Raw genomic sequence first — 57,065 nt, forward strand, 5'->3', positions numbered from 1 at the left:
GGGTTCCAGACGGCGATTATCGTCAGCGGCTTCCCGCTCGGCATCGTTCTGATTCTAATGACGCTCGGCTTGTTGAAGTCGTTCCATGCCGAGATGGGTGGCACAGGTTCAGATGAAGACAGGAATCGAATGAGCCAGACGGAATATATGAGTTGGCTCAGTCGCAAGCGGAGAGCGAGAACGTGAAGGTCTAACGCCTTCGCGCGACTCCCCCGATGGCATATAGCTGACGGTAATCTGTAGGTGTCATGCCTTCGTGCTCCATGAATCGCTTGTTGAAGTAGCTGACGCTGGGATAACCGGCCTCCTTGGCAATATCGCCGATGGAGGCCGTCTTGCGATCCAGCAGCCATTGCTTGGCCATTTGCAGCCTGCAGCGGGTAATGAAGGCGACGGGTGTCATCTCCATCGTGCTGCGGAACAGCTTGCAGAAGTAATGAGGGCTGACGCCTGCCAGCTCCGCCCATTTTTGTAGCTCGAAAGGCTCCGTGGCTTGCTGCTGCATCTCCGGAAGCAGCTCCAGAATTCGGCTTCCGGCCGTTCCGCTGGACCCCTTTCTTAGCGGAACGGCTTGTTCCAGGAATAGCGCCAGCAGCTGATAGGCAAGCGCGGATAAGCGCACCGGTCTGAGCATGCGGCGCTCCTCGGCTTCCGCAAGCAGTTCTTCATGCGCTTGCTCCCATAGTTGGGGTTGTCTGAGCGTCCACAATTGGCTAAGATGCATGCCCTGCTGAACGAGGTAGTCTCTCATTCCATCGCCATAGAAGTGGAACCATCTAATATTCCACGGATCGTCCTTGCTGCTGTAGTAGTGCTGCTCCTGCCGAGGAAAGTACAGCACGGCATGTCCGGCGCTTAACGTATGAATTTCCCCTTGAACCTCCACATATCCTTTGCCTGATAAGACGTAGTGAATATTGAAGCTGTTAATGGCATCCTTGCTGCGATACACATGATGCTCTGGATAATCGTAATAATGACCGATGGATTCCGGCATACAGAAGTAAGGGCTTTGGGGCAGTGTCAATAAATGGATTTGTCGCTCCATTCTGTGTATCTCCCTTCTACTATAATGACAATATTGTGTTAATAATGATCAATATATTATTATATTAAATTTACCTTATTCGATTTATAATCACAATATAATCTTATTCATACGAAAGGGGCTAATGATTCATGAGTGAAAAATTGAAATGGGGCATATTGGGCTGCGCCTCTATAGCCAAGCGAGCGGTCATTCCGGGTATTCAGGCGTCCGAACGCAATGAAGTAGCCGCGATCGCCAGCAGAGATGCGGAGAAAGCTTCCCGTACCGCGGAAGAGCTGGATATCCCTGTCGCCTACAGCAGCTATGAAGAGCTGCTTGCCGACGATTCCATAGATGTCGTCTACATACCGCTGCCGAATCATCTGCATCGAGAATGGACGATCCGCGCCGCACAAGCGGGCAAACATATATTGTGCGAGAAGCCGCTTGCGCTTACGGCTGCAGAAGCGGAAGAGATGGTGGCGGCTTGCGCTGATGCCGGCGTACAGCTGTCTGAAGCGTTCATGTATCGCTGGCACCCCAGATACGATGTCATCAAGGAGATTATCGCTTCCGGAGAGATCGGAGAGCTTCGCGGCATCCGCAGTGCGTTCACGTTCAACAATTCGGAGGATATGAGCAATGTTAGATATAAGCGTGAGTGGGGAGGAGGGTCTGTCTATGATGTAGGCTGCTATCCTATCAGCGCAGCGAGGCTGATTACTGGCCAGGAGCCGGAAGCGGTGACGGTGCAGGCGCTGTTCTCGGAACGGCACGGCGATGTCGATATGATGGCATCCGGACTCGTTGAATTCTCCGATTCGGTATCGCTGACATTCGATTGCGGCATGTGGGCAGCCTTCCGCAATCCTCTGGAGGTGTTGGGGACGAAAGGCATCATTGAAGTGCCCTCTGCTTATGTAACGGGTTCTCCCGGCAGCGGCAGCTTCTTCGTCCAATCAGGCGGGGAGCGCAGAGAAGTCGTTGTAGCGGATATGAACGTATATGCAGCCCAGGCAGATGCGCTTGCCCAAGCGATCAGCGGTGAGGCTCCGCTTCGCTATACGCCGCAGGATGCGGTGCGCAACATGGCGGTCATCGACGCATGCCTCGCGTCTGCCAGAGAGAGAAGACGTGTCGAGCTTGGAACGAGTCCCAGTCGCTTGTAACAGAAGAGAGGAGGAGACAAAATGGAGTATATTTCAATAGCAGGCTGCAGTAAGCCGGTATCCAGACTGATGAAGGGAACCGATTATTTCTTCCACGACAGCTATGAGAAAGCAGCGGCCAATATGGATGCTTTCATGGCCATAGGCGGCAACTCTCTGGATACAGCCCATATCTATTGCGGAGGGCAAAGCGAAGAAGTGTTGGGACGTTATATGCAGGAACGCGGCAACAGAGATGCTCTGGTCATCTTGACTAAGGGGGCGCATCCCGATGCGAGCGGTCCCAGAGTAAGCCGGGAAGCGATCGCATCAGATCTGGCGTGCAGTCTGGAGCGATTGCAGACGGACTTTATCGATCTGTATGCGCTGCATCGCGACGATCCGACTGTGCCGGTGAGTGTTATTATCGATGCGTTGAACGAGCATGTAGCGTCAGGCGCTATTGGCGCCATCGGCGTATCGAACTGGACTTGGCAGCGCATTCAGGAAGCGAATCGCTACGCCGCCGACCGTGGATTGACGGGGTTCACCTTCAGCAGTCCCAATCTTAGCTTGGCCAAGCCGAACGAGCCGTTCTGGGCGGGTTGCGTGTCTGCGGACGAAGAGTCGTGCAGATGGCACGAGCAGGAGCAATTCCCGCTGTTGTCCTGGTCTTCGCAGGCGAGGGGGTTCTTCACAGGACGATTCACGCCGGAAGTGCGAGACAATGCGGATCTGGTCAGAGTATTCTATAGCGATGACAACTGGGAACGGTTGGACCGTGCAAGGCAGCTTGCGGAGCAGAAGGGAGTAACGGCGATTCAGATCGCTCTAGCGTACGTACTGAATCAGCCGTTCCCGACATGCGCCTTGATCGGCGCTCAGACGGCTGAGGAGCTTCGCTCCTGCCACGAAGGCTCCGCCATTACATTGTCTCGGGAAGAACTGGCATGGCTTGATATGTCTTCTGATTCATAAGAGGATTGACCAATGATATTTCGCACCGTGCGCAGGGAGCTGCGCACGGTGCGTCGCTACACGATGACGACCGGACGACCACAATTAACAATTTGCATCTATAGTAATTACGAGGTCTAAAGCGATTAATTTGTGTTTCGTAGTAACTAATGAGGTCTAAAGTAATCAAATGTGCATAAAGTGCTCCGAAATAGCCACCGTCGCGCCAAAGTTGTACGAAAAATCGTACAAAATGCCCCGAAACAGCCGCCAACGCGCCACAGTTGTACGAAAAATCGTACAAAGTGCCCCGAAATAGGGGCCAACGCACCACAGTTGTACGAAAAATCGTACAAAATGCCTCGAAATAGCCACCGTCGCGCCAAAGTTGTACGAAAAATCGTACAAAATGCCCCGAAATAGCCGCCGTCGCGCCACAGTTGTACGAAAAATCGTACAAAATGCCTCGAAATAGCCGCCGTCGCGCCAAAGTTGTACGAAAAATCGTACAAAATGCCCCGAAATAGCCGCCGTCGCGCCAAAGTTGTACGAAAAATCGTACAAAATGCCCCGAAATAGCCGCCGTCGCGCCACAGTTGTACGAAAAATCGTACAAAATGCCTCAGCTACTATGATTTGAACAACGTTGCGATCGAACCGCCTTCTGTAATGATTTTAATCGCTGTTCCGATGAGAGGAGACATCGGCAGCACAACAAACTTGTCCGTATACTCCCCTTCATGGTTAATCGTATCCGTAATAACGATCTCTTCAATATTGGGGTGATCCAACTTCTGAACGGCATTCCCGGAGAACAGTCCGTGCGTCGCGCAAATGTAGGCGTTATGGGCTCCGCGCTTCTTCAGCGCCTCCACGACGTTCACAATCGTGCTGCCGGTGTCGATCAGATCCTCAATGATGATCGGCGTCATGCCTTCCACTTCGCCGATAATATGGGTAATCTCGGACTGGTTATGCGCTGGACGATTTTTTATCATAATAGCGAACGGACAATCGATTAGTCCCGCCAGCTTCTCTGCGACGGTCGCGCGGCCTGCGTCCGGAGATACGACGACCGGATTTACAATGTTTTTCGAGCGCAAATAGTCGATAATCGTATCCAATGCCGTCAGATGATCCACCGTAATCTCGAAGAACCCTTGAATAGGATCGGCGTGCAGGTCGATCGTAATAATTCGATTCGCTCCTGCGGTGGTCAATACGTCCGCGACCATTTTAGCTGAGATTGGCTCCCGCGGCGCGGACTTTCTTTCTTGACGAGCATAGCCGTAATAGGGCATGACGATGTTGATCGTCTTCGCGGAAGCGCGCTTCGCCGCATCCATCATAATGAGCAGTTCCACGAGATGCTCGTTGACGGGATGGGACAGCGACTGGACGAGGAAGACGTCGCAATTACGCAGAGACTCGTCGTAAGAGACGTAGATTTCGCCGCTCTGCTGACGCGATATTGTGACTTCGCCCAGTGTTATGCCTAGCTGCTCTGTAATTTTTTTGGCCAATGGCAGGTTGGACGAACCTGAGAAGACTTTAATGTTAGTCATAATTTCCTCCAAATGTACGAATAATCGATAAGCATACTTTATCTTCATCATACCAAAAGGTAAAGGCAGGGACAAATCGTAAAGCACACTGAGACAAAGTGGCGTGAACAGCCTCGGAACAGGAAAACGGAGTGATAAGTCAAAAAAGCCGGGGAACGATACAATGATCGTCTCCCGGCCGCTCCGACCATCGGAATCCGAGTCGCACCAGCCCGTCTTAACAGGCGGGTGGACAGATCGTTAGCGCAAATGGGGAATGGCTACATCCGGATCCGTCTCCGCTTCATAATCGATGCCGTCCAACTCGAAGCCGAACAGGCCGAAAAATTCCTTGCGATAGCCTTCCAGATCGGAAAGCTCATATACGTTCTCCGTCGTCAGCTCTGCCCATAGCTTCGCTACTTCCTCTTGAATGTCAGGCTTCATCTCCCAATCGTCTAAACGGATTAAACCTCTCTCGTCCACAGGAGTGATTCCACCGTTATATAGTCGATCGCTGAACATCCGGTACATCTGTTCGATGCAGCCTTCATGCAGGCCACGTTCCTTCATGACCTTGTACAGTGCAGAGATGTAGAGCGGCACAACCGGGATTGCGGAGCTGGACTGCGTGACGAGCGCTTTGTTCACAGATACATATGCACGGCCGCCGGTGGCGCCAAGCTGCTCATGAAGGCGATGGGCGGTAGCCTCCAGATCGTTCTTGGCCGCTCCGATCGTGCCGTCGCGGTAGACTGCGTGCGTAATGGACGGGCCGATGTAAGAGTAGGCGACTGTCGTGGCGTCTTCCGCGAGCACATCCGCAGCCTGCAATGCATCAATCCACATCTGCCAGTCTTCGCCACCCATAACGGCAATCGTCTGGCGCAGCTCATCTTCCGTCGCCGGCTCGATTGTTGCTTCCGTCACATCACCGGTATGGAAGTTCACCGTCTTATTCGTATAGACATCACCAAGCGGCTTAATGACAGAGGAGAATATCTCGCCCGTCTTCGGATGCGTCCGGCGCGGCGAGGCGACGCTATAGACAATCAGATCCACTTTCCCCAACTCTTCTCGGATCAGCTCGATCGTCTTGGCTTTCACATCATCGGAGAATGCGTCGCCGACAATGCTGTAAGATTTCAAACCCGCCTCAGCCGCGGCGCTCTCAAACGCAGCCGAGTTGTACCAGCCTGCAGTAGCTGTGCGGGAGCCTTCCGCTTCCTTATCGAAGTAGACGCCGATTGTATTCGCTCCTGCGGAGAAGGCGGATACGATGCGTGAAGCGAGTCCATAGCCGGTGGATGCGCCTACGACCAGCACATTGCGGGGACCGGAGATGGACGGCTGTCCCTTCACGTAATCGATCTGGCGCTGCACCTGACTGGCACAGCCCTGCGGGTGAGCGGTTGTGCATATAAAGCCGCGAGTTTTCGGTTTAATCATCATATTGGTTATTCCCTTCTTTCCTATCATTCACATGGTCTATGTAGACAAGCTCCTTCTCATTTTACAGATAATTGCGAGCAAAAGAAAGAAGTATTGCAAGTTTTGGAGCCCAAACGAAAAATGAGCTGTTGCCAGCAGTCGGCAATAGCTCATCATGTATAGCATCTCATCTTATTAACTGCAATGAACGGCGATGTATTAGCGCCCTGAGAGCTGTTGTTCAGCCATCTGGACAAGACGGCGAGTGATGTAGCCGCCGATTGAGCCCATATCACGAGTCGTCATATTGCCGTAGTAGCCGTCTTGGGGAAGCTGAATGCCAAGTTCTTGCGCGACCTCATACTTCATCTGCTCCAGTGCGGCGCGCGCTTGAGGTACTACCAATTGATTAGTGTTGTTGTTAGCCACTTGTTATCATCCTCCTTCTTGTCCATATTATGTGATAAGGCGTGAAGGATTATTCGCTAATTGCCCCTTAATTTACCGACGAATTCATGCATGATTTCGTGATAGGATGGGAGGGGGAGGAGCGCGATATGTTTAATAATCCAATGCTGCCAGCGATTAGCGGGGAGCCGTTCGACGATGGTCGGTACTTATTCGAACCGATGATTGACGGTCAGCGTCTTGGGCTAATTGTCAGATCCGGGCGGACCCGGCTGCTGACGCGTCACGGCAATGAGGTGTCCAGACAATACCCCGAGCTGCTTCAAGTGCCGCTCAAGGAATCGATGGATGTGGTGCTTGACGGAGAAGCGGCTTACATTGATCCGCATACAGGCCAGACTAGCTTCGACATTCTTCAGCACCGCTTCAGACAGACGAAGCTGCCGGGCATCCGCGAAGCAAGAAGAGAATTTCCGCTCACTTATTTCGCATTCGATATCTTGTATTGCAACGGAGAGGATGTGCGCCGTTACCCGCTGCTGGAGCGGAAAGCGATGCTCAGAGCGGTAATGGAAGACAGTCCTTCCATCCTATTGCTGCAGGGCATGAAGCGAGAGGGTATTGCCATGTACCAGATGGCTCGCCGTTGTAGTCTGGAAGGCGTGATTGGCAAGAAGTTGGACAGCCCCTATAGATCGGGTCGAAGCTGCGAATGGATAAAGATAAAAGTCAATTGATTTAAGAAGGATATGCTGATTCTGTGTTGTATTTGTTATAAGTGAAGAAATATTGCAATGATTGTGGAGGATGAATAAATAATGGCACTTATAACATGCAACTATTACTCAGAAGTGCTGGGATTAAGTACTTCACTGACGGCGATATTGCCCCAGCAGACGTTAACGCAGATCGGCATGAGCAACAAGAGTAGCGGAACGAAGCACAAAACGCTTTATCTGCTGCACGGGCTTTCCGACGACCACACGATATGGCTGCGAAGAACGTCAGTGGAGCGGTATGTGGCGGAGCTGGGTATCGCGGTCATAATGCCGCAGGTACATAGAAGCTTCTACTCGGATATGGTGCACGGCGGCGCTTATTGGAGCTTCTTGACAGAGGAGTTGCCTGCTATAGCGCGCTCCTTCTTCCCGCTATCGGCTGCGAGAGAGGATAACTTCGTCGCAGGTCTGTCCATGGGTGGGTATGGCGCATTCAAGTGGGCATTATCAAATCCGGAATGCTTCGCCGCAGCGGGCAGTTTGTCCGGCGTTCTGGATATTGTCAAGTACAGTAAGGAGAATGTAGATGATGCCAAGAAACGAACGCTGGAGCTCGTCTTTGGAGACGAACCGCTTGCGGGCACCACGCATGATCTGCTGCACTTGCTCGATACAACGTCCGGCAACGGACAGTCTAAGCCTGCTCTGTACCAATGCTGCGGCACGGAGGATTACTTATATGATCATAATGCCAGCTTCCGTGTAGCCTGTGCAGACAAGCCGGACTACTGCCTTACTTACGAAGAAGGGCCCGGCGATCATAACTGGGCTTACTGGGATCAGCAAATCCAGAGCTTCCTGAAGTGGCTGAAGCTGTCCTGAAGCGGGCAGATCCAGCATTGAAGTTCAGGCTTTGAAGATTAGAAAATAGAAGAGGCCTCCAGTCCCGCCGATAAGATGGGGATTGGAGGCCTCTCTCATGCCTGTCTCTTATTTATAGCTAGGCAGCCAACTGCCGTGCGCTTCAATCAGATCGTCGCACATGGCGACAATGTCATCCATGGACAGCTCTGCCGAAGTGTGCGGGTCCAACATGGCGGCATGGTAGATATGGTCGCGCTTGCCGGTGATGGCTGCTTCGATTGTAAGCAGCTGAGTATTAATATTGGTGCGGTTCAATGCCGCCAGCTGCGGTGGAAGATCGCCTACGTAAGTAGGCGTAATGCCGCTTCTGTCGACCAGGCAAGGCACCTCTACGCAAGCTTCTTTAGGAAGGTTGGTGATAAGGCCCGTGTTCATGACATTGCCGCCGATTTTGAACGGTACGTCCGTCTCTATCGCCTCCAGCATGTAAGAGGCATATTCATGACTGCGGCAATGCTCCAGGTTCGCGTCGTTGACAAGCGACTCGCGCATGGAAGCCCAGCGGTTGATCTGATTGACGCAGCGGCGCGGGTATTCGTCGAGCGGAATGTTGAAGCGGTCAATCAGCTCCGGATAGTTCCGCTTGATGAAGTAAGGATGATATTCCGCATTGTGCTCCGACGATTCCGTAATGTAATAGCCGAACTTCAGCATCATCTCATAACGGACCATGTCATGATGCTTCTCCTTCTGCTTCTCCGCAGCGCGTCGCTTGATCTCCGGATATAGATCTACGCCGTTCTTCGTCGCTTCAAGCAGCCAGGCCATATGGTTGATGCCCGCGATTTTCCATTTGACGCCTTCCACATCCATGCCCAGATGATTGAACAGGTCAGGTACGCATACCTGCACGCTATGGCACAAGCCTACCGTATTGACGCCGCCATGCGTATTCATGACATTCGTCAATACCGCCATCGGATTGGTATAATTCAAGAACAACGCATCCGGACAGACTTCATTGATATCTCGTGCGAAGTCCAGCATCACAGGGATCGTCCGCAGATTGCGGAAGATGCCGCCGATGCCGACCGTATCCGCTATCGTTTGCCGCAGCCCGTACTTTTTCGGAATTTCGAAGTCCGTTATTGTGCAAGGATCGTAGCCGCCTACCTGAATGGCATTAATGACATATTTGGCGCCGCGTAGCGCTTCTTTGCGATCGGTATATGATTTGATGTTGCACGTGCTGCCGCTGTTTCGTTTAATGTTGAGAAGCATTTGCTCGGAATCCCGCAATCTGGTCTCGTCGATATCGAATAGTGCAATCTCGAAGTCTTGCAGAGCAGGGGTCATCATGACATCACCAAGAATGTTTTTGGCGAAAACGGTGCTTCCCGCTCCGATGAATGTAATTTTGGACATGTGAGGGTATCCTCCTTAACGAGTATGGAATGATCTGTAACTGCGCGCCAGTTGTTAATCACCATTAGTATACGATTGATCCTTCTATATTCATATGGAATGATGAAGTAGTTGTATGGATTTATGTTGCATGATAGAGTTGAGGGACAGAGCTTGGAAGCAGGGAGGGACGAAAGTGGATACACACTATTATTTTTCCATCTCGATGAACAAGTCCCCGTTGATGGAAGAAATGTCGGTGCTGTTCAGCGGAGAAGGTAGGCCTGTTGAGGGCCATTATATCGGGCCAGCCGTTCATGATTTCTATTTAATTCATCTCGTTCTGGATGGCGAGGGCACGTTCGAGACGCTGGGGGAAAGTTACCGGCTGGGGAAGGGAGACGTATTCGTAATCTTCCCAGATATCCTTGTCAAGTATGAAGCTGATAAGCAACGTCCATGGAGCTATGTGTGGGTGGCATTCTCAGGAGGGCTTGCGGATGCAGCGTTATCGGAGCTTGGGGTTACACCGGATCGCACTGTCATCAGAAGCGATAGACCAACGCGATTGCGCCGATTGTTCCGAATGCTCAGGAAGAGCCTGGATCACCATTCGCTGCCGTCGTTAGGCAATGCGGAATCGGCTGGCTGGCTTAGGCTTCTGCTCTATGAGCTGGGGAAGGAGATTCATCGGCGCCAGTCGGAGAATGGAGAGGGATGCTCCACGAATGGAGACGGTGAAGACGCCGACGTGCTACACCAGCCGTCTTACAGCAGAATCGATCAGGCCGTCAGGCTGATGAATCTGCAGTACGCTCATCCGCTTACGATCGAAGGAATAGCGGCAACGCTGGGTTATCACCGCTCTCATCTGACGAAGCTGTTCAAGCTGGCGACAGGTCTGTCTCCGGCCCAGTATTTGTTCAAGGTAAGAATGAAGAAGGCGGAGCGGCTGCTGGAGAGCGATCTGACGATTGCGCAAGTGGCGTCATCTGTCGGATTCGGTGATCCGCTCTTCTTCTCGAAGCAATTCCGCAGATGGAGCGGCAGGTCGCCGACGGCATTCCGGAAGGAGCGGCAGTCCTCCGCCGAATAATGCGCGCGACAATGACAGTTGCTTCTGCCTGCGAGGCGCATACGCACTCAGTTCAACGGACGGACGGAACGGCGAACAAGAAGCTCTGCCGGCAACACGATCTTCTTCCATGGCCGCTTCTCGTTGCGATGCCCGATTCGTTCGATTAGCATCTCCATACCCATATAACCGAATTGATAAGCTTGTTGAGCTGCGACAGTGAGGAATGGCTCCACTTCCGTGTGTGGCCCGAGATCGTCGAAGCAGACGATCGATATATCCTCCGGCACTCGCATATTCCTCTGCTTCAGCAGTCGCATCACTTCGACGGCAAGCACATTGTTGCCAGACAGAATGGCCGTAGGCATAGGGTCGAGACGCTCTAGCCAGCGATCCATGTCGGACAAGTCGTTCAGGGAACCGAAGCTTGTCTCGTACATATAATCGTCAGAGTAGGTCAGCTCGTTCAGCTTCATGCCTTCCTTGTAGCCTTGCAGCCTTAATCTGGCGCTAGAGATGGAGGAAGATCCGTTCACAATTGCAATTCGCCGGTGACCGGCGGCTGCAAGGTGATCGACAAGCTGCCGGGCGCCTTCCTTGCTGTCTCCCAGCACAATATCGCATTGAATGCCCGGCACTTCGCGGTCCAGCAAGACGAACGGCACATTATGCCGTTGGAGTGACTCCAGATGAGGCAAGGAGGGATCGCCTGCAGGAGCAAGCAACACACCGTCCACCCTCGTCGTCAGAATCGTTGTTACATAATCCGCTTCCTTTTCCAGGTTTTCATCGCTATTGCCGAACAGCAGCCGATAGCCGTGCTTCTTGGCCGCATCCTCCGCTCCCCGGGCTAGTGTCGTATAGAATGGATTCATAATATCCGTTATGAGCAGGAACAAGAGCTTGGTCTGCTGAAGCACGAGACTGCGCGCCGTCTGATTGGGCACATAATTCATCTCCTCCATAACCCGCTTCACTTTGGCCCTCGTCCGATCGCTTATTTTTCCAGTGTTATTGATAACTCTGGATACAGTCATTGCCGATACGTTGGCTTTCGCAGCAATATCATAGATCGTAACCATTTCTAGCGCTCCTTATCCTGTACGTTGCATCAATCATAATTTCTATCATACATAAAAGTAAGCGTTGACATCAACTATTTTTGCTGTTACTTTAAGGTTATCGGTAACACTAATCTACGATGTGGAGGGATACACATGACTGAGATGAATGAACGCTTTAAATCAGGATTTCCCAAAATAGGAATTCGCCCGACAATTGACGGCAGAAGAAAAGGCGTTAGGGAATCGTTAGAGGAGCAGACAATGAATATGGCTCTGGCGACGGCGAAGCTGCTCTCCGACAATCTTCGTTATCCGAACGGCGAGCCAGTGGAATGCGTCATTGCGGATACATGCATCGGCGGGGTGGCGGAAGCGGCTGCCTGCGCGGACAAGTTCGCCAAATCCGGTGTTGGCGTCTCCATTACGGTAACGCCTTGCTGGTGCTACGGCACAGAGACGATGGACATGGACCCGTCCGTACCGAAGGCGGTATGGGGCTTCAACGGAACGGAGCGTCCCGGCGCTGTCTACCTTGCCGCTGTGCTAGCTGGCTACGCGCAGAAGGGCTTGCCGGCATTCGGGATCTATGGCGAGCATGTGCAGGATGCGGGAGATACGTCGATACCGGACGACGTGCGTGAGAAGCTGCTTGGCTTCGCGAGGGCTGGCTTGGCCGTAGCCATCATGAAGGGCAGATCCTATCTCTCTATGGGCTCTGTATCCATGGGAATCGCCGGTTCCATCGTGAACGATACGTTCTTCCAGGAGTATCTAGGTATGAGAACGGAATATGTGGATATGACAGAATTCGTTCGGCGCATGAATGAGGGCATCTACGACGATGAGGAATTCGAGCGAGCTCTGGCTTGGGTGAAGGAGAACTGCGTGGAAGGGCCGGACAACAATCCTGCAGACATTCAAACTTCACGAGAGCAGAAGGACAAGGATTGGGAGACGGTCGTCAAAATGACACAGATCGCACGCGATCTGATGGTTGGCAATCCCCGTCTTGCCGAGCTGGGATACGGCGAAGAAGCGATGGGCCACGATGCGATCGTATCCGGATTCCAAGGACAGCGCCAATGGACGGATCACTTCCCGAACGGCGACTTCATGGAGGCGATATTGAACTCCTCCTTCGACTGGAACGGCATTCGCGCACCGTACATGGTAGCGACGGAGAACGACAGCTTGAACGGAGCCGTCATGCTGTTCGGCTATTTGTTGACGAATACGGCACAGATCTTCGCCGACGTGCGCACATACTGGAGCCCGGAATCCGTAGAGCGAGTGACCGGCCATCAGCTGAAGGGCGAAGCCTCCGGCGGATTGCTACATCTAATCAATTCCGGGCCAGCGACACTGGATGGAACAGGCGAGCAGATGAGAGACGGCAAGCCTGTGATGAAGCCGTTCTGGGAGATTAGCGAGGAAGAAGCGCAGAAGTGTCTGAATGCTACTTCTTGGCGTCCGGCGTCCGTAGAATACTTCCGTGGCGGGGGCTTCTCCTCCGACTACTTGACGCGTGGCGGCATGCCGATGACGATGTCTCGTATTAATCTCGTGAAGGGCGTAGGACCTGTATTACAAATTGCCGAGGGTTATTCGGTAGACCTGCCACAAGACGTGCATGACACGCTTGACAAGCGTACGGATTCTACATGGCCGACAACTTGGTTCGCACCGATATTAACGGGCAAGGGCGCATTCACTTCCGTCTATGATGTGATGGATAATTGGGGCGCGAATCACGGCTCTATCAGCTATGGTCATATCGGAAGTGACCTCATCACGCTTGCAGCGATGCTACGCATTCCGGTCAACATGCACAACGTGCCGTCCGAACGGGTATACCGTCCACGCGCTTGGGGACTGTTCGGCACGGCCGATCTGGAAGGTGCGGATTATCGCGCATGTTCCAACTTCGGCCCGCTTTATAAGTAGTAAGTAGCAGGCATCGTTCTTCATTATGGTTTTGGAGGTGGGTTATTGACATGAGCAGTGCGGCTATACGAGAAGATCTGTGCAAGTATGCACGCAAGACCGTGGAGAACAAGCTGGTAGTTGGCCCGGGAGGCAATATCAGCGCGCGGCACGAAGGGAAAATGTACTTGTCACCCAGCGGCTTCGCGCTGGATGAAGTGAGTCCCGAGCAATGGTCGGAAGTGGACATCGCGAGCGGAGATATTACAGACAATGGCTTGCGACCTTCATCGGAGGTATTGATGCACCTGTACGCCTATCGCGCCAACCCGGACATCGGCGCCATCGTGCATACGCATCCGCCTTATTGTATCGCCTTCACCTTGGTGGAGCAGGAATTGCCCATTATGTTCCCGGATCAGGCGGCGCTCGTGGGCAAGACGCTGTACGTTCCTTATGTGCTTCCGACGACAGAGGAGCTAGCGAACGCCTATGTAGAAGTAGTTAATCAGGCGAGCACCGTATTGCTTGGCAATCATGGACTGGTCACAACCGGCCGCAACCTGCGCGAAGCGTATTACCGGACGGAGGTTGTGGAAGAGAGCGCCAAAATCTATCTCATCGCAAAAGCGATAAGGGAGCCTAAGGTGCTGACGAAGGAAGAATTCGAGGATATCGCTTCTCTGGAGAGCGAGGCCTACCGTGTACAATTGCTGCAAAAAATGAAATAGTCCGTTTGCGATGAAAGGATGTGACCAACATGCTGATCGGCATTCCTTCGATTCTGTCACCAGAGCTGCTGAAGGTGCTCATGGAGATGGGACATAGCGATGAGATCGTATTGGCAGACGGTAATTTTCCGGCGGCTAGCCATGCGCAGAGGATAATCCGCTGCGACGGTCATGCCATACCCGAGCTGCTGGATGCGATATTGCAGCTGTTCCCGCTGGATCAATATGTGGAGCGGCCAGCGGGATTGATGGCAGTCATGCCCGGCGACAAGACGGAGACACCGATCTGGGAGACATATGCGGATATTATTCGGAAGCGATCCGGGCTAAGCGATCCTTTCCAGCAGATCGAACGGTTCGCCTTCTATGAGCGGGCGAAGAAGGCCTACGCAATCATCGCGACTGGCGAAGGCGCCTTATACGCCAATCTCATCTTGAAGAAAGGCGTCGTGAAGCCCGCGCCGTAAGCGGGCGGATGCTATACCGTCATTTGTAGGAAAAACTCTCTTGAGCTGATTTATTATCCATACAAAGGACTGTTCCGCAAGTGCCACCTTGCGGGACAGTCCTTTGTGCGCCTGGCAGCGCATTAGACTAAGGAGTCTCCAGGGATACCGCAAGCATAGATACGGAAGATGTGAAGAAGCACGTCGAGTAGAATGTGAATGGAAGTTGAATTGTGTTTTTGATGTTATATCATTATACTAATTTTAGATGAACTAAGTTGTATATGGACAATGTCCTTATGATGATCCATCTATTTTTATTTTATTGGAGGAATAAATGATGCTGGATGACATGTTACCAGTTTCACTGCAATACCAATTGCGGATGAAGCTGCTGGAGAAAATAGAGAAAAAGGTTTATTCTCCAGGCATGAAAATACCGAGTGAGCGGGAATTGTGCAGCGAATACGGTGTTAGCCGGATTACGGTACGTGAAGTATTGAAAGAACTTGTGCAGGAAGGTTATCTTGTACGTAAACAAGGAAAAGGCACCTATATAACCATGCGTGGTTTTAAGCATGAATTGACCAGTTCATACAGCTTATCTTTGGAAATGGAACGGGAAGGGGTTAATTCCAGATTTGAAATCATTGATTTTAAAAAACGTGAAGCACCCGATTTTTTAATGGAGAAATTGCAGCTTGATGCGGAAGAACCAATCTTCGAAATTACCCGGCTGCGTTACATTGGTGACGAACCGTTCTCATGGGAACGAGCGTATGTCCCAGCTGTGCTGATGAAAGATGCGACAAACGAACAGTTGGACAAGGAGGGATTGTATGGAACAATCTATCGATGCTCAGGTTTCCAAGCCGAGGAGGCCGAAGTGGATGTTGGAGCTGCCAATTGTCCGGCGGATATTGCCGGAATGCTGCTATTGAAAAAGAACAGCGCTGTCCTGCAGCTCTTGCGCTGGACGATGGCACAAGAGCGCTATATTGAGTTTTGTGAAATTTACATTATAAGTGACAAATATAAATATAAATACAAGCAGACACTCCGCCAAAAAAACTTCTTTTGATCAATCAAATCCCTTATTTTCCCACACAGGTGAGAATTACCCCAAGTCAAGTCGTAAGATATACGAAGAGGCTGTCGATGAATAATGGAAGGCAACAGACTACTTATTCAATCATTTGTCAAGTCAGTTCACAATTAATCGACAACTCACGAATTCTCTTAAATAAGAGAATTCGTATTGACACGCATTTTAATGTAATAGTATTATAATGTTATAACCAGTTGAACCTGGTTTATTGTCTAGCTAAAGAATGATGGAGGGACTAGAAATGCTGGACGATACGCTGCCTGTCACACTCCAGTATCAGTTGCGAATGAAGCTGATGGAGAAGATTGAAGGTAAGATATGGTCTCCGGGAACGCAAATACCAAGTGAGCGGGAACTGTGCAATGAGTATGGAGTAAGCCGGATGACAGTAAGAGAAGTGTTGAAAGAGCTTGTGCAGGATGGGTATCTCGTGCGCAAGCAAGGGAAAGGCACATTCGTAACGATGAGGGAATTCAAGCATGAATTGACGAGTTCTTACAGTTTGTCTGAAGAACTGGAGAGAGAAGGTGTGAATTCTGACTTTAAGATGATTAGTTTCGACACATGCGTAGCCCCAGAGTTTCTGCAGGAGAAACTAGGCCTGGGTGGCATGGATATTGTCTACATGATTACTCGCTTGCGTTACATTGGCGATGAACCGGTTTCCTGGGAACGAGTTTATGTTCCATATGGGTTAATGACTGGAGCAACTATTGAACAGCTCGATGCGGAAGGGCTTTATGCAACCATCTATCATTGTTCAGGCATCGTAGCTGAAGAGGCAGAGGTAGATGTAGGCGCAATCAACTGTTCCGCGGAAATCGCAACGATCCTGCAGATTAAGAAGTATAGCGCTGTTTTACATTCGTTACGCTGGACACTGTCAGGTAAGCGTTATATTGATTTTTGTGAGATGTATATTGTTAGCGACAAATATAAGTATAAGTACCAGCAGAAATTGCGTCAAAGGGCGACATCAAAAAGAGGCTTTTTCTCTACATAAAGATAACAGTCACCTCATTCTCTGATGATGTTATAGCATTATATTAAATTCTCATCTACGCAATATAGTATTTAACAAGGCAAAGCGAAAGCGTGCGGAATTTGTGATTGATAGTAACCTAGGGGGGATATGCAATGAAAAGAATGAGCTTAGTCAGTAAAGGTATGATTGTCATATTATCTGTAGCGATGCTTTCAGCTTGTAGTTCCAATGAACCAAAGTCTCCATCAGGAACGCCAGACAATGGAGAACCTGTGAGAGAAGAAGCGACTGGAATTAATGAAAGCGGATTCCCTATTGTTGACGAACCGATTACGTTAACGGCGATGGTGAGGCTCAGTCCATCACAGCCTACGGACTGGAATGAAATTCTGGTTTGGCAAAGGTATGAGGAAATGACCGGTATCAAGATTGAATGGGATGAGTATACGAGCGCAGACATTGAAGAAAAAAGAAATCTGGCGTTAGCCAGCGATCAACTGCCTGATATTTTCTTCCGTACTCTGATGCCTGACAATAACATCGACAAATATGGAAGAGACGGCTCTTTTATTCGCTTGAATGAACTCATTGATCAGCACGCACCTAATATTAAGAAGATTCTAGATGAGAAGCCGGGTATCCGCAAAGCCATATCCACGTCTGATGGCAGTATTTATTCACTGCCGAACCTGTTCGATGCTCCTAGTATTCAGGTCAATCGCAAATTATTTATGAATAGGGAATGGCTTGAGGCGACCAATCAGACGATGCCAACGACGACGGATGAGCTGTACGAGGTGTTAAAGGGGTTTCGAGATGGCGATCCGAACCAAAACCAGCAAGTAGATGAAATCCCGCTGACCGCTGATAAGCTGGATGATATTATTGTTTCGCTACGTGGCGCCTTCGGCCTTGCAAACAGAGGCGGAAGAGCAGGAGCGGGCTGGGATATTGACCCGGAATCTGGTGATTTGCGTTTCTTCCCGGCTAGTGAAGGCTATAAGGAGATGTTGGCTTATCTACATAAGCTCTACACTGAAAAGCTGTTGGATCAAGAAATCTTTACAACAAGCGGAACAGAATTGCTGGCGAAGAATGAACAGAATTTAGTGGGAAGTTTCTCCTTTGGCAATGTCATTGCCAGAGCTAACTCCAATGCTGAAGCCTATGCCGGTTTGGAAGCCGCGCTCATTGGTCCGAAGGGAGATCAAATGCATTCGGCTGTATTGGGTGACGTTGGTTCACGCGGCGCTTTTCTAATCAGCAAGACCAATCCGCATCCGGAAGCGTCCATTCGTTGGATTGATTACTTGTATAGCGATGAAGGGGCTCGTATGCTGTTCCTCGGCTTCGAAGGTGAGACTTATGAGCAGAAGCCTGATGGCAGTTACGAATTTTTACCTGAAATTATCGAGAATATCCCGGAGGGATCTTCCTTCGACCAAGTGACCGCCCAATATGTGCCATATGCCGGTGGATCGCTGCCCACAGTGGTGACAGAACAATACTTTAAAGGCGGAGAAACACAACCATCCGCTAAGGAGGCTTCAGCCAATCTGCTGCCTTATGTGCCGGAGGAGGTATGGGAGTTTTTCAGCTTTACTGCAGAGGAAAGCGACGAGAAGCTTACGCTTGAAGCCGATATTAACGGATTAGTCACCCAGAAGACTGCGGAATTTGTGCAAGGAAAAGCTTCATTGGATGACTTTAATACTTATGTAACACAGCTGGAGAGAATGGGGCTTGATAGGCTGAAAGAAATCTATACAAGTGCGTATGAGCGCTATAAGCAGTAAATTGACAACAGCTCAACTATAACGCTTCTGAGGCGTAAGTTATACTTGCGCCTCAGCTATTATCCAGCCTTGAGCGAAAGGAATAGACTATGAAATCAAGTCAATCACAAACATGGAGCATCTCTCGCTCCACCAGAAAAAACTGGGATTTGTACTTGCTAATACTGCCGGTGATTATTTATTTTCTACTCATTAAGTACTTGCCTATGTATGGCATTCAGATTGCATTCAAAGATTTCAGTCCCGTTAAGGGTGTATGGGGCAGCGATTGGGTCGGTTTTAAACATTTTATTCGCTTTTTTAATAACTATCAGTTTGCAACGTTGATGAAAAACACGATTGGGCTTAGCCTCTATCAATTGGCTATTGCGTTTCCTTTGCCGATCTTGTTTGCGTTGATGGTTAACGAAGTGGGGAAAAAGTGGTTTAAGAAAAGTGTGCAGTCGATCACGTTTATGCCGCATTTTCTCTCTACAGTTGTTTTGGTCGGTATGGTCATCGCCGTCTTATCGCCATCGACAGGCATATTGAACAACATCATTAAGTTATTTGGCGGGGAAGCCATCTACTTTATGACAGAACCGTCGATGTTCAAGTCCATTTATGTATTTTCTGAAGTGTGGCAAAATATGGGGTTCAGTTCTGTTTTATATATTGCAGTATTGGCTGGAATCGATAAGCATCTTTATGAAGCAGCGATGATCGACGGAGCAAGCAAATTCCAGAGACTTGTTCATATTGCAATTCCCGCATTGATCCCGACAGCTATTATTATGTTTATCTTTCAATGCGGTTCGATTATGGATATTAGCTTCGAAAAAATTTATTTGATGCAAAATGATTTGAACATAAGCGCATCTAACGTCATTTCGACTTATGTGTATGAGATGGGGCTGCTCGGCTCGCAGTTCAGTTTCGCCTCCGCTGTAGGACTATTTAATTCGGTCATCAACTTCTTACTTATTATTTTTGTCAACTATATCGCTAAGAAATATGGGGAAACCAGTCTATGGTGAGGGGGTGAAGGGATATGGAAACAGATCTGACAGCCAGTCGCGGGGATCGGTTATTTCAGGTTCTTATTTATACAGTGCTTACTATAATTATGCTGGTGACATTGTATCCGTTGCTATACATTTTAAGTGCTTCATTCAGTAATCCGATGGCAATCATTCAAGGAAAAGTATGGTTGTGGCCAGTAGATTTTACTTTGGATGCTTACAGAAAAGTATTTCAGAATTCGGATATTTTGATTGGATATCGCAATTCCCTCCTTTATTTGGTCGTAGGGACTTCCGTTAACATTCTGATGACGACAATGGGGGCTTACGCGCTCTCACGCAAGGATTTGCGTGGACGTCATGTGCTAACCTTAATCTTCACCTTCACTTTACTGTTTAATGGTGGATTGGTTCCTACCTATCTTGTCTATAAAAATGCACTCGGACTCTACAACAATTTATGGGTAATGGTCATTCCGAGCGCGATCAGTGTGTGGAATATGATCATTATGCGTACGTATTTTCAAAACTCGATTCCGATGGAATTACAAGAGGCGGCTTTCATAGATGGGTGCGGTAATATTCGCACATTAACGACCATTGTGCTGCCGCTCTCGAAACCGATTATTGCCGTTATGGCATTGTACTATGGTGTCGCGCATTGGAATTCTTATTTCACAGCTCTCATTTATTTGCATGACACCTGGCGATTCCCGCTACAGCTTGTTATTCGACAAATATTGATACTTGAAGATGTACAAGCGATGGCAGGAGGCGAGGGCGAAAGCATCGTCGAGCAGCTTGTGCTGATTGAAGGGATGCGCTATGCGGTTATTGTCGTATCGAGTATTCCGATGCTCTTGTTATATCCGATCGTACAGAAGCATTTTGTGAAAGGCGTTATGGTAGGCGCGGTTAAAGGATAAGTGAGTCAGTCGAAGGATTAGCTGCTAGAGACAAGTGGACAAGACTAATCGAGAAACGGGTGAAATAGGATGGCCAGACAACTGGAACAAGGACAGAGTCAGAACATACCATTAAATGCGGAGCGAGGAGTTAACGCCACAGCAGAGCAGTCTCTTGAAGGACATGAAGCGAATAAGGCCATTGATGGACAAGCGGATACGTATTGGGCTGGCGGCCCTTACTATGTCTCGTGGGAGCTGGATTTGGGCAGTCGCTATGAGTTGGAGGGCATACTGCTATGTACTGGCTGTGAGCCTGATGCATATGCGTATTATGTAGTCCAGTGCAGCGAAGATCGGCTGAACTGGCAGACAATTGCGGAGAAGCGCGATAATCGTTGTTCGGCGGAAGGAGAACGGTTTGAGATTGGAGGTACAGCACAATATATTCGAATAACGTTCACGTATTGTTCAAGCGGAGAAACCGTAAAGCTGCGTGATGTGCAACTATTCGGATGCAAGGCCGTGATAGAATCTGAGGCAGAGGTCGCTGTGCGGCGATCTCCAAAATTATTCTATGCGGCAAACTTTGATGATGCACATGGTTTTGAGGTGGCGGACATAGAGGATGGAGAGCCGGGTGAACCCACAGGGCAGGTGCTGACCGGTGGTGAAGTCGGCAGTTACGTGATCTATCGCAAGGTGGATTTTACTGCTGATGGAGTCAATCAGTTGCGAGGAATGTTCGGATTCAGCGATATGGACCGGGAAAAGCGGATAAAGCTGGAGGTGCGTCTGGATGGACCTGACGGCGTGTGTGTCGGGACCATCGAATTGTTCCGTCAATGGAAGCGCTGGTCCAATTTGGCCGGAGATTTGCGGCATGAAGGTCAACCAGAACAGCTAGCTGGCGTGCATGATTTATGCCTGATCATCTCTGAGGCGGCAGAGGGGCAAAGCGTGCTGATTCACTGGCTGGCCTTTGTCCAGGGAACAGCGCTGCCTGTCCCCAGACCGCGTCCGGCTGATTTGCCTGAACCTGCTGGCGAGTATCAGATTTATTATGGCAATCTACACAGCCATACTGCTCTCTCCGATGGAATTGGCGTGCCTGAAGAAGCCTATGATTTCGCACGTTATACGGCAGGGATAGATTTTCTTGCCATTACAGAGCATAGCAATCTGTACGATCATGATCTGGACTGGAAGCTTAGTCGCAAATGGCGTGATATTCAGGAAATGGCAGAGCGGAAAACAGAGGATGACAAGTTTTTGGCGCTATTTGGAGCAGAAACGACATGGTACAACCAGTTTGGGCATATGAACACCTATGCAATGGATTGTTTTATCAATACTTATGAAACACGCTATAACGATATTAATTGCTACTACGAGACGATTAAGCAATATCCCGAATCCATTCATCAATGGAATCATCCTTGGTCTTGCGGGCTAAGGCATCATGATGAATTTGAGCCCTATGATGAAGCAGTCGATCAAGTATTGCATTTGATCGAGCTGAATCCGATGGAATCACCGGATAAGGGCGGGTTATTTTACTATATAAGAGCACTCGATAAAGGTTGGCATGTCGCGCCGGTTGGCAGCCAGGATAATCATTATGGCCAGTGGGGCAGTCAAAACACGCTGAGAACAGCTGTTTTGGCGGAGCGTCTGACCCGAGAGCATTTTTATGATGCGGCAAGGCGTCAGCGCGTTTATTTCACATCCGCTTTGCATCTCCAGGTCTGGTTCAGAATCAATGGCGAGATCATGGGCTCGCGTCTTGAAGGAGGTGAGGAGGTAAACATAGCAGTTAAAGCATCGTATGCTCAAGCCACAGGCAGAATGATCGTGAAGGCGGAGCTGTACGGTGAGCAAGGTCGCATCATGGAGCAAATGGAGTTGGATGCTGCTGAACTGAATTGGGACTTGAATCTGTCCGCACAAGAAAAGCAACGCTACTATTTTGTGAAAGTTTATCAGGATGATGGTGAATTTGCAGTGACGGCTCCGATCTGGATTAAGAAGTAATACAGAAGGGAATGAGCTAAATGCAATTGTCTGTCAAGCTTTTTCGTTTGTTAGTCAGTGTTATGGTAATGGTTTCGATTGTTTTTTCCTCACAGACTATTCAACCTGCAGCGCTGGCAAACAGCCCTACTCTGATCTCTAATGCAGTGGAATTGGAACTTATTCGCAGCAATCCATCAGGAAACTATCGTTTGATGGAAGATATTGAGTTGACAACTCCCTTTACGCCGATTCCCTCCTTTAGCGGCACGCTGGATGGCAATGGGCACACGATTACAGGGTTAACAATTACGGCAAGCGCAAGCCAACCAAAAGCAGCATTTATCGTTCAAAACTCGGGCGTTATTTCACAAGTCGGTTTTAAAAATGTAAATATCACTGGACTAAGTACGAACTCGACCTATCGTGCAGGAGGAATCGTCGAATCTAACTATGGCACGATCGAGGAAAGCTATGTGACAGGTTCTATTGTAGGCGGTTATCGCAGCGCCGGTGTCGTAGTGACGAATTATGGGCAGGTGCATGATGTATATGCGGATGTAGTTGTAGAAGCTGCATATGAAAGCGGGGCGATTGCCGCAGTATCGGAAAGCGGCTCTATCCTCGAGAGGGTGTACGCGGTACCGGATGTTTACTCGATTAATAATAATACAGGTGGCCTGTCTGCTTATGCGTACACAGGTGCAGTCATTCGCGATAGCGCTTTATTGTCAGGTACCATTGATAATGGCGGAGGCAACCGCATAGCGCGAATTGTAGGGCGGCTCAATGGCACCCCTACGATGCAGAATAATATAGCCTCTGTCAATGCGTTAGTTCAAGGGATGCAGGTTAGCGGCGGTACTGCGAACAATAATCAAGGGTTGACGGTTGCTGAGGCAGTCTTGAGCCAACAGAATACGTATGAGGACCTGGGCTGGGATTTTCAAAATGTTTGGAAGATGAGCGCTGTATTAAAACGGCCGGTATTGCGGGATGTTGCTGAAGTACAACCGACATCTATTGCTACTGCAGCGGATCTTGAGCTGATTCGCAGCAACCCGGCAGGCGACTATCGTCTGGTGGATGATATCGAGTTGACCCAGACGTTTACACCGATCTCTGCTTTCAGTGGTACGCTGGATGGCGATGGGCATGTGATCAGGGGCTTAACAATTATCGCCAGTGCGAGTCAGCCAAAAGCAGCGTTTATGATCGAAAATAGAGGGATTATTTCCAGATTAGGTTTTGAAGAAGTCGTCATCGTTGGAAGCAATGGGGGAGCCAGCTATTGGGCTAGTGGCATTGCGGCCTCCAACTATGGGCTGATTAATGGAACGTATGTTACCGGAGTCGTAACTGGAGCCCATCGCAGTGCTGGAATTGCTGCGCATAATTATGGAGTCGTGCGAAATAGCTTTACTAAGATCAAGGCGCGGGCCAGAGCGGAAAGCGGAGGAATTGTTGCGGTATCGGAGCCAGGCTCTGTGCTCGAATATTCGTTTGCCGTCCCTGAAGTTTATTCAACCGACAATAATACAGGTGGGATAAGCGCCTATGCCTATTCGGGTGCAATCATTCGCAACAATGTATTGTTGGAAGGAACGATTGACAACGATGGAGGTTCTCGTATCGGTCGAATCGTGGGACGCTTGAACGGCAGTCCGACGCTGCAAAACAATATCGCTTCCGCAGACGCTTTAGTGCAAGGAGCTGCAGTTAGTGGCGGGACCTTAAACAATTACCAGGGACTTACGGTTACTAACGCCTCTCTGTCTTTGCAAGCAACTTATGAGGGGAAGGGTTGGAATTTTGACACCGTATGGGAAATGCGGGCTGCGTCAAACTGGCCGATTCAGCAATACTTCGCAGATGTGAACGAAGCACCTGCGCATCCGATCATTCATAAAGTGTTGCGAGACGAAAATCAAGTATTGTCTACCGGTGTGTCGCATCGGCAGATGGATTTTATTGATAGTGCTGGCTATATTCAAAAAGCAAACATCATTGATGTAGATATTAGTTTACCGCAAAATTCCATTATTGTCGGTACACTGAACAATCAGACCGTGCCAACAGATGCAAGTGGCAATTACATTCGCACGGTGGACAGCGCTGGCCATGATATCTTTAAAGCAACTGTTGCTGTACAGGCAGCTACTACACATATCGCAGGCAAACAAGTGATCGCTGGCGTAAACGGGGAATTTTATACGGTTAATGGGCCGGAAGGGTATATGATCAAAGATGGTTCTTCTATAATAAATGGTGTTCGTGTACCAGGTGCTGATGCTAAAAACTACCCTTTTCACGGTTTTTTTGGAATTAAATCGGATGGAACAGCGATGATCGGGAACTACGGAGCGGACTGGGAAGCTGTTAAAAATGATTTGTATCAAGCCTCCGGCGGTCAATACTGGATGGTTAAGGATGGGATCGTGCAAGATTTTAACGGTCAGGTCATATCCGACGCCAATGATCTAAATTATGATCATGAAACTTATTATCGCCATAAAGATCGCCATCCCCGTACTGCTGTCGGGATCAAGAGCGATGGGAATGTTTTTTTTGTAGTCATTGATGGCCGCAAAGCGAATGATTCCTCCGGTTTCTATATCGAGGAGCTTGGCTTATATATGAAGGAACTGGGTGCTTATCAGGCTCTGAATATGGATGGAGGAGGCTCTTCCACTGCTGTGACTTGGAATGAACAAGCAAGTGCTTATCAGATCAAGAACACACCTATTAATGGCGGGGTTCCAGGTTCAGCCAGAGATGTCTTCTCATCCTTGCTAATTTTGGCAGAGGAGACTCTATAAATAGGGGAAAATATTTTATCAGGAAATGTTTAAAGGCAATAGTAGATAATAGTTGGAAAGTTTGATGGGAGAGAAGCATACATGAGAATTTATATTATTCGCCACGCAGATCCGGATTATGAGAAAGGGACGATAACCCCTGACGGTCATGAGGAAGCCAAGGCGTTGGCCAAACGGATGGCAACGGCAGATATTGATCGAATTTATACCTCCCCATTAGGACGGGCGGTGCATACGATGGAATATACCGCCAGGCAGATCGGGAACGTGAAGCCAGTCGTTCAGGAATGGATGCAGGAGCTTGACGGATTGGTTATGAGTCATGCGCCTTGGGCAGCACTATCCGCTTGGAATGTTCACGGTGAAGATGTGTTGGCGAAGAAGCCATATCCCGATCATACGAATTGGCATGAAGGCGCTTATTTTCAAGGTATTCCGGTGGTAGAAAAGTTTCAAGAAATTCAAGCGCACTCAGACGATTTTTTTCGAGAACTGGGCTACCATCGCGAGCAGGGCAGGTATCGGCGTGTCGAGCCGCACCAGGAGCAGATTGCCGTCTTCTGTCATGGGGGATTTGGATTGACCTGGCTTGCTCATTTGTTACAAATACCGCTTACGCTGATGTGGACCGGATTTTGGCTGCCGCCCAGCTCGGTGACGACAGTTTTGTTTGACGAGCGGTCAAGCGAATGGGCAGTTCCCCGCTGCATTGGATTGGGGGATACATCTCATCTATATGAAGCGGGACTTGAAGTGAAACCGAGTGGCATTATTTCGAACTACTATTAAGTTACAAGATTAATCAAAAATTTGACCTCTATTATGCCAAGTCGATCTCCCTAATCAGAGCAGAATAGTCAACAGGCAGGACGCTTAAGCAAGCTATGCCTCGTCTGACGGTTACCTCATGAACTGATATCGACAAGGAATTCGCCAAGATGATTGAACGCATATTTGTTAACTTACTAGTGATAGGATGGGGTCCGTCTTGTCTGAGTGATTTAAGAGTAGCCGCTGAATAGAACAGGGCTATTATGCGCCAGAGAGTGAGTGTGAGATAGGGACAAAGATGAGTATGGTCATGCCTTTGTCCCCGAAAGCTCCTGCTCTGTAAAATCCATAGCTTTAACGGTTAGCGCTGCGTATCGTCTCCCGATTCTCCCATAACTGCAGTCTTAAGTTGGACTTGGAGCCTTGTATGGTGAAGTGAGGGATGCCGTTGGACTTGGCTGCTTCGACGCCGTCCCATGTAGCGCGGTGCGAAGTGGCGGAGAGCAGCATGAACAATGCTTGGGAGCGGCTCAGCTCCGCGGCTATCCGTTCCGGACGTTCCCCGGTGTCGTGGACGAGCGTAGCTCCGGTCTCCAGCACGACATGCTCGAACCACTTTCGCATGCCGCCGATTATGGCGATCGTGCAGCCTGCCAGGAACGGTGCCCTCGATTTCCTGTCTGCCGCTGCGCTGGCATTCGCTCTGGTAACTTCCTTGCCGCTGCGTCCCGCTTGCAGAGACGTATGCTTGTCCTTACCGACGGCAATTTCCGCTGCTTGCGACTCCAGTCGGTATAGTCTCGCCAATCTTGCCCATCGCCCGTCTTCCGCCACGTTGAAGGAGCAGGGATCGCCGTGAAGCGGGCGCTTAATCTCCACATCTCTGCGATGGATGGGGAAGCGGTTGCGGTCATCGTTCATATCAACACAGTACCAGCCTTCCCCCTCATCCGATTGCACATAGCCGTCGAATTGGCGTATAGGGGAGCAGATGTCGTCGCCCTGGAACAGCAGCTGCAGTTCGTAATGCTGCCGCTGACTGGCGCGATCGCTTGGCGTGCACAACACTTCAGCTTCATGCTGCAGAGCGAGCTGGTGCACCATGGATTCCGTAATGTTGAAGCAGCTCCCCGTCTCCAGCAGGATGTAGCCGCCGTGATCCCGCCGGAAGAAGGTGCCCTGCAGCGGCTCTGGTGCGTCACTGTCCGGCTGCGATTGTTTGGACGATTGCAGGGGGGTGAATCGCTCTATGGCAGGATCGGAATCGTCCGAATCGATTTCTTCATTGCTCAACTTAGCGTCTTGCTTATGCGTTTCAGTCTGTTCTAGCGTCTGATCGTCCGGATGGATCTCATAGCCAGACAGCGCGTCTGCCAAGTCCAGCGCTTTGCGCATGCGCCGTCGCAGCTGGATGGCTTCCTCTGACGAAGCTGCAGCTTCCGAAGTAGAAGGATAAAGCAACTTGCCGTTCATGCGTTCAATATCTTCGTACAGCGTCCGAACAAGCTGTTCCAATAAGGTTGGCTGATCGTGCAGCTTCCGTCTGTAATGGTCGATAGTCTGCTTATGACGGGCTTGCTCCCTCACCATGAAGCTTAGCTCCTCATCTTTTGCCTCTAGCTGCCGTTCCAGCGCTTTATGGTGACTATTCGCTTCGCGTATCGTTGCCAGCAACGCTTGACGCTCTTGCAGCCAGTGATGGCGTTCTTGCCGTAACTGCAGCTCCTTGCGACGCTGCAGTTCCTTCTGTTCCTTGTGCTTGAATTGCACATGCTCCAGCTGCTCATTCCGTTGCCCCAACAGGGATAACGTGTTGCTCAGCTCCTGTTCGCTCTGCCTCAGCTTCTTCTCCTGCTGAGCCAGCTCCAGCTCCAGCCGCATTCGCAGCGCAACTTCATTCCCGCATTTCAGCTCCAGCCTCTCCAGCTTCCTGCTTGGAATCTCACCGCCTTCCGGCATGCGCGTGCCCTTCTGCTCGACCGTTGCATTCTTGGAGGCCGTTGACGGCGTAACTCCCGCAGCCAACTCACAACCGCTATTGTCGCAGTCGTTCCGCAGCTTCTCCAATTCTTGCCGCCATCGTTCTTGATGCTCGGCTCGGCCGTGATGGAAGTGCAGCGCCCAGTAATAAGACCAGTATCCATAGCGTTGTATATGCTCTCGCCGTATCATGATCAGCTCGTCCCACTCCATTTGCAAGGCTTCCATTAATTCGGGACAGAGTTTCAATAAAGAAAGGAAGAAGCGACGTTGTGTTATCAGGTCTCGCTGGCTGTGCAGAAGAGTCGTTCTAAGCGTTTTCCAGAACAGCATCTCCGGCCACTTTCTCGTGTCTCGCTTAACGAAGTGGAAGTCCAGTACAAGGGCCAGCGCTTGCTTCTCCTTCAAGCTAAGTTGCTTGATATAGCGGAGGAATGCGTCATGGGGGAAAGGGAATCGGGGATCGAGATTCATTAATGTTCGGCAATTCTCCAGTTTCTCTGTCCATTCCGCATGTTCGGTTAAGCCCGCCCTTTGGGCTCTCAGCTTCATTCACCATATGCCCCCTTCCGAATGTACTTTTGTTCTATTCACTTCGACGTTCCTTATAAAGAATCCTCTTCGTCATTGCCGCTGAGGGTCCCGATATGAGATGATTAGGAAGTGTACGCGTGTACAGAAGTTGGGTTGTATGAAAAGGAACTGATTGTTGAAGAAGGGGAGATACCATGAAGGAACCATGGAAAGTGTTAATTGCTGGCTGCGGTGGAATGGCGCATGCGTGGGTGGATTACGTGAGCGGAAGAGTGGATACGGAAATCGTGGCGTTAGTCGATATTCGAGAGGAAGCGGCCAGGGCGATGGCGGAGAAGCACAGCTTGTCGTGTCCGGTCTATACGAATGCGGAGCAGGCGATTGAAGCAGTGAAGCCGCATATTGTATGTGATGTGACCATTCCGTCAAGCCATTATGGCGTGGCTTCCACTGCTATCCGTCAAGGCAGTCACGTATTCGCGGAGAAGCCGCTGGCGGAGACGCTGGAGCAGTGCCAGCAACTTGTCGCTATGGCGGAGCAAGCGGGCGTGACACATGCCATTATGCAGAACAGGCGCTTTGATCCCTATATCCGTTCTCTGAGACAGCTTATTTCGTCAGGAGCAATTGGAAAAGTGGGCTTTATAGGAGCCGACTTCTTCCTCGGTCCGCGCTTCGGAGGCTTCCGAGATGTCATGGACAGCCCACTGCTGCTGGATATGGCAATCCACACCTTCGACCAGGCACGGCTCATTAGCGGCGCCAACCCTGTATCCGTCTATTGCCACGAATTTAATCCCGCTGGCTCCTGGTATGCCGGCCATGCGATGGCGGTCTGCATCTTCGAGATGTCCGACGGCTCCGTGTTCAACTATCGCGGCTCCTGGTGTGCGGAAGGGGAGAATACGTCCTGGGAGTCTTCATGGCGCATAACGGGAGAGAAGGGAACGGCGATCTGGGACGGATGTGGCGTTCCTTATGCGGAAGCGCGCCAACCGGCGGAAGTTAACGGGGCACTTGGCGAGATGGTGCGGATAGAAGGGGAAGTGTCACAGTTGGAGCTTACGGGTCATCACGGCTGTCTGGAGGAGATGTTCAACGCTCTCCACGACGGGCGTAAGCCGGAGACGCACAGCGGAGACAATCTGTACAGCATGGCAATGGTATTCGCTTCGTTGGAGAGTGCGAGAACGGGTCGGAAGGTGATCATAGCGGATTGGCTCGAGAGCAAGAAGTCCTCCCCGTCCGTATGAGAACGGTGGGGGAGGTATTCGGTACATGAACCTGCATGTATACTCTCCTGTGCTTACGTAATGCGATGGCGATGGCAGCTCCGCTGGTCGGCGTATCAATGCCCGCCATCATTTTGACCAGCGTCGTCTTGCCAGAACTCGAGGCTCACAAGAAGCCGGAAAATTCCCTTTGCTGGGTGCGGAAGGAAGTGGTATGAATGACTTCTTTATTGCCGAAGCTGCGCGTGACGTCGCATACTTCCAGGCATGAGCGGCTTGCAGTGTTCATCGATCTCACCTCTTCAGGCGCTCCAGTTGCCGCTTCACGAACGGCCATACGGGCTCCTTGTAGTAACGGTGTCCGCCATCCCCGAAGTGGATCGCGCAGCGATCGGCAACTCCCATCGCGGCATAGATCCGCTCTACATGCGCATAGGCTTCCCTAGCTCCGAACGAAGGGTAGATCTCGTCCCTCTCACCATTAACGGCGAGGAATGGACGAGGCGCAATCAATCCCACAATATCGTACATCTCGCCTTGCTGGAGCAGACCGGGAATAAAGTTGCAGTCGCAATGATCCATCGCCAACAGCGAGGCGCGGTATGTGCAGAAGTAAGAGCCGGGTATGCATATGTCTATCCGCTCATCCAGCGCCGCCGTGAAGAGCGATACCGTTCCTCCTCCGGAATTGCCGGTAATGACAATGCGGCTGCTATCAATCTCCGGGCGGGTGGAGGCATAGTCGATGACCCGGCCCATATCGTGAACACGCTCACCGATCAGCGTGCGGCCGAACATGAGGGCGCGTTTCTGCAGCGGATTGCAGGAATTGCCTTTGCCTTGCTCATATTCTTCCTCGCGTCCCATCTCCCAGAAGCCGCGCACATCCATCGCAATGGTCGCGAAGCCTTCTTGTACAGCCTGCAGCGCAATATCGCGGTCACCGTCTACACCTTCGCTTCTTTCTTGTTCAGTCTCATAATTGCCGACGTAGATTTCCTTGCCTCGCCTGGAATGACCGTGCGGCGTAAGGACGAGCGGGTATGGCCCTTCTCCGTCGCTTGGCAGCAGCAGATAGAAGGGGATGGACAGGCCGGGCTCCGTCCCAATATATCCTTTCTCACGCGTGTAGCCGTCCATTTGAACCGTCTCCACGATCTCCGCTTCCAGGGGCAGTCCGTCTGTTTCCTTCGCCAGCTGCTCCAATCCTGTTATGTCGCGGAGCCGTTGCCGGAACCGCTGCTGCCAGTCGCTCCAATTGCCCTCTTCCAATGCGTTGCGATAATGAAATTCCCGTTCGTTCATATAGTGCCGGTCAACATATTGATCCGCTGAGAAAAACCTCATTGCTTACTCCCCCTTCGCACTAATTTCCTTATGGCAATCATCATATAGCAAAATGACGGAACATTCATTGCAGAGCCACTTTTGGCGCATGTTCAAGCGTCACTCGGGCCTTTCGCCAAGAGACTACCGCAAGCGGTTGCTTGGATGAGCCGTAATAAAAGGAGGCAGGTGTAATGAGGTAAAGGAGTTCGCTTGGATGAAGATGTGAACCTGCCCCGGTTGTTCCACTTACTTAAAGCTGGTTAACTCGTCCATGAGTAATTTCACCAATTGGGCTCTATTTTTGATTTGTTTTTTTCTATATATACTGCTTAGATGTTTCTTGATTGTGACTTCACTAACGAATAGCTTCTCGGCAATAAGTTTATTCGGTGTTCCTTCAATAACCAGATTAGCGATCTCATTTTCACGTTCAGTGAGATCGGAGAATTGACGATTCCCTCCTTTTTGTAGCGTAATGCCTACATTTGAGGCAAGGAGCTGCAAATAATTTTCCAATCCCATCGATTTTATATCCAGCATTTGCGTAGGTGCCAAGAGTGTGGGGCCGTAATCGTAGTGAGTGGCTCCTTCCACTTGATGGAATCCTAATCGTTCCAATAACTGCTGATAGAAGGGCAGTGGGTTGGAGGCCACGATGAGCTTTCCCTTAAATAGAATTTGCAGCAGCTCTTGAAGGATTGCCGAACGGGCAACGGCATCTGTAGGGTCAATCACATCCATCATTCTTATATACCATCCGCTTGGTTCATGCACGGGTGTGCTCAATTTCTCTCTCTCTTCAGCAGTGAGGGTTTGAAAAAAAACTCTCGTAACAGGTTCATTTGCTAAAAAATCCACACTTTCTTCATGAATGGGTATGACAAGGGAAAGCCCTAGTATTTCTTCACTCTGCTTTAATAGTATAAATTGAACATGATTAGAATTAAGAAATGATGGACGTGTAAGCAGTTCAGCTTCGGCCTGCTTATATTCTGTTGAAGCAATTAATTGAACCGTTTCGCTTTCATCGATATGCGGAGTGCTGAAGGTTGCATGTTCATATAGTGAAGTATGCTCCAGGTTTTTCAGATATTGTCGGGCTTCATCTGCTTCAGGACCGCTTACATATTGAATTTGGAAGTGATGGTTGGAAGCTGTGTCGTAAAAAATGGCTCGAATCGTATAATCCTCAAGATGATAAAAAAACTCTGAAAGCAGCCACAAGTGATCCTGATGAGGATGACTTTCTTCAATTTGTTTGAAATAAAAAGCGGCTATGGCTTCGTTTATTGCCCTATACCGCTTAGGAGAACGCTGTCGAAGATTTAATGAGATGGCATTCCGCATCAAATCATGCATCATCCATCCTCTTCTTCCCAAACGAATAAATGAATAACTTGTTATGCGTTTAAATAATTCCTCGGAAACCTCTTCCTTCAATAAATAGGATAGAATGTCCTGATCAAATCTCCTCAGCAAGGAGATGCTCTCTATAATGTAGCGTACGTCCGCGCTTTCCACTTCCTTTAACCACTGATCGGTCAGTGAGTGAAAAAGATCTGACGGGTGAAACGCTTCTTCATCGATGTTCAGATTATGATTGATCATCGAAGCGGATAAGGAAAGCGTCAGCGGATGACCCTGCGTTAGATTGTAGATGGCATTAATTCGCGTCCTATCTTTTATATTATATTTGGCTAAATACTCTCTTGTATGGGAATGAGAGAATTCCTGCAACGGTAAATCCTCAATTAAATCTCTCCATCCTGGTGAAGCAAACCAATGGTTTTGCAACGGATAACGGCCTGAAATAATGATGAGCAAACGATGATCAAGGTTGCCGATCAAATGTTCTTGCAACCAGCGATCCAAATCTGTCATTTCTTCATATGTATCGAAAGCTAATATGATTAGCTGCTCCATTGCCAACTTGTTAATATGATGAATGCAAACGTTACTGTCAAAGTGTTCTTGCGGCTCACCGTCTAATAATTCATATATGCGATGAAGCATGTGCTCTGGCGAATGCGCGAAATCACGGCTATTGATAAGAATGAATCGTGCACCGTATTGGATCGAGATTCTTTGATAATGGTCTACAAGATAACTTTTTCCCATTCCAGCTGTAGCGTGAATGTTTAAAATTCTCTTGGCATGAGAAGCGCCAGCTAGACAATTTTTAAAAATACGAACTTCTTTTTCTCTGCCGACAAAAAAACGATTGTCTGTATCCGTCAATACTTGCTTGAATAGAAGATTATTTTGATTTGAATTGCTCATTCAATTATCACCTCAATTAACCATGCTTGTATGATAATTTTAACATAAATAACAGTGAGTGATCATAAAAGTAGACTTTTGTATACTATTTTTTTGCTTGGAGTGGAGGTATGATTCTGTTAAGTTCTGCCATCGTAGCTGTTGCAAAAGGAGGGCGATTGGATAGATTGCGGAATCCCGGATATTCGGCGGGGCGGAACTACGGTAGATGAACAGTCGTGAATAGAAAGGGTACGTGTCAGATTACTATTAACATTTCGTCATTTGGAGGGAATTATGAATGAAAACTTATTTTAAGAAGAAATGGCTGGTTTCAGGATTCGTTGCGGTATTATTACTTAGCGCTGCAGGTCACGCATGGGGATCCGGTACATTGCGCGAGATTAAAGCAAATCTGAATTCGGGCCTTAATATCATGCTATATGGTGAAAGGTTTGTCGCTATTGATCCGGAAACGGAAACTGAATTATTGCCTATCACCTACAAGGGCAGAACGTATTTGCCACTCAGATCTGTAGCGGAGGCTACCGGTTTGGAAGTGACGTGGGACGGTCGTACGCAAACGATCTACTTGGGTGATGCGGAAGAAGAAGTGGAATCGGCGGATGAGCGGATCGTTCAAATGTCGACGGAATACGCGCGGCCGAAAGATAAGTACAGGCTGGCTAGTGCAACCCCCCATTTGTTGAATCGCGGACCGGACAAAGAATTTAAATATGGATTCTCCAATGATCGGGATTATCAGAGCAACTTGCAGGTATATGTAACGAATGATTATGAGTTTCATACATTGAAAGCGACGATTTGGGTAGATGATCTCCAAAACGATGCAGGTATTTATTCGTCTCCGAATCCTAGGATTAAATTGTTCAATGAAAGAAACGAAGTTATTTATGACATGCCGGAAGTAAAGCATAAAAATTATTATGAAATTGAAGTGGATATTTCCGATGTAGAAGAGGTAAGAATTCTGGTAGACGGTGTGTACAGTGTAATCGGGGATCCTGTGTTGGTGAAATAGAATAAAAATCATTTATTGGGTCAAGGCTTGCGTACGTCACAGTTGAAGTGGCGTACGCTCTTTTATGCTGTGGTGCCCTATGATGATTGCGTGAACATAACGGTCAGCATGCGCTGAATGCATTTGATTTCTATATCGTCGGTCTATTACAATATTAGTAGTATCATTTAGACATGAACTCATAATACCTCGATTATTGATAGAAAGGAGTATTCATAACATGAAGAAAAAAACGCTAGTTTCTTTATCTGTTGGCTATGGATACTCCACTGCTGTTTTTCACTAAAATCTCATTCCACGGGTGAAGTGTGTCCAATTGTGGAGATGAGTGCGGAAAGAATGGCAGAAATTCTAATAATAGCGAGGTTTTTATTATGAATAACGAAAAAATCACCAGAAAAAATCCGAAAAGCATGCCTGCCCCGGTGGGCAATTATACGCACATTACGAAAATTCCGAGAACTGCCGAGCTGTATGTCACCTCCGGCCAGATCGGGACAGATCGGAATGGTCGCATTCCGGATCATATGAACGTTCAGATTCTCAACACGTTCAGCAACATTCAGGCTGTATTGGCGGCAGAGGGGTTAACAGCCGACGATATTATCAAGGTGAACATCTGGGCCGTCGAACCGATTGATTGGAATCACCTGTATGCGACATGGGGGAGTCTCCTCGGACAGGAATATCCCGCGATGACGGTCGGTTATTTAACGGCATTGGGACTGCCTGAACTAAAGATCGAGATCGAGATCGAGATTTGGGCAGCTAAGGTATAAAGTAGTACACAATTCACTCAAATTGTTGACAAATGATAGGAAGTATTCGACAATATATGTAAACATGCGAAGGGAAGCACCTCGCAAAGACGACACCGGCGGTGTTTCTTTGCCGGGGTGCTTTTTCATTTCCTTAGAGAGGTGTGATGGCTCAATGACGAAGGAGAAGAATCAGAGTCAAGAAACGGAGTCTGGAACTCGGGCCGGCGATGATAACGCCGAGGTGCGCGATCAGCGGTTGACCTATGACGACTATGCGGCGATCGATGACGGTCTGCGATACGAGCTTGCGGACGGTAGGCTGGAGCTGATGAGCCCGGGTCCGTCTTCCATTCATCAGCTGGTTAGCTTCGAGATGCAGCGAACGATATTCGAAACTTGTCATATGGACTATATCGTCTTCTATTCACCAATTGATCTCATCCTGTCGGCGCATGAAGTGCGTCAGCCGGATCTGCTTATGATTCACAGAAGTCGCATGGACATTATTCGGATGCGCGGTATTGAAGGGGCGCCGGATCTTGTCGTCGAGATACTATCCCCATCCACATTGCGGAGGGACAAGTTGGACAAGCTCCGTACATATGCGCGTTACGGCATCCCGGAATATTGGGTGGTGGAGCCGAAGGTCGGCACGCTGGAGCAATATGTGCTGCAGGGGGAGAGATATGAATTGCATAATGTATACGAAGAAGAGGAGCCCGTAAGCTCCCCTACCGTTCTGTGCATCTCCTTCACGATGAAAGGCATTATGGACAATATACCGTCTATCCGCGATTAAAAATTGAAATTGTCCGGGTCGGCGCCGAACCGTTGATTGCGGTTCAGCGCCGAGATTTGGGCCATCTCTTCAGCCGACAGCTGGAAGTCGAACACTTCGCTGTTCTCCTTCAGGCGCGAAGGGTTGGTGGACTTGGGAATGGTGACGACACCGTTCTGCAGATCCCAGCGCAGCACGATTTGCGCCGCAGACTTGCCGTGTTTGGCGCCGATCTCCGCCAGCAGAGGCACGTCCAGATTGCCCTGCATTAGCGGGCTCCATGCCGTAGGTTGAATTTTGTTGGTTGCGCAGAAGGCCATCAGCTCTTCTTGCGTCAGCAGCGGATGGTACTCCACCTGATTAACCATCGGAACGAGATCGCTGGAAGCCATCAAGTCCTGAAGATGGTGAATGTGGAAGTTGCTGACTCCGATTGCGCGCGCGCGGCCGTCGCGATAGATTTGCTCCAGTGCGCGCCACGTCTCCTTATACTTTCCTTTCACGGGCCAGTGAATAAGCAGCAGATCCACGTAGTCCATGTCGAGCCGCTTCATGCTTTCATCGAAGGCGCGCAAGGAAGTATCGTAGCCCTGATCGGCGTTCCACACTTTCGTCGTGATGAAAATTTGATCGCGGGCGATGCCGCTTCCGTTAACCGCCGCTCCTACGCCTTGCTCGTTGCCGTATACGGCAGCTGTATCAATCGCGCGATACCCCGCTTGCAGGGCGGACGCCACCGCCGCTTCCGTCTCGCCGTCATCCTTCATCTTCCATACGCCCAGTCCGAGCCAGGGCATGTTCACTCCGTTGCTTAGAACGGTGCAGTCCTGAATTGCGTTCATCTTCCTTTACCTCCTCCAATGGAACTCATTTAACTATTTTAGAATACATGGTTCATTTTCATTGTTCAAATATATTTATGCGGAAGAGTCCATTTTATTTGGTATATTCTCTCCGTTTTTTTTTGCTTTTGGTATATTCAAAGATAAACAAAGATGATATACTGTTTTCAAATGAAAACAAAAACAAAACAAAATTATTCGGAGGTATGATATGGTACAGTCATTATGGAATGCATCGAAAGCAGCTGAGCTGCCAGGCGGATTGGATGAGCTTGTCTACCGCTCCAACATCATTGGCGAGGATCGCCGTGTGTGCAACTTCGGAGGTGGCAATACGTCCAGCAAAACGGTTGTGAAGGATTTTCGCGGCCGCGATGTCGAAGTGATGTATGTAAAAGGCAGCGGCTCCGATCTGGCCACGATGAAAGCGGGTAACTTTACAGGCCTGCGTATGGAAGACATTCGCCCGTTGTTCGAACGTACGGAGATGACGGACGAAGATATGGTCGCTTATCTGGCCAATTGCATGATCGACGCCAAGCACCCCCGCGCTTCCATCGAGACGCTGCTGCATGCGTTCCTGCCGTTCAAGCATGTGGATCATACGCATCCGGACGCCATCATCAGCTTGTGCTGCGCGGATAACGGACGTCAGCTCGCAGAGGAGATCTTCGGCAACCGCTTCGTCTGGGTGCCTTACGTGCGTCCCGGCTTCACCTTGTCCAAGATGATCGCGGAAGGCGTGCTCGCGAACCCGAACGCGGAGCTCGTACTGATGGAGAAGCACGGCCTGGTCACTTGGGGCGATACTTCGGAAGCGTGCTACGCTCAGACAATCAAGATAATTAATGAAGCGGAAGCTTACATCGAGGCGCGGGTGGACGAAGCGAAGCTGTTCGGCGGCGTGAAGCACGAGGCGCTTCCGGCGGAAGTTCGCAGAGCGATCGCTGCGGAGGTCATGCCGACTGTGCGGGGAGCGGTCAGCGACGAGAAGCGGATGATCCTCTCCTACGACGATGGGGACGTTGTGATGGCATTCGTCGGCGGCAAGGATTCCGCAGAGCTGTCCCAAGTCGGCGCGGCGTGCCCGGATCATCTCGTGCATACGAAGGTCGTGCCGTTGTTCGTGGATTGGACGCCGAATGCGGATGACGTCGAAGGCTTGAAGGAGAAGCTGGCTGCTAGCATCGCGACTTACAAGGAGCAATATAAGCAATATTTCGAGCGGAACAAGCATGATGGCGATAATATGTTCGAAGCTGCTCCGCGCGTTATTCTAATCCCCGGAGTGGGCATGATCAATACAGGCAAGAGCTGGGCGATGTCGCAAGTGAGCGGCGCGCTGTACCATCGCGCGATTGCGGTTATGCGCGGCGCTACGGCGCTGGGCAGCTTTGTTTCTTTGAGCGAGAACGAATCTTATAACGTTGAATACTGGCCGCTTGAGCTATATAAGCTGACGCTGGCTCCGGCAGAAGCGGAATTCTCTCGCAAGGTCGCGTTCATTACGGGCGGCGCGGGCGGCATCGGCAGCGAGACGGCACGCCGCTTAGTATCCGAAGGCGCTCATGTTGTGCTGGCGGATCTGAACTTGGAGGGCGCCCAGAAGGTAGCGGACGAGATTAATGGGAAGTACGGCGACAATCGTGCTGTAGCTGTGAAGATGGACGTAACGAGCGAGGAGCAGGTAAAGGCTGCTTACGCTGAAGCGGCGCTTGCTTACGGCGGTGTTGATATTATTGTTAACAACGCGGGTCTGGCGACTTCCAGCCCATTCGATGAGACCACTCTTAAGGAATGGAATTTGAACATGAATGTGCTGGGAACGGGCTATTTCCTGGTTGCCCGCGAGGCGTTCAAGCTGATGAAGACACAGAATGCCGGCGGCAGCATGGTGTTCATCGGCTCCAAGAATTCCATTTATGCGGGCAAGAACGCCACTGCTTACAGCGCAGCGAAGGCGCTGGAAGCTCATCTGGCGCGCTGCATCGCTGCTGAGGGCGGCGAATACGGTATCCGCGTCAATACGATTTTGCCGGACGCGATTCTGCAGGGCTCCGCGATCTGGAACGGCAACTGGCGTAACGAGCGCGCTGCCGCTTACGGCATCGAGCCGGATCAGCTGGAGGAATATTACCGCAAGCGCACGACACTGCTTGTCAATATCTATCCGCGCGATATTGCTGAAGGCGTTGCTTTCTTCGCTTCTTCCAAGTCGGAGAAAACAACGGGCTGCATGCTGACGATTGACGGCGGCGTGCCCGCGGCATTCACGCGTTAAGCAGGGAGGATGGCGTATGTTTCAAGCTAGGGGAGAGAAGCATTGGGTCATTCCCGACGGCTATATTCCTCCGACGAGCTCTGGCGAGCTGCTCAGTCATGAGTCGATCTGCGTGCTGAATTGCTCTTCGGAGGAGGCTTTGCTCAGATGCACGATATTTTTCGAGGATCGCGAGCCGATGGAGGATATTGTCGTGATCGTGCCGGGCAGGCGTACGAAGCATATTCGCACGAGCTCGCTGCAGAAGGATGGGGCGCCGATTCCGGTCGGCGTTCCCTATGCGATTGAAGTCCGCAGCGACATTCCCGTTATTATTCAATACAGCCGGCTGGATGCCACCCAGCCGGAGAATGCGCTAATGTCGACGATGGCCTATCCGTTGAAGGGATAGCATTATATATAGGAGAGGGTGCTTGCTATGTCTATATCTGATCGCGCTTATGCACTGTTCGAGGAGCAACAGGAAGCAAGAGGCATCAATGTGAATGAAGTGAAGGCACAGCTGAAGCTGCTGCGTATCGAGACGCCGTCATGGGGTTACGGCGATTCCGGTACGAGATTTAAAGTGTTCAAGAAGGATGGGGTGCCGCGCGATCCGTTCGAGAAGTTCCAGGATGCCGCGCAGGTGCATAAGCTGACGGGGCTGGCGCCGTCCGTCGCCATTCATATTCCTTGGGACAAAGTGGAGGACTACGGCAAGCTGAGAAGTCATGCGGAGAGCCTGGGACTGTCAATCGGCGCGGTCAATCCGAACTTGTTCCAGGAGGATGAGTATATGCTGGGCAGCGTGACGAATGCGGATGCAGCCGTACGCCGCAAGGCAACGGATCATCTGCTGGAATGCGTCGACATTGCGAAGGAGACGGGGTCGCGCGACTTGAGCCTGTGGTTCGCCGACGGCACCAATTATCCGGGGCAAGGCAATATCCGTAAGCGCAAGGGCTGGATGCAGGAAGCGCTATCGGAGATGTACAAGGCGATGACGCCGGAGATGCGGATGCTGATCGAGTACAAATGCTTCGAGCCGGCCTTCTATCATACGGATCTGGCGGACTGGGGCATGGCTTACAATATGGCACTCAAGCTGGGGCCGCAGGCCGAGGTGCTCGTCGATACGGGCCATCATCTGCCGGGCGCCAACATCGAGCATATCGTCGCTTATCTGATCGATGAGAAGCGACTGGGCGGCTTCCACTTCAACAGCCGCAAGTACGCCGATGACGATCTCATTGTAGGTACTGTGAATCCTTACGAGTTGTTCCTCATTTTCTATCAAATTCTGAATGCCGCTGCCGACGCGGATACCGGTATCCGCCAATGCGTCAGCAATATCGCCTATATGATCGACCAGTCTCACAATATCGAGCTGAAAATACCGGCGATGCTTCGTTCCGTATTGAACGTGCAGACCCAATATGCGAAGGCGCTGCTCGTCAATCAGGCGGAGGTAGAGGATGCGTCAGCCCGCGGCGATGTGCTTGGGGCGGAGCATGCCGTTCGCAGCGCGTTCGAGTTCGACGTCACACCGCTGCTGCATGTCATCCGCGAGGAGCAAGGCTTGCCGACAGATCCTATGAAGGCTTATCTGGAGAGCAGTTACGGCAATGATATTCTGGCAAGGGGTAAAGGCGGTGCGAGCTGGTGACCCATGTGCTGGCTTTCGATCTCGGCGCAAGCAGCGGCAGAGCGATGCTCGGCCGCATCGAGAACGGCAAAATCCAGTTGGAGGAGCTGCACCGGTTCTCGAATGATCCCGTGGCGATCGGCAATCGCCTGCATTGGGATATGCTGCGCCTGCTGCAGGAGCTGAAGCAGAGCTTGCTCAAGGCGAAGCATCGCGGCATCGCGATCAGCAGCATCGGAATTGATTCCTGGGGCGTCGATTTCGGGCTAATTGGTGACAACGGTGAATTGCTGGGTAATCCTTATCATTACCGCGATGCCCATACGAACGACGTCTACGAGGAAGTGGTAGAAGAGCTGACGTATGACGAGATCTTCCACCGGACCGGCATTCAGTTCATGTCGATCAATACGCTGTATCATCTGGCCGCGATGAAGCGGGCGAACTCGCCCCTGCTGAAGGAAGCGAAGCACTTCCTGATGATTCCGGCACTGCTTCGTTACTTCCTGACAGGCAAGATGCACAATGAGTTCTCGCTGGCGACGACGACGCAGCTGTTCAATCCCGTCTCGAACGACTGGGACGAGACGCTGTTTGAAGGTATCGGCGTAGACCGCAACATCATGGGGACGGTCGTGGAACCCGGCACAAGGGTGGGCGAGCTGCGAGAGTCGATCCGCACGGAGCTTGGCGTTCCTGCCGTTCCCGTCTATGCCGTTGCGGAGCATGATACGGGATCGGCGGTAGCGGCCGTTCCTGCGCTCGCGCCGTCCTTCGCTTATCTGAGCTGCGGCACCTGGTCGCTGATCGGAACCGAAGTAGGGAGTCCTGTCCTGACGGAGCGGGCCCAGCAGCTGAACTTCACGAATGAAGGCGGCGTATATGGCACATTCCGCTTGCTGAAGAACATTATGGGCTTATGGCTGCTGCAGGAATGCAGGCGAGCATGGGAGCGTGAAGGCGTCTCTTACACATTCCCGGAGCTGGTGAAGCTGGCCGGCGATGCGAAGCCGTTCGCCTTCTTCATGGATTGCGATGACGATCTGTTTTTGCAACCCGCTCATATGCCGGAAGCGATTGACACCTACTGCGCCAGAACGGGCCAACAGGCCCCGGATAACCCTGGGGCTTATGTGCGAGGGATTTTGGAGAATCTGGCGTTCAAATACAGATATGCGCTGGAGCAGACGGAGGAGCTGGCGGGCGCTGTCTTCGAAGGACTGCACATGGTCGGCGGAGGCATTCAGAATACGCTGCTCTGCCAGTGGACGGCGAATGCGATCGGCAAGCCGGTATGGGCGGGTCCCGTCGAGGGAAGCGCGATCGGCAATATGCTGGTACAATGGATAGCGAGCGGCGAGCTTAACGACATCTGGGAAGCAAGGAAGCTGGTGCGCGAGTCGTTCCCGATCGAGCTCTATGAGCCGCAAGATGCGGCAGCTTGGCGCACGGCGTATGAGGACTTCCGATTAAAGACGAAGCTGGCGTGACGGCTGTCACAGCGGGCGGACAATTCGGTTGTCCGGACTGGATGATCTAATGACAGATCGCTTCACAATGTTATAATTAGAAGTGTGATCAATAGCTGGAAAGAGGTAAGGGTATGCTGGTTGCAGAACGTTATGACAAAATAGTAGAGCTTGTCAATGAGAGAGGCAGCATTCGCGTGACAGAGCTCAGCGAGCTATGTCAAGTGACGGAAGAGACGATTCGCCGCGATCTGGACCGGCTGGAGCAGGCGGGACGGCTGCGCCGTACGCACGGAGGAGCCGTCAGCGTCCGCGACCAGCAGCCGGAGACCCCTTACTTCGAGCGAGAAGTCGCTCATGCGGACGAGAAGCGGCGAATCGCCGAGGAAGCAATTAAGCTGATCTCGCCTAAGGAGCGCATCTTGCTCGATGCCAGCACGACGGCTTGGTATATGGCGGCGCGAATGCCGGATATTCCGCTTACCGTGCTGACCAACTCTATCAAGGTGGCGTTGGAGCTGGCGAGCAAGGAGCGGATCGAGGTTATCTCCACCGGGGGCATATTGGCCTCGCGCAGCTTGTCTTATGTCGGTCCGCTGGCGGAGCGCTCGCTTGATGCCTACCATGTCGATAGGGCTTTTCTATCGTGCAAAGGGGTGCATCTGGAGCGAGGAATTAGCGAATCCAATGAGCTGCAAGCGCGCATTAAAGGGCAGATGGTGGGGATAGCGGACGAAATCGTATTGCTTGCGGACTCCAGTAAGTTCGGCGTTCAGGCGTTCACGCATGTCGCCGGGCTTGGCGATATTCACCGCATCATAACCGACAGCAACTTGGCCCAGGATGTGCGCGAAGTGCTGACGGAGCGGGGAATTGCGGTTACGGCAGTGTAGAGCATCGGTTGAGGAATGTGCACAAGGGGGTGCAGCATATGAAAGTGTCTTTGTTTATTACTTGTTTGAGCGATGCCATCTACCCTCGCGTAGGCGAGGCGATGGCAAGGCTTCTGGCGCAATACGGCGTGTCTCTCCACTTTCCCCGTCTGCAGACATGCTGCGGGCAGCCCGCCTACAACAGCGGCTACTGGAAAGAGGCGAGAGAGTCTGCCAAGACGATTCTGGACGCCTTCGAGGATAGCGACTTCGTCATCTCGCCGTCGGGCTCCTGCACAGGGATGATTCATCATTATGACAAGCTGTTCGAGCATGATCCAGTTATGCTGGAGCGAGCGAACAGGCTGAGGGGCAAAGCTTACGAGTTTACCCAGTTTCTCGTTCAAGTGCTTGGCGTGACCGATGTGGGCGCGAATTTCCCTCATAAAGTGACCTATCATCCATCCTGTCACGGCACACGCATACTGGGCGTCAAGGATGAGCCTATGCAGCTGATGGAGAAGGTACGGGGGCTTACGCTTGTGCCGCTTCCGTTCGCGGAGGATTGCTGCGGCTTCGGCGGCACCTTCGCCGTCAAGATGGCGGATATCTCCGGGGCCATGGTGACGGAGAAGGCCGATCATGTGCTGGAGACGGAGGCGGAGGTTCTAGTCGGTCTGGATATGGCTTGTCTTATGAATATTGCGGGCAATCTGCATTTCCGCGGCAAGCCGGTGCGGGTGATGCATCTTGCTGAGCTGCTGTACGAAGGAGTGAAGGGAGCATGAGCGGAGGGAAGACGACGGGCGCGAGCGTGAAGGCAAGAGCCGAGGTGGCGCTGAACGACGATTTTCTGCGTAAGGCGGTCCGCTTCACGACCGAACGGCTGCGGGGCGGCAAGAAGCGCGCTTCCGAGGAGCACGGCAACTGGGAGGAATGGCGCGAGCGCGGACGGCAGATACGTCTGCACACGATTGCCCATCTGGACTATTATTTGAACTTATTCGTAGACAATGCGCGAGCGAACGGCGTGCACGTTCACTTCGCGGAGACGGCGGAGGAAGCCGTCAAGCTGACGCTGGACATCGCGGAGCATAGCAAGGCGCGGTCGGTCGTCAAGTCGAAGTCCATGGTGACGGAGGAGCTTCATCTGAACCATGCCCTGGAATCGATCGGCGTGGAAGCGGTGGAGACCGATCTCGGAGAGTATATTATTCAGCTGGCCGGCGAGATGCCGTCGCATATCGTCATCCCGGCCATTCATAAGAACCGCTATCAGATTGCGGAGCTTCTGTCGAAGGAGGCGGGATATACGCTGCCGCCGGATACGACGGCGCTTGCCGGCTTCGTGAGGAAGCGCTTGCGAGAGAAGTTCCTGGAGGCGGACATCGGCATGACCGGCTGCAACTTCGCCATCGCGGAGACCGGCTCCATGGTGCTATTCGAGAACGAAGGCAATGCGCGAATGGTCAGCACGGTGCCGAAGACGCAGATTACGCTGATGGGGATGGAGCGCATTATTCCATCCTGGGAGGATCTTGAAGTGATGGCGACGCTTCTGCCCCGCTCGGCGACAGGACAGAAGCTGACGATGTACATGTCCGGCATTACCGGACCGCGCCGGGAGAGCGACGGCGACGGACCGGAAGAGATGCACATCATTATCGTGGACAACGGTCGCTCCTTGCAGCTTGGTGATCCGGAATTCCAGGAGCTGCTTAACTGCATCCGGTGCGGCGCATGCCTGAACGCATGTCCCGTCTACCGCCACATCGGCGGACATGCCTACGGCAGCACGTACAGCGGCCCGATCGGTGCGGTGCTCACGCCGTCACTGAAGCAGAATGTGGCGGAATGGGACGATATCGCCAATGCCTCAAGTCTGTGCGGCGCGTGTTATGAGGCCTGTCCCGTCAAAATCCCGCTGCACGATATGCTCGTGTACTTGCGCCGCCGCAAGGTGGAGGGCGGGCACGGCAACAAGCTGGAGTCGCTCGGCATGGGCGGATTCGCCACGGTCATGGGTAGCGCCAAGCGGCTTGGCGGCATCATGCGTCTGGGCAAGCTGGGACAGAAGCTCGTCGTTCGCGATGGCTATATCAGGACGAAGCTGGGCCCGCTGAAGGGCTGGAACAAATACCGGATTACGCCCAGCCTGCCCAGCCAGTCGTTCCGCGATCAGTGGGATACGCTGGAAGGGGAGCTGAAGAGCTCGCTCCGAGAGATGGACCCTGCCGTTCGCGAACGGATGGCTGCGCGAGCGCGGCAAGGAAAGTCGGAGCAAGGAGGGAACGGTCATGACTGAGACGCATGCGGAGTGGCTGAAGAGTCTTGAAGCGCAGTCCCGGGAGAAGCAGCAACGGTTCATGAGCCGAATAGCTGGAAGGCTGGGACATCCTCAGATGAAGGAGAGGCCGCAGCATCCTTATCGCGGCGCACCGGACTTCTGGCGACAGAAGGAGTGGACGCCGGAGGAGAGAATCGAACAGTTCACGAGCAACTTCCTGTCCGTCGGCGGTCATGTGGAGCGTGTACAGGGCATGGATGAGGCATCGGTGTTCATCGCGGGCAAAGCGCGGGAGTTGAGCGCTAAGTACATTGTCCGCCAGGATGACGCGAAGCTAGCTGAGCTCTCTTTGGAGCGGGAGCTTCCGGAAGCGGATATTGCGGTATGGAACAGCGGTGAGGGAGAGAATTGGAAGGCGCGCGCGGCGGGAGCCGACTTCGGCATCGTGATGGCCGACCATGCGGTGGCGTATACCGGCTCCGTCGTCGTGGAATCCGCCAAGGAGAAAGGGCGTTCCGTCAGCCTGCTTCCGACCGTGCTGTTCATCATCATCCCTGTCCTGCGACTGAAGACCAGACTTGGCGAAGTGCTGACAGGATTCGATGAGAGAGGGCGCGCCGGTCTGCCGGCCGGCATTCACTTCATCTCCGGCCCGAGCCGTTCCTCCGATATCGAGAACGACTTGACGATTGGCGTGCACGGACCGGGCATTGTCTATGCTCTGCTCGTTGAATAGCGCCGTCAGACATATAGAAACACATGGATATAAAGGACCACGGCTTCCGCGTACAGTGCAGGCGGATGCCGTGGTCCTTTTTTGATACTTCGTAAAGGCGTGCGAGCCATGTTCGTGTAGGAATCCTACGCTGGAGCGCTGATAAGGGGCGTGCGAGCTGTGTTAGTGTAGGAATCCTACACTGGAGCATCGAAAGTGGGTGTGCGCAGCTAGAGAGTAGGACAGCATCAAGCGTTTTTCTCATTACAATAGCATTTGTAAGTTTCGCGGTCCCTGCAAAGCACCCCAGTAAGTTTGAAGGCAGAGTGCTACTTTTCGGGTGTATTCTCATATATAGGAAAGGATAAGTTTCACTCTTATACTGATGCTTATATCTCACCGCAAAAAGTAGGCTAATGCCGCCAAAAGGAGGCATTAGCCGTTTACGCCTGACTAGCTGGATTTATCTATTCAGCAACGATTGATCGAGGGCTCCGTCCATCTTTAAGGTATCGTCTTCAGATAAGTCTCGATGAATTGCAGCGCCTCGTCCGGGTTGTTCGCATTGGCTCGAACGGCAACGATAAGATCAGCATGCAGCAAATTCAGATCCGCTGCCAGCTGCGACTCCTTCAAGTCTACGCCGTAAATCTGCGCCGTTGCATCACCTTCCGCCTGAAGCCTCATCGCGGTATCATCCGTCAATTGCTCTGCTAGCAGTGGAGCATCTCCCAAGTTCAGGAATACACTCTGGCTGCCGATCCAATTGAACATGAACTTGTCAACAATGTAGATATCGGGATGCTCCGACATGAGCGTCACGATCGCCTTCTGCAGATGGGCGTATTGACTTGACTCTTCCTGCGGGACGAATGTAAGTGAATGCTCGATTCGCTTCCATTCCGGGAAGCTCTTCAGCAGCGACTGACCGAGTCTGTCGTTGTAATACTCGTCCCGCTCCGGTCCGGTCTGCTCCTTCGTGTCGGGCTCGATGAACGTGCCCATCAGGCTTATCGACAGGTCGACCGGCGGCAGGCCAGCCAGGAATTTCTCGTGTTCTCGCTTGTCGATATAGCTGTTAATGCCATAAATAATAAGCACAATAAGGACAATGGCGCCGATGGTGTGGAATCTGTAGTAACGCCAGAAGTGATCCATCTTCTGGGCTTGTCCCGAGAAGCGCTTGTATTTGCCGTATTCCTTCTCGTTGAATGCATCCGTCACCTTCCGATCCTCATGGGCCAGAATGAGACGATAGGCTTCCGTAATAGTCTTAAAGTTAGTTTCTTGCTGCTGGTATTTCCCGGTGACGCTTTCATTTTTTTGTTCTTTGGCGCGCGACCGTTCCCTTTTCAACAGAGTTGTGTACCGCTTCTCTACTTCTTCCTTGGATGAGCCCTCTTCCAGTCCCAATATTGTGTAGGCTTGCTTCAAGTCTTCCACCTTGTACTCGTCACCTCGATTTATGATAGAAAAATTGCCGATACCACTCTTTCTATTTCTCACTCTCTAGTATACGAAAAAACTAGAATGCAAAGCAAACTTATTCAGTCATGACGCACTATAGAGGTGGTATCTGTGCTGTGATACAATAAACGGCAGGCAGCATCGGGAGTCGGATTCCTGTAGCCGAACGCGTATGCAGCCGAAATTCAATGGCGAGGTGCGGTTATGTTTCACCCAACAGTATTTGACAATTTGAAGGTGGCGTTCGAGAATGAGCTGTACGATCAGGACAATCTGGATGGACGCATTCTCATTACCGGACGCAAGGATATATGGGATATGGCGGTCATGGATCGCGAGTTCTCCGTAAGCTTTCGGCTGACCGAGACGGAATGGCCGACTGCCGAGCTTAAGCTTGCCGCGCCTCTAAAGGAACTGGCAGCTGAAATACTGGAGCAAGAAGGAACTGTTCCAGCGTGCGGATTGCGTGTGCTGTTTCATATGAACATCGCCGAAGCGGAAGCGGAACGCTCTTGCGCAGCCATTGAAGCTTGCTTGTGTCACATCTGGCAGCCGGAGAACAAGCCGATACAGACACTCAGCAGTGTGTATGGCGACGACCCTGCAGTGTTGCTCCGGCATACGGCAGAGATTTCGTTCTCGCGCCGCATCAACGAGGAACAGATGGAAGATATCCCGGAGCTGGTCGCTCACATTGTGGCGACATTAGTAGCGCTTCGCGAGGAACCGTTGCTTCAGCTGGAGCCTCTTCTATAGCTGAGGCTGTTAATTTCCTGTTTTCAAATCCGGCAGGCTGTGCTATAGTACGGAGGAACAATTGAAGATGAAATCCGGCCCACGCTGGCAGCAGATAGTGGAAGCGGCCGGGAGAGGTTCGCGAACTCCCTCTATAAAAAACTAAAAAACAAAGCGATTGCCCTTTTTTTGCATGGCGGCATATCGCTAGTTTTTTTGCGTTCGGCGCGTTGCGGTCCCATGGGGCTGCGCGCGCCGTTCCCTATTTTCGGAGTAAACATTATAGCGCGGAACTGCATCTTCTCATCTGCGAGAGGAGGAAATAATATGAAAAAGGAAAAAGCTGTTGTCGTGTTCAGCGGCGGTCAGGACAGCACGACCTGTCTGTTCTGGGCGATGGAGCGGTTCGTCGAGGTCGAGACGGTTACATTCAACTACGGCCAGCGTCATAAGCTGGAACTGGAATGCGCGGCGGACATCGCACGCGACTTGGGCATCCGTCACCATGTGCTGGATATGTCCCTGCTGAATCAGTTGGCGCCCAATGCGCTGACACGCGATGATATAGCCATCAAGGAGAAGGAGGGGGAGCTTCCATCCACTTTCGTGGATGGCCGGAATTTACTATTCCTCAGCTTCGCGGCCGTGCTGGCCAAAGGTATCGGCGCCCGGCATATCGTGACCGGCGTATGTGAGACGGACTTCAGCGGATATCCGGACTGCCGCGATGTGTTCGTCAAGTCGCTGAACGTCACCTTGAACCTGTCCATGAATTATTCATTCGTCATCGATACGCCGCTTATGTGGTTGAACAAGGCGCAGACGTGGAAACTGGCCGACGAACTCGGCGCGTTCGACTTCGTTCGGGATCGGACGTTGACCTGCTATAACGGGGTGAAAGCGGACGGTTGCGGGGAATGCCCGGCTTGTCGCCTGCGAAGCAATGGCCTTCTGGAGTACTTGGCGGAACGTACGTCAATTCAAGCCGGGGAGGCGCAATGATGCTGCAGCAAATATACCCGGCTGTCGCCCACTCTTACAGCTATGAGCTGAACAAGGACTTTCAATTCGCCGCCGCCCATTACGTGCCCGCCGAGCAGGCTGGCAAATGTAGGCGCGTGCACGGGCATACGTATTATGCCAATGTGACGGTGGCCGGCGATAAGCTTGACGACAGCGGGTTCCTCGTGAACTTCGCCATTATCAAGGAGTTGATCCATAACCGGTTCGACCATACCCTGCTGAACGAAGATGACAGCTTCGATGATAGCCAGCCTGATCGGTTCCCCACTACGGAAGTGGTAGCGCGAACCATCTGCGAGCTTGTGCAGCAATATTTGGACGGTACGGCTAATCGACCGAAGTGCCTGCAAGTGTTCCTGCGGGAGACGCCGACCAGCTATTGCCTGTATCGCCCCAAGCGAGAAGGCGGACAATTATGAGCGCGGCTGTCCGCTTTCCCGTCCTGGAGGTGTTCGGTCCGACCGTACAAGGTGAAGGAATGGTCGTCGGCCGCAAGACGATGTTCATCCGCACAGCCGGCTGCGATTATCGTTGCTCCTGGTGCGATTCCGCGTTCACATGGGACGGCAGCGCCAGAGATGAGATCCGATTGTTTACTGCGGCGGAGATCTTGGACGATCTACATCGGGTTGGCGGCGATTCCTTCGATCATGTGACGATATCCGGCGGTAATCCCGCCTTGCTGAAGGAGCTGGGGGTGCTTGTGGAGCTGCTGCATGCCGAAGGCATGACGGTCGCGCTGGAGACGCAGGGCAGCCGCTGGCAGCCGTGGCTCCCTATGATCGACGATATGACGCTGTCGCCGAAGCCCCCGAGCTCCGGCATGGGAACGGACTGGGACGTTCTGGATAACATCGTCGCCCGCTTATCCGCGGCCGGCAGTCGATTCTGCATGAAGGTCGTCGTCTTCGATGAGGATGACCTGTGCTATGCCCGTGAGGTGCATGAGCGCTATCCCGAGGTGCCGTTCTACTTGCAGGCGGGCAACGATAACCTGACGGAAGAAGAGCCGTCGGCGATGCTGCCTTATCTGGTTCAGAGATACGAATGGCTCATTAATGCGGCGATGGGAGACAACAGTCTTCGCAAGGTGCATGTGCTGCCGCAGCTGCATACTTGGGTATGGGGCAACAAGAAGGGTGTATAAGCTACAATAACGGCGAAAGGAAGTATAAGCGATGGAAGGCAGAAGCAAAGAAGAACTCGGCGGCATTACGCTGCTGGGCAATCAGGGAACGCAATATCCGTTCAATTACGCGCCGGAGGTGCTGGAGTCGTTCGAGAACAAGCATCCGGGACGCGATTACTTCGTGAAATTCAATTGTCCTGAATTCACCAGTCTATGTCCGATAACGGGGCAGCCGGATTTCGCCGCGATCTATATTTCTTATATTCCAGATATCCTTATGGTAGAGAGCAAGTCACTCAAGCTGTACTTGTTCAGCTTCCGCAATCATGGCGACTTCCATGAGGACTGCATGAACATTATTATGAACGATCTGATTGAGCTGATGAATCCTCGATATATCGAAGTATGGGGCAAATTCACGCCGCGCGGCGGCATCTCAATCGATCCTTACTGCAACTGGGGCCGTCCCGGCACGAAATATGAGAAGATGGCGGAGCATAGGCTCATGAATCACGATATGTATCCCGAGAAAGTGGACAATCGCTAAATCGCTAGTGTAAAGGCGTGTGTCGCGCATGAAGAACTTGCTTGTAACGGGCTATCGAGCCCATGAGCTGAACATATTCAGTCAGAAGCACAAGGGCATTCGCTATATTCAGAAGGCGATCATCAACAAGCTTATTCCGTTAATTGAAGACGGATTGGAGTGGGTCATTACGCCCGGGCAATACGGCGTTGATCTGTGGGCGTGCGAAGCGGTCATCGCGCTGAAGCGCAGGTATCCCCATCTAAAGCTGTCCATCTTGTCCGCTTACAAGGAACCGGAGCAGAATTGGAAGGAAGACAAGCAGAACTACTTCCGCAAAATGCTGGCGGGCGTCGATTATTATGCGTCCGTCAGCAACCTTCCCTATGAGGGCGTCTGGCAGCTGTCGGCGCGAGACGAGCTTCTGCTGCGCCGGACCGACGGTATTCTGCTTGTATACGACGAGGATGCCGGCGAGGGCAGTCCGCGTTATATGAAGGCGAAGGCGCTGAAGAAAGCGGAGCGGGACGGCTATGTTTTCATTTCCATTCATTCGGAGGATATTCAAAGTATTGCCGACGAAGAAGCGTTACGCGAGCATGAATAGTTGCTTGTTGGGAAAGCTTCCATAATTATCATTGACATATCGCTTGAGAGACTGCTATACTGCTGTGAATTACACTTTATTCCGACAAAACTCAGTAATTTAGTTGGAATTATTGTTATCCATTATTTCAAGGAGGTCATTGCATGTCTATGATCAAGTCCATGAACAGCAAGTGGGTAGTGGCGCTTCTTGCCGCTTTCACGCTTCTGTTCGCACAATCCACGCTCTACGCAGCTCCGGCATCCCAGCAAGCGGAACCAGCTGTCACAGAGTACGAGCTGTTTCTGAAGGAGAAGTACGAGGTAAGCTTGCCGGGGCAAGCGACCAAGGGAGATTTCATCGAAGCGGTAGCAGAATTGCTGGGCGCCGAGGCGACCGGCGACGAAGCCGCGTTCACCGATCTGGCAGCCGACGAGCCGTTGTATGCGGCTGCAGCCGCCCTGTATGAGCAGGGCATTCTGAAGGGGCCTTCCATTAAAGGCGACCAGCCTCTGACGAACGCCGTCGCAGTGTCCATCGCCGTGCGCGCAGCCGATCTGGAGGAGCTGGCTTATACGTATCCTGAAGTGAAGGTGGAAGCGGCTCTGAAGTCTCTTCCTCTGGCAAGCGGATTCACTAAAGGTCACGTTGCCCAGGAGCTGGCAGCCGCTATCGATACCGGTCTTCTTCCGGCCGCTTACCATGCATCGTTCCAGCCTGGAGCGGCGGCGAGCGAAGAGCTGGCACATACGCTGCTTGGGAAGGTGCTGGAGACGAAAGGCCAGTACAAGCAATACTTGGGCTACCTGAGCGATGCGGACATCCTCTCCAAGCTGAACCATGCGTACGCCAGCTCCGACATTATCGACGAACCGAAGCTGCAGAAGCTGGTGAACACAGCGCTGGAGCAGGAGCTGATTACAGGCTACAACCTGAAGGATTCCCGCTTCGAGGCGAACTTCATCGATTCCCTGTCGCTTACATACGGCCATTCCGATCTGACGCATGCTATCCAGTTGATTGGCCTGCTGCGCAGCGAAGGCCTTGACGCGAAGTTGCAGTTCGAGCCGAAGACATCTGCATTCGTGTTCCATCCGGATTGGGGCGATCCTGGCGAGAATGCTGTCCTGATCGATAATGGCAATTATATCGTTTATTCCAAAGAATATGACCTGGAGTTCGAATTCCGGAACGCTCAGGACAAAGAAAAGTTCGAGACGGTCATTATGGCCTACGCCAAAAAGGATGAAGCGGACGAGCAAGGGCTGATCGCGGGCTCCTGGTGGCAGCCGCTCTACTTCTCCGACACGGAGTTGGACAGCTACAAGCTCATTACGAACAATCTGATCACTAGCCCGGACAGCCATTACGAAGTTCATCCGTTCTCTCTGAATGAGAATTCCGAGAAGGTCGTGGAAGGCTTCAAGGCGATCGATCCGGAAGTGAATGTGACACCTTATCAATTCTGGGTTGACGTTCCGTTCTTCAACTACCTGAACGGCGGCTCCACGTAGGTTTTGAATGCTGAGAGACTGTCCCATTCGTCGGTTTCTTCGAAGGAACAGCTTTTGGCAAGTATGACAGGATTGTAGTTAGGATAAAAGCGCAGGTTCTTGGGTTGTATTCACCCCTGAACTTGCGCTTTTTACTTTTTGGTCCATTGCGCCCAGTAATCGCCTTACTTTATGTGATAGCCAGTATTCTCCACGTGTGCATTCCAGATAGTCAGCTTCTGCATGATTATGATATAATGTGCCTCGAAATGGATGTCAACGGGTTGACTGCAACTAGAGAAGGTGGACTGATGAAGATAACGCATTCATTCACGGGAAAACTGAAGATTCGTACATTTCTACTGTTGCTCGTAACGGGTGCCGTACTGCTTGCTGCGGCATCGGGCAGCTACTTCGCCTGGCAAAGCAATCAGGCTGCTCTTGTCGATCGTTACTTGCAGGGGAACGAGCAATATGCCCGCAAGCAGGCATCCAATCTGAACGGTATACTGCAAGTTATGCTGAGAACGGTTCAAACTCTTTCAAATCAGGTCGCTGAAAGCGGAATGCCTGGAGAGTCGCAATTGCATGATTGGCTCAAACTTAACCATCACTACTTCAATGCCGTGTTTATTGTGAATGAGCATTCGCAAATCGTCAGTGCAAGTCCAGATAACGTCAGCTACACGATAGGTAAGCAAGCTCCCCTCAACATTGGGACTACTATGCAGGTCAGACTGGAGCCTTTCGTGACCACTCCGTTCACTGCGCTACGGAATCATTATTTGCTGGTGCTGGCAGCTCCGATTATGAAGCGTGACGGAAGCTATGCGGGCTTTGCGGCCGGAGCGATACTCTTGGATGAGAAGAACGAGCTCAGCCGTCTGTTTACAGAACACTACTACGATAACGGTTCCTACCTCTATGTCGCCGACCGCTTCGGCAGGCTGGCTATTCATCCCGATAGTGACCGGATCAGGGAATTCGTCACTCACAATGAAGTTGTACAGCAGGGGATGATGGGCGGCAGCGGCTCTCAGAAGGTGAAGGACGATGAAGGGGGACTTTATTTGGCTGGATACGCTTACGAGCCGCTAAGCGGCCTTGTGATCGTATCGCAGACGCCGGCTTCCGTATTGAAGGCGCCTGCGGAGAAGCTGCTTCGCCATATGCTGTATGATATGCTGCCCGTCTTCTTCTTCATCTGGCTTGCTGCCTGGCTTGCGTCGCTTGCCATATCGAGACCGCTACACAAGCTGGCGCGCTTCACGCAAGGCCATGCCGGGGGAGTGCCGCATTCCGACGAATTGCCGCCTGCCGATTCCCGCATCGCCGAGTTGTGGCAGCTGCAGTCCAGCTTGAACCGTCAGCTGAAGCTGTGGAGTGAAGAGCTACAGCACGACGAACTTACCGGGCTTGCCAATCGCAAGACGTTCAATGCGACGATCCGGCAATGGAAGGTCAATCATATCCCCTTCTCTCTCATATTGATGGATGTAGACCACTTCAAGGGAATTAATGATACGTTCGGCCATCTTGTCGGCGATCAAGTGTTGCGGCAGTTGGCCTCGCAGCTTCGGTCCGTCACGCGGGAAGGCGATCTCTGCTTTCGCTACGGCGGGGAGGAATTCGGCATACTCGTCCGCTATGCGAAGGAGCAGGAGGCGGTTGCTGTCGCGGAGCGGCTAAGGAAGAATGTGTCGGGTGTGACGAGTCCTTCCGGTCGTCCTGTCAGCTTGTCGCTTGGTGTGACTGCCTGCCGACCGGAGGACAAAACGGCGGACGCCATCATTGAACGGGCCGACAAGGCGCTGTACCGATCCAAGGAGAACGGGAGGAACCAGACCAACTTATCGCTCTAGGTCGGGACCGAAGCTGATCATTCTATCAATAGGGCTGTTCCTTTGTAGGAATCTACTTATGGGACAGCTCTTCTCTGTGGGTAAAGGTATTTTTATGTGTAATAAAATGATAAATGAGTTGAACAACGCCTGAGGAGAACGTTCTTGTATTCACCATTTTTAAAGGTAGCCTCTGTTTTATATCTACAAACAACGGCTTTCCTTCTCCCAAGACAACAGGGTGAACAGATAATCTATATTCATCAATCAATCCTAAATTGACAAAAGTTGTAATGAGACTTGCTCCGCCATATAGCCAGATGTCTTTACCTGGCTTATTCTTTAATTTATTTACTTCTTCAATAATACTGTCATTTATAAATATTGCTTTATTATGAGCCCCCTTTTGCGTTCTGGAAAACACATATTTCTCTTTACTATGAACCAGTTCCCAAAATTCTTTTTCAGAATCGGCATGTTCAATTTCCGGAGTAAACTGTCCCCATAAATCATAGCTTTTTCTTCCATATAATATGGTATCAATTTGGTTTAAAAAATCAATAAACCCCATTTCAGAGTCCATAATGCACCAATCAACTTCACCGTTTTTCCCTTCAATAAATCCATCTAAAGTAACCGCTAAATCTAAAATGATTCTTCGTTTCATGATTAGTTACTCCCTTCATTAATCTATGACCCATTATAGACCTCAAATACGTCACCTCATGTCATATTAATAAAAGAAAGGATATCTTTTTAAGATGAGAGCGATTATGTCCACAATTTCTACAACTAAGGGACAACCTTGACCGCTTCGGCATATAGTATCTTGTACAATATTTATTCCTGCGGGAATGGAGTGAGGTGACAACTATGACAAGCAGCATGCAGGTATGGATATGCTCATTGATTGGCGTGCTGGGCTCTATTATTACGTTTGCGTTCGGCAGCTGGACAGAATCGCTCACCTTGCTTCTTGTCGCGATGGGGGTCGATTATGTGACGGGGGTAGCGGCCTCCATTAAGGAAGGCAAGGGGCTCAGCAGCGCCTTCGGCTCCTGGGGGCTGGCCCGCAAAGGGTTGACGCTGCTCGTCATTCTGCTGGCGCATCGCATAGATTTACTTATGACAACGGGCGACACTGTTATGGGGGCTGCCATCTTTTTCTATATTGCCAATGAGCTTATTTCCGTGACGGAGAATTATGGCCGTATCGGCTTGCCGTTGCCTGATCGGCTCCGCAAGTTTATTGAAGTGCTGAAGGACAGGCAGCGTTGAAATTGGCTTGCATATGTTCTGCGCTATGGGATATAATAAAAACGAACATACGTTCCTTATTGGGCGATGTACAATAAATGTACCATTAGCTGGAACATGATGGAGGGGTGGCAATGGCCGCTAACAGGGAAGACGGCGGTGGACGTGTGGCGACGGTTCCGCCTAATGAGACAGAATCCGAATTGAAGCTTGTGAAGCGATATTTGCTGCTCGGCATCGTTATGCGCATATTGGATCACGACATTCGCGTAATCGGGGCGTCGGGCATGAAGCTTCCGCGGTTCTACGAGACGCTGCTCAGAAGCATCGGCGATCGCGTGCTGCTTGATATGGCGGATATGCGGAGGACGTTCAGGCAGCAGGGGATCAAGATATATGAAGAGAAGCGAGAGAAGGACGGCTTGCATGCCCAATACGTATGCCGCGGCTACCACCACCGGTTTTTCATGCTTTGGGGATTCGTCAAGGCGGAATCGGAGCAGGTGTTGAAGGAATATATATCAGGCGCAGCTTCATAAATATACGGAAGGAGTCTCGAGTCTACGGGACTCCTTTGTTGGTCGAACTTGGCTATTAGGCGGGATTCCCTCTTCTCCTGCGATCCCGTGCGATTATCCGATCGGCTATATAGCCTAGCAGCGCCCAAGACAGGATGGTAAGGACGTACATGAACAATACGCTCACCTCATGCACATCGATGAACATATCTACGAACCATGCGGGAACACTGAGCATGAAGAAGACCATATTATGGGGGTCATATCCCGTATAGTTGAATGCGCAGATGGCCAAACCGATCAAAGTTGCGATAATTGTCACTTTATAGCGCATAAGCTGAAG

General features: G+C 51.2%; 53 protein-coding genes and 1 riboswitch (1 of these 54 only partly in view). Of the genes, 39 read left to right on the plus strand and 14 right to left on the minus strand.

Annotation, left to right across the window (positions count from 1 at the left end; translation table 11 throughout):
• Window positions 1-186, plus strand: partial view of a BCCT family transporter gene (locus ACFQ2I_RS03685; RefSeq protein WP_377562266.1) — the final stretch only. It extends 1,371 nt beyond the left edge of the window; 186 of the gene's 1,557 nt are visible here — the last part of the coding sequence; its start codon lies off the left edge, out of view; its stop codon occupies window positions 184-186.
• Between the two features lie 4 nt (window positions 187-190).
• On the opposite strand, the gene ACFQ2I_RS03690 is transcribed toward ACFQ2I_RS03685, so the two are convergent.
• Window positions 191-1,048, minus strand: coding sequence for a helix-turn-helix transcriptional regulator (locus tag ACFQ2I_RS03690; RefSeq protein ID WP_377562267.1), 858 nt, complete (start codon window positions 1,046-1,048; stop codon window positions 191-193).
• Window positions 1,049-1,179: 131 nt separating this feature from the next.
• Here ACFQ2I_RS03690 and ACFQ2I_RS03695 point away from each other — a divergent pair, with 131 nt between their 5' ends.
• Together ACFQ2I_RS03695 and ACFQ2I_RS03700 are read left to right on the plus strand one after the other, a co-directional pair.
• Window positions 1,180-2,199: a Gfo/Idh/MocA family protein gene (locus tag ACFQ2I_RS03695; RefSeq protein WP_377562268.1), complete on the plus strand. Its 1,020-nt coding sequence runs from the start codon at window positions 1,180-1,182 to the stop codon at window positions 2,197-2,199.
• A gap of 21 nt (window positions 2,200-2,220) precedes the next feature.
• The gene (locus ACFQ2I_RS03700) at window positions 2,221-3,156 is read left to right on the plus strand and encodes an aldo/keto reductase (protein WP_377562269.1); all 936 of its coding nucleotides are present in this window, start codon (window positions 2,221-2,223) and stop codon (window positions 3,154-3,156) included.
• A gap of 608 nt (window positions 3,157-3,764) precedes the next feature.
• Here the strand turns inward: ACFQ2I_RS03700 and ACFQ2I_RS03705 are convergent.
• The 3 genes from ACFQ2I_RS03705 to ACFQ2I_RS03715 form a co-directional block, all read right to left on the minus strand.
• Window positions 3,765-4,700, minus strand: a complete 936-nt coding sequence (locus tag ACFQ2I_RS03705) for a ribose-phosphate diphosphokinase (protein WP_377562270.1) — start codon at window positions 4,698-4,700, stop codon at window positions 3,765-3,767.
• A 240-nt stretch (window positions 4,701-4,940) separates the two neighbouring features.
• A complete protein-coding gene (gene fabV, locus ACFQ2I_RS03710) occupies window positions 4,941-6,131 on the minus strand; it encodes an enoyl-ACP reductase FabV (protein WP_377562271.1) in 1,191 nt (396 codons plus the stop codon).
• 198 nt (window positions 6,132-6,329) lie between these two features.
• Window positions 6,330-6,539 (minus strand): small, acid-soluble spore protein, alpha/beta type, encoded by a 210-nt coding sequence (locus ACFQ2I_RS03715; protein ID WP_377562272.1) that lies wholly within the window; start codon window positions 6,537-6,539, stop codon window positions 6,330-6,332.
• A 128-nt stretch (window positions 6,540-6,667) separates the two neighbouring features.
• Between ACFQ2I_RS03715 and ACFQ2I_RS03720 the strand changes: the two genes are divergently transcribed.
• Together ACFQ2I_RS03720 and ACFQ2I_RS03725 are read left to right on the plus strand one after the other, a co-directional pair.
• Window positions 6,668-7,255: an ATP-dependent DNA ligase gene (locus ACFQ2I_RS03720; protein WP_377562273.1), complete on the plus strand. Its 588-nt coding sequence runs from the start codon at window positions 6,668-6,670 to the stop codon at window positions 7,253-7,255.
• An 81-nt stretch (window positions 7,256-7,336) separates the two neighbouring features.
• Window positions 7,337-8,119, plus strand: coding sequence for an alpha/beta hydrolase (locus ACFQ2I_RS03725; RefSeq protein WP_377562274.1), 783 nt, complete (start codon window positions 7,337-7,339; stop codon window positions 8,117-8,119).
• A 108-nt stretch (window positions 8,120-8,227) separates the two neighbouring features.
• On the opposite strand, the gene melA is transcribed toward ACFQ2I_RS03725, so the two are convergent.
• Window positions 8,228-9,526: an alpha-glucosidase/alpha-galactosidase gene (gene melA, locus ACFQ2I_RS03730; RefSeq protein ID WP_377562275.1), complete on the minus strand. Its 1,299-nt coding sequence runs from the start codon at window positions 9,524-9,526 to the stop codon at window positions 8,228-8,230.
• Window positions 9,527-9,701: 175 nt separating this feature from the next.
• Between melA and ACFQ2I_RS03735 the strand changes: the two genes are divergently transcribed.
• Complete coding sequence (locus ACFQ2I_RS03735; RefSeq protein WP_377562277.1) at window positions 9,702-10,601, plus strand: AraC family transcriptional regulator; 900 nt, start codon at window positions 9,702-9,704, stop codon at window positions 10,599-10,601.
• 47 nt (window positions 10,602-10,648) lie between these two features.
• Here the strand turns inward: ACFQ2I_RS03735 and ACFQ2I_RS03740 are convergent, their stop codons facing one another.
• The gene (locus ACFQ2I_RS03740; protein ID WP_377562278.1) at window positions 10,649-11,662 is read right to left on the minus strand and encodes a LacI family DNA-binding transcriptional regulator; all 1,014 of its coding nucleotides are present in this window, start codon (window positions 11,660-11,662) and stop codon (window positions 10,649-10,651) included.
• A 135-nt stretch (window positions 11,663-11,797) separates the two neighbouring features.
• On the opposite strand from ACFQ2I_RS03740, the gene ACFQ2I_RS03745 reads away from it, so the two are divergent.
• The 11 genes from ACFQ2I_RS03745 to ACFQ2I_RS03795 all read left to right on the plus strand — a co-directional run bounded on the left by ACFQ2I_RS03745 (window position 11,798) and on the right by ACFQ2I_RS03795 (window position 26,160).
• On the plus strand, window positions 11,798-13,588 hold the full coding sequence (locus tag ACFQ2I_RS03745; RefSeq protein ID WP_377562279.1) for an L-fucose isomerase: 1,791 nt from the start codon (window positions 11,798-11,800) through the stop codon (window positions 13,586-13,588).
• Between the two features lie 50 nt (window positions 13,589-13,638).
• Window positions 13,639-14,298 carry a class II aldolase/adducin family protein gene (locus ACFQ2I_RS03750; protein ID WP_377562280.1) on the plus strand — a complete coding sequence of 220 codons (660 nt, stop codon included), beginning with the start codon at window positions 13,639-13,641 and terminating at the stop codon, window positions 14,296-14,298.
• Between the two features lie 29 nt (window positions 14,299-14,327).
• A complete protein-coding gene (locus tag ACFQ2I_RS03755) occupies window positions 14,328-14,765 on the plus strand; it encodes an RbsD/FucU family protein (protein WP_377562281.1) in 438 nt (145 codons plus the stop codon).
• Between the two features lie 316 nt (window positions 14,766-15,081).
• Window positions 15,082-15,825, plus strand: coding sequence for a GntR family transcriptional regulator (locus tag ACFQ2I_RS03760; protein WP_377562282.1), 744 nt, complete (start codon window positions 15,082-15,084; stop codon window positions 15,823-15,825).
• Between the two features lie 268 nt (window positions 15,826-16,093).
• Window positions 16,094-16,855 carry a GntR family transcriptional regulator gene (locus tag ACFQ2I_RS03765; RefSeq protein WP_377562283.1) on the plus strand — a complete coding sequence of 254 codons (762 nt, stop codon included), beginning with the start codon at window positions 16,094-16,096 and terminating at the stop codon, window positions 16,853-16,855.
• A gap of 134 nt (window positions 16,856-16,989) precedes the next feature.
• The gene (locus tag ACFQ2I_RS03770) at window positions 16,990-18,633 is read left to right on the plus strand and encodes an extracellular solute-binding protein (protein WP_377562284.1); all 1,644 of its coding nucleotides are present in this window, start codon (window positions 16,990-16,992) and stop codon (window positions 18,631-18,633) included.
• 89 nt (window positions 18,634-18,722) lie between these two features.
• Complete coding sequence (locus tag ACFQ2I_RS03775) at window positions 18,723-19,649, plus strand: ABC transporter permease (protein ID WP_377562285.1); 927 nt, start codon at window positions 18,723-18,725, stop codon at window positions 19,647-19,649.
• A 14-nt stretch (window positions 19,650-19,663) separates the two neighbouring features.
• Window positions 19,664-20,560: a carbohydrate ABC transporter permease gene (locus ACFQ2I_RS03780; protein ID WP_377562286.1), complete on the plus strand. Its 897-nt coding sequence runs from the start codon at window positions 19,664-19,666 to the stop codon at window positions 20,558-20,560.
• 69 nt (window positions 20,561-20,629) lie between these two features.
• The gene (locus tag ACFQ2I_RS03785) at window positions 20,630-22,573 is read left to right on the plus strand and encodes a CehA/McbA family metallohydrolase (RefSeq protein WP_377562287.1); all 1,944 of its coding nucleotides are present in this window, start codon (window positions 20,630-20,632) and stop codon (window positions 22,571-22,573) included.
• A 20-nt stretch (window positions 22,574-22,593) separates the two neighbouring features.
• A complete protein-coding gene (locus tag ACFQ2I_RS03790) occupies window positions 22,594-25,371 on the plus strand; it encodes a phosphodiester glycosidase family protein (protein WP_377562288.1) in 2,778 nt (925 codons plus the stop codon).
• 81 nt (window positions 25,372-25,452) lie between these two features.
• On the plus strand, window positions 25,453-26,160 hold the full coding sequence (locus ACFQ2I_RS03795; protein ID WP_377562289.1) for a histidine phosphatase family protein: 708 nt from the start codon (window positions 25,453-25,455) through the stop codon (window positions 26,158-26,160).
• Between the two features lie 336 nt (window positions 26,161-26,496).
• On the opposite strand, the gene ACFQ2I_RS03800 is transcribed toward ACFQ2I_RS03795, so the two are convergent.
• Window positions 26,497-28,674: a hypothetical protein gene (locus ACFQ2I_RS03800; RefSeq protein WP_377562291.1), complete on the minus strand. Its 2,178-nt coding sequence runs from the start codon at window positions 28,672-28,674 to the stop codon at window positions 26,497-26,499.
• 176 nt (window positions 28,675-28,850) lie between these two features.
• Between ACFQ2I_RS03800 and ACFQ2I_RS03805 the strand changes: the two genes are divergently transcribed.
• Window positions 28,851-29,909, plus strand: a complete 1,059-nt coding sequence (locus tag ACFQ2I_RS03805) for a Gfo/Idh/MocA family protein (RefSeq protein ID WP_377562292.1) — start codon at window positions 28,851-28,853, stop codon at window positions 29,907-29,909.
• Between the two features lie 145 nt (window positions 29,910-30,054).
• Here ACFQ2I_RS03805 and ACFQ2I_RS03810 read toward each other — a convergent pair whose 3' ends face one another.
• The 3 genes from ACFQ2I_RS03810 to ACFQ2I_RS03820 all read right to left on the minus strand — a co-directional run bounded on the left by ACFQ2I_RS03810 (window position 30,055) and on the right by ACFQ2I_RS03820 (window position 33,497).
• Complete coding sequence (locus tag ACFQ2I_RS03810; protein ID WP_377562293.1) at window positions 30,055-30,177, minus strand: hypothetical protein; 123 nt, start codon at window positions 30,175-30,177, stop codon at window positions 30,055-30,057.
• Between the two features lie 5 nt (window positions 30,178-30,182).
• The gene (locus tag ACFQ2I_RS03815; RefSeq protein WP_377562295.1) at window positions 30,183-31,235 is read right to left on the minus strand and encodes an alpha/beta hydrolase family protein; all 1,053 of its coding nucleotides are present in this window, start codon (window positions 31,233-31,235) and stop codon (window positions 30,183-30,185) included.
• 228 nt (window positions 31,236-31,463) lie between these two features.
• A complete protein-coding gene (locus ACFQ2I_RS03820; RefSeq protein ID WP_377562296.1) occupies window positions 31,464-33,497 on the minus strand; it encodes a LuxR C-terminal-related transcriptional regulator in 2,034 nt (677 codons plus the stop codon).
• A 280-nt stretch (window positions 33,498-33,777) separates the two neighbouring features.
• Between ACFQ2I_RS03820 and ACFQ2I_RS03825 the strand changes: the two genes are divergently transcribed.
• The 3 genes from ACFQ2I_RS03825 to ACFQ2I_RS03835 all read left to right on the plus strand — a co-directional run bounded on the left by ACFQ2I_RS03825 (window position 33,778) and on the right by ACFQ2I_RS03835 (window position 36,078).
• Window positions 33,778-34,518, plus strand: coding sequence for a stalk domain-containing protein (locus tag ACFQ2I_RS03825; RefSeq protein WP_377562297.1), 741 nt, complete (start codon window positions 33,778-33,780; stop codon window positions 34,516-34,518).
• A 374-nt stretch (window positions 34,519-34,892) separates the two neighbouring features.
• Complete coding sequence (locus ACFQ2I_RS03830) at window positions 34,893-35,297, plus strand: RidA family protein (protein ID WP_377562298.1); 405 nt, start codon at window positions 34,893-34,895, stop codon at window positions 35,295-35,297.
• A 154-nt stretch (window positions 35,298-35,451) separates the two neighbouring features.
• Complete coding sequence (locus ACFQ2I_RS03835) at window positions 35,452-36,078, plus strand: Uma2 family endonuclease (RefSeq protein ID WP_377562299.1); 627 nt, start codon at window positions 35,452-35,454, stop codon at window positions 36,076-36,078.
• Here the strand turns inward: ACFQ2I_RS03835 and ACFQ2I_RS03840 are convergent.
• The gene (locus tag ACFQ2I_RS03840; protein ID WP_377562300.1) at window positions 36,075-36,899 is read right to left on the minus strand and encodes an aldo/keto reductase; all 825 of its coding nucleotides are present in this window, start codon (window positions 36,897-36,899) and stop codon (window positions 36,075-36,077) included. The two genes, ACFQ2I_RS03835 and ACFQ2I_RS03840, sit on opposite strands and share 4 nt — an antisense overlap.
• Window positions 36,900-37,110: 211 nt before the next feature.
• On the opposite strand from ACFQ2I_RS03840, the gene ACFQ2I_RS03845 reads away from it, so the two are divergent.
• The 8 genes from ACFQ2I_RS03845 (at window position 37,111) to ACFQ2I_RS03880 (ending at window position 46,168) form a co-directional block, all read left to right on the plus strand.
• Window positions 37,111-39,180, plus strand: a complete 2,070-nt coding sequence (locus ACFQ2I_RS03845; protein ID WP_377562302.1) for a bifunctional aldolase/short-chain dehydrogenase — start codon at window positions 37,111-37,113, stop codon at window positions 39,178-39,180.
• A gap of 16 nt (window positions 39,181-39,196) precedes the next feature.
• The gene (locus ACFQ2I_RS03850) at window positions 39,197-39,571 is read left to right on the plus strand and encodes a sensory rhodopsin transducer (protein WP_377562303.1); all 375 of its coding nucleotides are present in this window, start codon (window positions 39,197-39,199) and stop codon (window positions 39,569-39,571) included.
• A gap of 33 nt (window positions 39,572-39,604) precedes the next feature.
• Window positions 39,605-40,825 (plus strand): L-rhamnose isomerase, encoded by a 1,221-nt coding sequence (gene rhaI / locus ACFQ2I_RS03855; protein ID WP_377562963.1) that lies wholly within the window; start codon window positions 39,605-39,607, stop codon window positions 40,823-40,825.
• Complete coding sequence (locus ACFQ2I_RS03860; RefSeq protein ID WP_377562304.1) at window positions 40,822-42,294, plus strand: rhamnulokinase; 1,473 nt, start codon at window positions 40,822-40,824, stop codon at window positions 42,292-42,294. The genes rhaI and ACFQ2I_RS03860 overlap by 4 nt, the downstream gene beginning before the upstream one ends.
• A 113-nt stretch (window positions 42,295-42,407) precedes the next feature.
• Window positions 42,408-43,166 (plus strand): DeoR/GlpR family DNA-binding transcription regulator, encoded by a 759-nt coding sequence (locus tag ACFQ2I_RS03865; protein WP_377562305.1) that lies wholly within the window; start codon window positions 42,408-42,410, stop codon window positions 43,164-43,166.
• Between the two features lie 38 nt (window positions 43,167-43,204).
• Entirely contained in the window at window positions 43,205-43,933 is a 729-nt protein-coding gene (locus ACFQ2I_RS03870) for a (Fe-S)-binding protein (protein ID WP_377562306.1), read from the plus strand.
• A complete protein-coding gene (locus ACFQ2I_RS03875; protein WP_377562307.1) occupies window positions 43,930-45,450 on the plus strand; it encodes a LutB/LldF family L-lactate oxidation iron-sulfur protein in 1,521 nt (506 codons plus the stop codon). The genes ACFQ2I_RS03870 and ACFQ2I_RS03875 overlap by 4 nt, the downstream gene beginning before the upstream one ends.
• On the plus strand, window positions 45,443-46,168 hold the full coding sequence (locus tag ACFQ2I_RS03880; protein WP_377562308.1) for a LutC/YkgG family protein: 726 nt from the start codon (window positions 45,443-45,445) through the stop codon (window positions 46,166-46,168). Before ACFQ2I_RS03875 ends, ACFQ2I_RS03880 begins: the two co-directional genes overlap by 8 nt.
• Window positions 46,169-46,651: 483 nt before the next feature.
• Here ACFQ2I_RS03880 and ACFQ2I_RS03885 read toward each other — a convergent pair whose 3' ends face one another.
• Window positions 46,652-47,590: a hypothetical protein gene (locus ACFQ2I_RS03885; protein WP_377562309.1), complete on the minus strand. Its 939-nt coding sequence runs from the start codon at window positions 47,588-47,590 to the stop codon at window positions 46,652-46,654.
• 228 nt (window positions 47,591-47,818) lie between these two features.
• Between ACFQ2I_RS03885 and ACFQ2I_RS03890 the strand changes: the two genes are divergently transcribed.
• From ACFQ2I_RS03890 to ACFQ2I_RS03925, 8 genes are all read left to right on the plus strand, one after another.
• Window positions 47,819-48,370, plus strand: a complete 552-nt coding sequence (locus tag ACFQ2I_RS03890) for a hypothetical protein (RefSeq protein WP_377562310.1) — start codon at window positions 47,819-47,821, stop codon at window positions 48,368-48,370.
• Between the two features lie 107 nt (window positions 48,371-48,477).
• Window positions 48,478-48,521: riboswitch (PreQ1 riboswitch) on the plus strand.
• 155 nt (window positions 48,522-48,676) lie between these two features.
• Entirely contained in the window at window positions 48,677-49,351 is a 675-nt protein-coding gene (queC, locus tag ACFQ2I_RS03895; protein WP_377562311.1) for a 7-cyano-7-deazaguanine synthase QueC, read from the plus strand.
• Complete coding sequence (gene queD / locus ACFQ2I_RS03900; protein ID WP_377562312.1) at window positions 49,351-49,791, plus strand: 6-carboxytetrahydropterin synthase QueD; 441 nt, start codon at window positions 49,351-49,353, stop codon at window positions 49,789-49,791. Before queC ends, queD begins: the two co-directional genes overlap by 1 nt.
• Window positions 49,788-50,519, plus strand: coding sequence for a 7-carboxy-7-deazaguanine synthase QueE (gene queE, locus ACFQ2I_RS03905; protein WP_377562313.1), 732 nt, complete (start codon window positions 49,788-49,790; stop codon window positions 50,517-50,519). Before queD ends, queE begins: the two co-directional genes overlap by 4 nt.
• A gap of 31 nt (window positions 50,520-50,550) precedes the next feature.
• Entirely contained in the window at window positions 50,551-51,048 is a 498-nt protein-coding gene (gene queF / locus ACFQ2I_RS03910; RefSeq protein WP_377562314.1) for a preQ(1) synthase, read from the plus strand.
• Window positions 51,049-51,076: 28 nt separating this feature from the next.
• Window positions 51,077-51,634 carry a DUF1273 domain-containing protein gene (locus tag ACFQ2I_RS03915; RefSeq protein WP_377562315.1) on the plus strand — a complete coding sequence of 186 codons (558 nt, stop codon included), beginning with the start codon at window positions 51,077-51,079 and terminating at the stop codon, window positions 51,632-51,634.
• Between the two features lie 143 nt (window positions 51,635-51,777).
• A complete protein-coding gene (locus ACFQ2I_RS03920) occupies window positions 51,778-53,127 on the plus strand; it encodes a hypothetical protein (protein WP_377562316.1) in 1,350 nt (449 codons plus the stop codon).
• Window positions 53,128-53,417: 290 nt separating this feature from the next.
• Window positions 53,418-54,968 carry a sensor domain-containing diguanylate cyclase gene (locus ACFQ2I_RS03925; RefSeq protein ID WP_377562317.1) on the plus strand — a complete coding sequence of 517 codons (1,551 nt, stop codon included), beginning with the start codon at window positions 53,418-53,420 and terminating at the stop codon, window positions 54,966-54,968.
• Window positions 54,969-55,020: 52 nt separating this feature from the next.
• Here the strand turns inward: ACFQ2I_RS03925 and ACFQ2I_RS03930 are convergent, their stop codons facing one another.
• Window positions 55,021-55,614: a dihydrofolate reductase family protein gene (locus ACFQ2I_RS03930; RefSeq protein WP_377562318.1), complete on the minus strand. Its 594-nt coding sequence runs from the start codon at window positions 55,612-55,614 to the stop codon at window positions 55,021-55,023.
• A 206-nt stretch (window positions 55,615-55,820) separates the two neighbouring features.
• Here ACFQ2I_RS03930 and ACFQ2I_RS03935 point away from each other — a divergent pair, with 206 nt between their 5' ends.
• Together ACFQ2I_RS03935 and ACFQ2I_RS03940 are read left to right on the plus strand one after the other, a co-directional pair.
• Window positions 55,821-56,225 carry a phage holin family protein gene (locus ACFQ2I_RS03935; protein ID WP_377562319.1) on the plus strand — a complete coding sequence of 135 codons (405 nt, stop codon included), beginning with the start codon at window positions 55,821-55,823 and terminating at the stop codon, window positions 56,223-56,225.
• A gap of 113 nt (window positions 56,226-56,338) precedes the next feature.
• Window positions 56,339-56,743 (plus strand): hypothetical protein, encoded by a 405-nt coding sequence (locus tag ACFQ2I_RS03940; RefSeq protein ID WP_377562320.1) that lies wholly within the window; start codon window positions 56,339-56,341, stop codon window positions 56,741-56,743.
• Window positions 56,744-56,798: 55 nt separating this feature from the next.
• Here the strand turns inward: ACFQ2I_RS03940 and ACFQ2I_RS03945 are convergent, their stop codons facing one another.
• Entirely contained in the window at window positions 56,799-57,056 is a 258-nt protein-coding gene (locus tag ACFQ2I_RS03945; protein ID WP_377562321.1) for a hypothetical protein, read from the minus strand.
• Window positions 57,057-57,065 lie beyond the last annotated feature (9 nt).

It is taken from the genome of Paenibacillus chungangensis (genome assembly GCF_042675905.1).
GTDB classification, from domain to species: Bacteria; Bacillota; Bacilli; order Paenibacillales; family Paenibacillaceae; genus Pristimantibacillus; species Pristimantibacillus chungangensis.

Bases quoted from the DNA above. Each gene is read 5' to 3' on its own strand.
- ACFQ2I_RS03690 (WP_377562267.1), bottom strand. From the start codon at position 1,048: ATGGAGCGACAAATCCATTTATTGACACTGCCCCAAAGCCCTTACTTC.
- ACFQ2I_RS03695 (WP_377562268.1), top strand. From the start codon at position 1,180: ATGAGTGAAAAATTGAAATGGGGCATATTGGGCTGCGCCTCTATAGCC.
- ACFQ2I_RS03700 (WP_377562269.1), top strand. From the start codon at position 2,221: ATGGAGTATATTTCAATAGCAGGCTGCAGTAAGCCGGTATCCAGACTG.
- ACFQ2I_RS03705 (WP_377562270.1), bottom strand. From the start codon at position 4,700: ATGACTAACATTAAAGTCTTCTCAGGTTCGTCCAACCTGCCATTGGCC.
- fabV (WP_377562271.1), bottom strand. From the start codon at position 6,131: ATGATGATTAAACCGAAAACTCGCGGCTTTATATGCACAACCGCTCAC.
- ACFQ2I_RS03720 (WP_377562273.1), top strand. From the start codon at position 6,668: ATGTTTAATAATCCAATGCTGCCAGCGATTAGCGGGGAGCCGTTCGAC.
- ACFQ2I_RS03725 (WP_377562274.1), top strand. From the start codon at position 7,337: ATGGCACTTATAACATGCAACTATTACTCAGAAGTGCTGGGATTAAGT.
- melA (WP_377562275.1), bottom strand. From the start codon at position 9,526: ATGTCCAAAATTACATTCATCGGAGCGGGAAGCACCGTTTTCGCCAAA.
- ACFQ2I_RS03740 (WP_377562278.1), bottom strand. From the start codon at position 11,662: ATGGTTACGATCTATGATATTGCTGCGAAAGCCAACGTATCGGCAATG.
- ACFQ2I_RS03745 (WP_377562279.1), top strand. From the start codon at position 11,798: ATGACTGAGATGAATGAACGCTTTAAATCAGGATTTCCCAAAATAGGA.
- ACFQ2I_RS03750 (WP_377562280.1), top strand. From the start codon at position 13,639: ATGAGCAGTGCGGCTATACGAGAAGATCTGTGCAAGTATGCACGCAAG.
- ACFQ2I_RS03755 (WP_377562281.1), top strand. From the start codon at position 14,328: ATGCTGATCGGCATTCCTTCGATTCTGTCACCAGAGCTGCTGAAGGTG.
- ACFQ2I_RS03760 (WP_377562282.1), top strand. From the start codon at position 15,082: ATGATGCTGGATGACATGTTACCAGTTTCACTGCAATACCAATTGCGG.
- ACFQ2I_RS03765 (WP_377562283.1), top strand. From the start codon at position 16,094: ATGCTGGACGATACGCTGCCTGTCACACTCCAGTATCAGTTGCGAATG.
- ACFQ2I_RS03770 (WP_377562284.1), top strand. From the start codon at position 16,990: ATGAAAAGAATGAGCTTAGTCAGTAAAGGTATGATTGTCATATTATCT.
- ACFQ2I_RS03775 (WP_377562285.1), top strand. From the start codon at position 18,723: ATGAAATCAAGTCAATCACAAACATGGAGCATCTCTCGCTCCACCAGA.
- ACFQ2I_RS03780 (WP_377562286.1), top strand. From the start codon at position 19,664: ATGGAAACAGATCTGACAGCCAGTCGCGGGGATCGGTTATTTCAGGTT.
- ACFQ2I_RS03785 (WP_377562287.1), top strand. From the start codon at position 20,630: ATGGCCAGACAACTGGAACAAGGACAGAGTCAGAACATACCATTAAAT.
- ACFQ2I_RS03790 (WP_377562288.1), top strand. From the start codon at position 22,594: ATGCAATTGTCTGTCAAGCTTTTTCGTTTGTTAGTCAGTGTTATGGTA.
- ACFQ2I_RS03795 (WP_377562289.1), top strand. From the start codon at position 25,453: ATGAGAATTTATATTATTCGCCACGCAGATCCGGATTATGAGAAAGGG.
- ACFQ2I_RS03800 (WP_377562291.1), bottom strand. From the start codon at position 28,674: ATGAAGCTGAGAGCCCAAAGGGCGGGCTTAACCGAACATGCGGAATGG.
- ACFQ2I_RS03805 (WP_377562292.1), top strand. From the start codon at position 28,851: ATGAAGGAACCATGGAAAGTGTTAATTGCTGGCTGCGGTGGAATGGCG.
- ACFQ2I_RS03810 (WP_377562293.1), bottom strand. From the start codon at position 30,177: ATGAACACTGCAAGCCGCTCATGCCTGGAAGTATGCGACGTCACGCGC.
- ACFQ2I_RS03815 (WP_377562295.1), bottom strand. From the start codon at position 31,235: ATGAGGTTTTTCTCAGCGGATCAATATGTTGACCGGCACTATATGAAC.
- ACFQ2I_RS03820 (WP_377562296.1), bottom strand. From the start codon at position 33,497: ATGAGCAATTCAAATCAAAATAATCTTCTATTCAAGCAAGTATTGACG.
- ACFQ2I_RS03825 (WP_377562297.1), top strand. From the start codon at position 33,778: ATGAAAACTTATTTTAAGAAGAAATGGCTGGTTTCAGGATTCGTTGCG.
- ACFQ2I_RS03830 (WP_377562298.1), top strand. From the start codon at position 34,893: ATGAATAACGAAAAAATCACCAGAAAAAATCCGAAAAGCATGCCTGCC.
- ACFQ2I_RS03835 (WP_377562299.1), top strand. From the start codon at position 35,452: ATGACGAAGGAGAAGAATCAGAGTCAAGAAACGGAGTCTGGAACTCGG.
- ACFQ2I_RS03840 (WP_377562300.1), bottom strand. From the start codon at position 36,899: ATGAACGCAATTCAGGACTGCACCGTTCTAAGCAACGGAGTGAACATG.
- ACFQ2I_RS03845 (WP_377562302.1), top strand. From the start codon at position 37,111: ATGGTACAGTCATTATGGAATGCATCGAAAGCAGCTGAGCTGCCAGGC.
- ACFQ2I_RS03850 (WP_377562303.1), top strand. From the start codon at position 39,197: ATGTTTCAAGCTAGGGGAGAGAAGCATTGGGTCATTCCCGACGGCTAT.
- ACFQ2I_RS03865 (WP_377562305.1), top strand. From the start codon at position 42,408: ATGCTGGTTGCAGAACGTTATGACAAAATAGTAGAGCTTGTCAATGAG.
- ACFQ2I_RS03870 (WP_377562306.1), top strand. From the start codon at position 43,205: ATGAAAGTGTCTTTGTTTATTACTTGTTTGAGCGATGCCATCTACCCT.
- ACFQ2I_RS03875 (WP_377562307.1), top strand. From the start codon at position 43,930: ATGAGCGGAGGGAAGACGACGGGCGCGAGCGTGAAGGCAAGAGCCGAG.
- ACFQ2I_RS03880 (WP_377562308.1), top strand. From the start codon at position 45,443: ATGACTGAGACGCATGCGGAGTGGCTGAAGAGTCTTGAAGCGCAGTCC.
- ACFQ2I_RS03890 (WP_377562310.1), top strand. From the start codon at position 47,819: ATGTTTCACCCAACAGTATTTGACAATTTGAAGGTGGCGTTCGAGAAT.
- queC (WP_377562311.1), top strand. From the start codon at position 48,677: ATGAAAAAGGAAAAAGCTGTTGTCGTGTTCAGCGGCGGTCAGGACAGC.
- queD (WP_377562312.1), top strand. From the start codon at position 49,351: ATGCTGCAGCAAATATACCCGGCTGTCGCCCACTCTTACAGCTATGAG.
- queE (WP_377562313.1), top strand. From the start codon at position 49,788: ATGAGCGCGGCTGTCCGCTTTCCCGTCCTGGAGGTGTTCGGTCCGACC.
- queF (WP_377562314.1), top strand. From the start codon at position 50,551: ATGGAAGGCAGAAGCAAAGAAGAACTCGGCGGCATTACGCTGCTGGGC.
- ACFQ2I_RS03915 (WP_377562315.1), top strand. From the start codon at position 51,077: ATGAAGAACTTGCTTGTAACGGGCTATCGAGCCCATGAGCTGAACATA.
- ACFQ2I_RS03920 (WP_377562316.1), top strand. From the start codon at position 51,778: ATGTCTATGATCAAGTCCATGAACAGCAAGTGGGTAGTGGCGCTTCTT.
- ACFQ2I_RS03925 (WP_377562317.1), top strand. From the start codon at position 53,418: ATGAAGATAACGCATTCATTCACGGGAAAACTGAAGATTCGTACATTT.
- ACFQ2I_RS03930 (WP_377562318.1), bottom strand. From the start codon at position 55,614: ATGAAACGAAGAATCATTTTAGATTTAGCGGTTACTTTAGATGGATTT.
- ACFQ2I_RS03935 (WP_377562319.1), top strand. From the start codon at position 55,821: ATGACAAGCAGCATGCAGGTATGGATATGCTCATTGATTGGCGTGCTG.
- ACFQ2I_RS03940 (WP_377562320.1), top strand. From the start codon at position 56,339: ATGGCCGCTAACAGGGAAGACGGCGGTGGACGTGTGGCGACGGTTCCG.
- ACFQ2I_RS03945 (WP_377562321.1), bottom strand. From the start codon at position 57,056: ATGCGCTATAAAGTGACAATTATCGCAACTTTGATCGGTTTGGCCATC.